Origin of the sequence: Arenicella sp. 4NH20-0111, assembly GCF_040366405.1 — a bacterium.
Lineage (GTDB): Bacteria > Pseudomonadota > Gammaproteobacteria > Arenicellales > Arenicellaceae > Arenicella.
In genome coordinates this window covers 519,044-576,714 of sequence record NZ_BAABWF010000001.1, presented here as the reverse complement: position 1 = coordinate 576,714, position 57,671 = coordinate 519,044, and the positions used below count along the sequence as shown (strand labels likewise).

Sequence of the window (57,671 nt, the reverse complement as noted above, 5' to 3'; positions counted from 1 at the left end):
ACTTTGATCGACTAGCAGCTTGTCTACTGTTTTTACTTAGTTTGAAGCTATTTACGGATGTGCTTTAAGCCAATCTAAACCGATTTGATATTTTCAAACATGCATGAAAAAGCTCAGCCTTTTAATGCTGAGCTTTCAAAGAAACACGGCTATTTAGAGTCCAATTTCGTCTAAAGCTACAGCAAGCTTGCTTAAGAGGTCTGCGTAAGCTCGTTTATAAGTTAGTGCCCAATTCGCATTGCTTGCCACTTGGCCTTCATTGTTGCCTTTGCCATGTACCGAGCTGCTGCTACCTTGTGATTCAAGTTTCAGTAATAGTTCTGATTCAAAGCCAATGGAGATGAAGCCTGGTACCATCCATGCCCAAAATTTTTCAATATCGATATCTAGGCTCTTAGCGTTCTCAGGTGTGTCGGAAATCGTATAGCCTCGTGCCACCAACTCACTACTAATTAGTTTTTTCACTTCGCTTTGAACAGTAGACCCCTCATTTAGTGAGACTGAGCCCATTGCACCACCATAACCGTTTCTTTGGCGACCAATATACGTACTTAGTTCAGTGGCTGTTTTGCTTTCTAGCTTGCCTTTGACGGAAGGTATTTCGGGTTTGCGAGGCTTTTGTTCAAACTCTCTTTTATCTTCAATACTGGCAATGTAAATTAATCCATCCTTCGAAACGGATGAAGTTGAATTAGGGGTTTCTAGGTTAATCTCACGAGTTCCAGTCACACACGCTGAGGTGCTCGCAAGTAATGCTAAAACACAGATGATTTTTATTGTTTTCATTATTGTTCTTTTAATCCGTTTGTTGAAAATTAATGTCTGAAATGCCGCATGCCGGTAAATACCATTGCCATGCCGGCTTCATTGGCTGCATCGATTACTTCTTGATCGCGCATTGATCCTCCAGGCTGGATGACCGCACTGATGCCAGCGGCGGCGGCGTTGTCTATGCCGTCTCGGAATGGGAAAAAAGCATCCGATGCCATGACCGAACCCTTGACTTCAAGTTCAGCGTGCTCAGCTTTGATTGCAGCAATGCGGGCGGAGTTGACTCGACTCATTTGACCCGCACCGACGCCAATAGTCCTATTTTGATTGGCGTAAATGATAGCGTTAGACTTAACAAACTTGGCGACTTTCCAGGCGAATTGAAGATCATGCATTTGTTGATCAGTTGGTTTTATTTCCGTCACAATGTCGAGCTTGTCGGTAAGTGCAAGGTCGTTTTCTTGTACCAGCAACCCGCCATTCACACGTTTGTATTCAATCGCGTTAAAGGAGGTGTCATTCCACTGCCCTGATTCGAGTAGTCGCACGTTCTTTTTGTTCGCAACGGCTGCTTTAGCGCCGTCTGAGATTGATGGGGCAATGATTACTTCAACGAACTGTTTTTCAACGATCTCTGAGGCAGTTTGTGCATCAAGCTCTTGATTAAACGCGATAATTCCACCGAATGCAGATTCTGGGTCAGTAGAAAATGCTTTTTGATACGCTTCCAGCAGCGTTGGAGCGACCGCCACACCACAAGGGTTCGCGTGTTTTACAATTACGCAGGCTGGTGCCCCGGAAAATTGTTTTACACACTCCAGTGCCGCGTCTGTGTCAGCGATATTATTGTAAGAAAGCTCTTTGCCCTGCAGTTGTTTAGCACTGGAGATGCCAACGGGTGCATTTTCTTCTACATAAAATGCTGCTTTCTGATGTGGATTTTCACCGTAGCGCATGGTTTGTTGGTGTTTAAACTGGACGTTAAACGTGGCGGCGAAGTCAGCTTTTGAACCATCATTTTGAATGCGACCCAGATGGTTTGCTATGGCACCGTCATACTGAGCAGTATGCTCGAATGCTTTTGTGGCAAGCGAGTAACGCGTTGCATAGGTCAGGCCACCTAGCTTTATCTCATCTATTAAGAATGAATAATCATTAGAATTGACAACGATCGCTACGTCCTTATGGTTTTTAGCGGCCGAGCGCACCATTGTCGGGCCGCCAATGTCGATGTTCTCGATTGCCGTTGGGAGATCACAATTTGGGTCGGCAACCGTTTGCTGAAATGGGTATAGATTGACTACTACCATATCAATTTGGGAAATGCCATGCTCTTCCATAACTTGGTCATCCGTGCCACGGCGGCCTAGAATTCCACCGTGAACTTTGGGGTGTAAGGTTTTTACTCGGCCATCCATCATTTCTGGAAACCCTGTGTAAGAAGAGACTTCGGTTACATCTATCTTGTTTTCTGATAGCAGCTTAGCGGTACCGCCGGTTGAAAGTATTTCAACGCCTTGTTCGTGCAGTGCTTGAGCAAATTCAAGTACTCCCGTTTTATCTGAAACACTAATCAGTGCGCGAGCGGGCTTAATGCGAGAGTCCGAAGAAAAATCAGTCATCGTAATTTCCAGGAAAGTTTCCAAGTAGTAAACGTAAAAAACGTTATGAGATAATAGTGTGATCCACTTAATTAGAACGGCGAATGTTGATTCGCTAGCATAGATCGTAAGTTTTTAATTTTTTCCGAAGGGTGTTTCGATTGATACCCAAAATATCCGCGGCTCTGGTCTGGTTGCCATTAACCCGTTGCATCACTACTTCCAAAAAGGGTTTTTCCACTTCATTTATGAAAAAGTTATGTAAGTTCGTCGGCTCTTGACCATTAAGGTCATCGAAATACTTTTCCATAGCGTGAGTGATGCACACTGATAAAGGGTCATTTTTAGTCATTATTATTTGTTAAGCGGCTTTGGTAAACGTAGAACTCAAAAAATCGTCGAGTAGGGTGGCTTGTTGAGCAATCGAATCTGTCGTACTGATAGACAGCCTCTGTGCTTGAGAAATGGGTGTGTCCCAGTGAGACAGATACCATTTTATATGTTTGCGAGCGAGCCGAACACCTAGGCCTTCTCCGTAAAAATCATGAATGGACTTAATATGAGCTAGGATGGTGTTGTAGCGTTCTTCTAAACAGGGGATGGGGTCGTAGTGTCCAGAGAACAGGTAGTCAGCAACTTGCTTAAACAGCCAAGGTTGTCCTTGTGCTGCGCGACCAATCATGACGGCATCTGCTCCAGTATGGTCAAGTACTTGCTTTGCCTTTTCCGGAGAGTCTATGTCTCCGTTTGCAATCACAGGTATCTCTATGGACCGTTTGACGGAAGCGATCGAGTCGTATTCTACCGGACCGAGGAATTTACATTCCCGAGTACGACCATGAATTGAGAGCGCACTGATACCGCAATCTTGAGCAATTAAAGCAATGGTTTCAGCGTTTCTACTATCCGGTGTGGTTCCAGTCCGAATCTTGACGGTCACAGGTACATTAACGGCCTGAACAACCGTACTTAAAATTTCAGACACTAGGGGTTCGTTTGCTAGCAGAGCTGAGCCGGCGGCTTTCTTGCAGACCTTTTTGGCTGGACATCCCATGTTTATATCGATGATTTGGGCACCATTAGAGACATTAAAAATAGCGGCTTCCGCCATTTGTTCAGGGTCTGTGCCAACGATTTGAACCATCACAGGTTTGGGTTCTCCTGTTAAGTCGGAACGGTATTTTGTCTTAGTTGTGTCTCTGAGTTGCGCTTGGCTTGTGATCATTTCCGAGACGACCAACCCTGCACCGTGTTCTCGACAAACTTGCCGATAGGGCTTGTCCGTGACGCCAGCCATTGGAGCCGCAATGACGGGATTGCTTAAGATGTATGGACCAATTTGCATTGCCTTACGCTGAGAATCTACCAAAGAGGTTTGCTATTGCGGGGCGTGGATAATACCTATGCGACGAAAAAGCGTAAAGATATCTGATTGAGAAATTGCGTATTTTTTAATCAATTTAACGCAGAACTTCAGTTATGTTTAGTAAGAATGCTAATTGTCTAGTAACTTAATCTCGTAACCCGTTGCTGATTTTGGAAATGAGAGCAACTCTATCGTGATCTTTTTTAACTCATTAGAGCCAATTATGGAGTTTGTCTTATTATTGTAAATATAGCTTTTGGGTGACAAATTACGACGAGCGACGAGTCGTCCATCAGCGTCAGTTAGTGACATTTCTAACCATGGGAGACTCTGTGAAATATCCGCATGATTAATCAGGCTTACTTTCAATAAAATCGTCGTTGAGCGAGTTGGGTGAGGTTGAGTCTTTGCGGAAACCAACTCGAGCTTTCGTAAGTTTCTTCGCTGAGGAAGAGTAACTCCGTTATCGGAAGCCAGTCGGTCGAGTGTGTTGCTGATAGGGCTTAATGATTTTTGTACGGAGTTGAACCAAGTTTGGTCTGTCGGCATGTCAATTAACTGCTTTAGCCAGAGCTGATAGATCAGGCTGATCAGTAATATCAGAGTTATAACAATGCCAAAAAGAGTGGTTAGCCACCAACCGACACCGCGTTTTTGGGTGTTTGCTTTCTTTCTAGGTTGAAGAAAAAAATCATCCTGGTTTTTCTTCTTCTGGGTATGTTTGATGCTTCTCTTTATAGGCTCGTTTGCTTGTGTTGTCGTTACCTGGGCCTGTCTAGCGCCGGTAGGCGGGATGATTTTTTCATCTACCAGCTTGTCAACCTCATCAATCAAGCGGTTGTCTTTCTGTTCTAATTCGGGCTCTCTTCGTTCGTGGGTTGCCTCAGCTTTTTTACTGTCTAATGGCAGCTCTAAGTCCAGCTGTCCATGAGTAATGGACTCATTTACATTGCTGGAAACAATCGAGTTACTCGCCGTGTCCGTGGCGGGCTCATAAGTAGAATCCTTAGATTGCTTGGCTTTGAGGTTGTTCAGAATTTCTGATGTCGATAGCTCCTGGCTATTGCCGTACTCTTCTAGCACATCCTCTGGAACAGACTCCTTTGGACCTGTGTATTCGAATTCATGAGTGCTTAATAGTTCGAACGGTTGCTCGGTGTCGTCGAGGGGTTTTTCGTAGCTTACGTACGAGGGCTCAGGCTCTTTACTCAACTCAATATCACCGCCATCACGCGCTTTGAGAGGCTCTGATAGTGGTTCTATAAACGTGTCTCTAGGGTCAAACTTGGGCGTTTCTAACGTGCTATCAATGAGGCGAGCTTTGAACTGTTCGCGACAGGTTCCACAGCGCACCATTCCTTCTGATGTGCGATATTGCTCATCGCTGATCGTGTAATCAGTAAAACAATGAGGGCATTGAGTAGTGTGAAAAGCCATTTATTTAGTCGTTGTTTTGTGATGACTGTTAGTAAGAGACCTGAATGTTAAGTCTATTTTTACCATAGTGGCACTATGTTAGCGTTTTGTAGCGACGATGAGTACCCATTGATCCTTTTGATGGTGTTCGAAATTAAATGTGTCCCCAAAATGGGTTTCGATCTTTTCAACTTGCGTTTCAAGGATGCCAGTTAACAAAAGCGTGCCGTCATCGTTCATATGGTTAATCAAAGTATCTCTTAGTTCGATGATGACTTCCGCTAGTATATTGGCGATTACCAAGTCATAGCTTTTGTCAATTTCACTGGGAAGCTCTGCCGGCAAGTAGGCGTGCATTTGACTTGAAACGCCATTGCGACCTGCATTTTCATTGCACGCGCTGACGGCTAATGGGTCTATATCGACGGCATCCGCGTGGATTGCGCCGCTAAGTAAGCTGGCAATGGCTAAAATACCCGACCCGCTTCCGTAATCTAAGACTTTTTGATCTTTGAGTTTTTGGTCAGCTAGCCAACGTAAACACAGGTGGGTTGTTGCGTGTGTGCCAGTGCCAAAAGCCAAGCCTGGGTCTAAAACAATATTGCGAGCGTCGGGAGCCGTGGGCTCGCACCAAGTTGGGCAAACCCATAAGTTTGATCCCACCTCTATAGGTTTGAAAGAACTAAGCCAGACTCGTTCCCAGTCCTGGTCAACCAGTTTTTTAACTTCGGTCGGGATCTCCATTTCCTTATATTGGTTTTTAACGAAGTCGATGATGGGGTCTAAATCCACGCGTTCATCAAACAATGCGGTGACACTGACTTTTTCCCAATCAGGGGTTCCAGGGAAGGCGACTTCATAGAACTCGTCTTCGCCTGCGTTTTCAGTGGTTACGGCTGACGCTAAGAATGCTTCCAATAAACTTGAAAGCTTATCTACCTCGGATGAATTAACGACGAATGTTACTTGAGACCAAGTCATTTTTCGCCCTCATAGACGCGCCCTTGCGACCAGGCGATTAATTGAGGTTCGTGTATTTCTCCTAGTTTTTGATCAATAACAACGCCATTATTGTCCACTAACAAAGAGTATGGCATTGCCCCTAACTCATTCCCCGACAACTCCATAAGCTTCATTCCAGTTTGTTCGGCGTAAAGTATTGGGTAAGTGATGCCCATCGAGTCGAGCATTTCGGTTGTTTTGCTGGGGTCGTCGACGGCGACGCCGATTATTTGAAACCCATCCGCCTGACGTTGCTTGTACACAGCCTGAAACAAGGGCATCTCGCGGCGACAAGGGCCACACCAACTAGCCCAAAAGTTGATCAGAGTGTACTTCTTTAGATGTTGGCGGGCCGTCTGGCTTTGGTTGTCGGCTGTAAGCAGTTTTGCGTCGAGTAACTCACTGGCTGAGGATACTTCTGAAACACGGGCCGCATTCAGAGCAGCACCAATTAGGAATGCGACTAAGGCGACTGCAACGAGTAGAACTTTATTTGGATTTGACATAAATAGTTGAATTAGTCGGATGCCTGATTTACCAGACTTAAAAAGTCAGTTTCATTTAGGTAGCCGTATTGTCGCAGGTTTTGTTCCTCTTGGCCGTTACCTTTATAGAAAAGCGTTGCAGGTGGCCCAAAAACCTCAAAATAGCGCTTAACATCTTCACTGTCTTTATTCGTTTTCGTCACATCAATCTTGATGAGAGACCACCCTTGTAAAGCGTCGGCAACGCTCGGTTTAAGGTAGGTGGTTCTATCCATCCTTTTACAGTCCAAGCACCAATCGGCATAAAAGTCGACGAGAACAGGCTTATTTAATGAGCTGGCTGCGGCTAATTCTTCCTTCGCTTGTTGGGCGTTGGTGACAATTTTAAACGGCAATTTATCATTTTTGATATTTAGCTGGCCGTTGCTCATGTTAAGCGTCGTTAATGGGTTTAATATGTCGTTGCCGCCAGAAGTTGCGCCAATCAACGCCATTGCACCCCAGAGTAGAGCGCCTAATCCGCCAGCCTTAATTAATGAGGAGAGCAAATCAATAGTCAGCTGGGACGCGAATTTGAGTAGGTAGCTTCCACTCCAAAGCAACAATACTGCCCATAAATACAGTGTAGGCACTTGGTTGATCGCGCTGGCGATGAAAATCGCCACTCCCAGTACCATGAAGCCAAAAAGAACTTGAATGTTGTTCATCCAAGCTCCGGTTCTAGGGAGCAACCAACCCGCGCCAAAACCGAATAGTATGAGTAAGCTTCCCATGCCCAAAGCCATCGCACTCATGATCGCACTACCTAATACTGGGTCGCCTTGCTGTATGGCCGCACCTAAGGTAATGATAAGGATTGGCGAGACGCAAGCACCGACGACAAGGGCAGAAATCAACCCTAAGCCGAAGCTAGAAATACTGGCAGATTTACTGTTTACCGACGTTGTGTTTAGCTTGGTTTGAATCGAACTTGGTAACTGTATTTTAAATGCTCCAAAAAGAGACGTGGCCAGAACAACAAGGAACAAGCAGATAATTCCGATTACCCACGGGTTTTGAAAATGCGCTTGTAGTTGTGTTCCAGAAGCCCCAGCGACCCACCCAGCAATGGCGTAAGTAACAATGGTTCCTAATACATAGCAGGTCGCTAACCAACCGGATTGGAGTTTGCTTGGTTTATTTTGGCCAGCAATGATGCCCGCTAAAATGGGTATCATTGGCAATACGCAGGGCGTGAAACTAAGCAATACCCCGGCACCGAGGGCAGCAAAAACATAACTCCAAAACGATTTGGCTTTGGCTTTTTCAGTGATTGAAGGTATGGGCTTCGCGTTATCTGGATCTACAGACGGCTCTGATGAGGAAAACAGGCTAGGGTCAACCACCAGTTTCACAGGTCGTGTTTGAGGGGCATAGCAAACGCCAACGGGTTTGTTACAGCCTTGCGCCTTTAATTCAAATTCTATTTCAGCATCCCCCGTTTTAACGTTAGCCGCTAATTTTTTTATGGGTAAGGAATACTCAACGCGATTGAAATAGACTACGACGTCACCAAATTCAGGGTCATTTTCTACCACCCCAGGAGGGAACGAGACGTCACCAAACTCAAGGCCAGGGCTGATTGGGATCGCGTTGAACTGGTCGCGATACATATAATAATCATCAGCTATTTGCCAAGCGACCTTAATCTCGTTCCCTTCGACATAGGCGGTTTCGATAAAGGCTTCGTGATCCGGAAGTAGTGTTTGTGCTTGTTTCTTCCAAAATTGTGCTTGTGCGGCGAAACAAGCGAACAGCGCTGTCGCCACAAGTAAGCGCAGAGTACGTTGAATAATATTGTTCATCACTTTAAATATTAGAGGCCAACACTCATTGTTGTTGGTAATTATCATGAGGTTAACTAATGGACCGTATGAGGCGGCGGTAACTCGCATATGCTATTGTGCCAGACCGCACGGATAGGTTTAATCAATTCCAATGAAAAAACGTTTATTAAATATCGAAGGCATCATTAACTTGCGTGATCTTGGCGGTTATTATGGCCTAGATCGACGCCCTGTCGTTTGGGGGAAGATGTATCGATCAGCACAGCTTGACCGTATTAGTGATGACGGTGTGTCAGCAATGATGTCATTGGGTATTAAAACCGTTGTTGATCTCCGCTTTGATGATGAAACGCAACGCTACCCAACGGTACGTTCGGCTTTTCCGGTGGCTGAGTTCATTTCTTGGCAATCTGAAAAAGATGAAGAGTCAAATGGAGCAGAACATACGGTTAAGCGAGCGTGGCGACAGAGCTTAGAGTCTGGAGATTCTAAGCAGGTACGAGAAGCGATGCGAGTGAACTACCCCAAAAAGCTGTATTCTCATCGAGGCATTTATCGAGAAATGTTGCTGCGCTTAATTGATCATCGGTCTCCTTTGTTGTTTCATTGCGCGGCGGGTAAAGATCGAACTGGTGTTGCGGCGGCAATAATTTTAGGGTTACTGGGTGTCTCTGACGAGGACATCATTGAGGATTATTTGGTAACTCAAAGTCAGGTATCAACATTGTTTGACACCTGGGTAGCCGGAGGCGCAACTGGGGCCGATGATTACGATGACTTTCAAAAGAAATTGGCTCAGTACCCGCGTGAGTTGGTGAAGCCCGTGTTTGAAGCTGATGTTGGCTATATCACCACGTTGTTAGACTATGTGAATAAGACTTACTCAAATTTTGAGCAATACGCGTTAACGATCTTAAAACTAACGCCTCAGGACTTAATAGGTCTAAGGACTAATTTGTTAGAAGCTTAACCGGATAGACCTCAGGAGAATTTATAGAATGGTCAGAGGAGAAAAATCAAAGCGCTTGAGCGATAAAGTATGTTTGATAACAGGTGCTGCCAGGGGTATTGGAGCAGAGATCGTGGCTGAATTTCATCGTCAAGGTGCTCGGGTCATTGCAACGGATATCGATGCGCAACGTGTTGAGAAGCTAGCTCGAGAGGTGGGTTGCGAATGGTTGCCGCTTGATGTGAGGCATGAAGCCGCTTGGAGCGACTGCCAAAAACAGTACCCAGAAATTGACGTGTTGGTCAATAATGCAGGTATTACGGGGTTTGAGCATGGCACTCGAGCTCACGATCCGGAGAACGCAACTTTAGACGATTGGCGAGCAGTTCATGAAACAAACTTAGATGGCGTCTTTTTAGGTTGTCGTTACGCAATCCGGACCATGCGTTCGAAGGCAAGTGGCGCAATAGTTAACATCTCGTCTCGATCAGGCATGGTCGGTATTCCGTTAGCCGCGGCGTATGCCTCTTCAAAATCCGCTGTCAGGAACCATACAAAAACAGTTGCTCTTTATTGCGCGCAGCAAGGGTTGAATATTCGTTGTAACTCTATCCATCCGGCGGCAATTTTTACGCCAATGTGGGAGCCAATGTTAGGAGAGGGAGAAGATCGAGTGAAAAACATGCGGGCGTTGGTATCAGATACGCCGATGAAACGGTTCGGTGAATGCGCAGAAGTAGCTGCAGTGGCGGTGTTGCTGGCCTCTGATGAAGCTGCTTACATGAACGGCGCGGAGCTAAATATTGATGGCGGTCTGCTAGCCGGTTCCGCTGCTAGCCCTGGCTAATTACCCAGGGCTAGCGGCGTGCTGCGTACCTAACGATACGCAGACCATGGCGAGGTTTTATAGCCCTGGTGCTTGCCACTTGCCGTCTTGGTCAAAATCAACAAAGATCGGGTTGCTAAACGCGTAGGGACTGATTTCAGGGTAGACTGCGGCGTAATCTGGCGTGGGTGGTCCAAACACCTCGATCATAACGAAAGAGTCTCTATCGAACTCAAGGGGTATTAATACCTCTTGAGTTAACTCGTCGTTGAGCGCATGAGTGTCGATGGTTTTACCATTTATCTGAATTTCCAGCCTGTCTAGTTTAATCCAGGGCGCCTTGCTTATAGATACCTTCAGTGGTGCGCGTCGTCCAGAAAACGTATCTCCCATTTTGGCATCCAATAGAGACACATTAAGCATCGGGCCTGTGGTGCCGTAGGCCTTGCCTGCTTTTAAGTTGTTGATGAATTCTTCTTGATTAAAGTGAGACACGCGATCATCACTCATAGCCACCATTGTTCTTGGAATTGCTACCTGTTCTAACGCGTTGTGAGAATCACTATTGGCGGTGCCGACGATCAACTCGCCTTGCTTTAAAAAAGACAACCAATCTCTGCGCACAGCTGTAAGTCGATCATAGTGATTGCCTCCACCGGGATTCACCACTTCAATCAGGTCGAAATCAATGTCCCTCACGCCCGTATGTGGGTGTGGCTCTATCAACACATTATTGTGCTCCGCTGATAGTTCATGATAAGGGTTGTAAGGGTGTCCAGCTGAACCCATGTGATCTAGGTAGTTACCGTTGTCCACGATATCCTCCCAATCGCTAGGCAAGTCTTTGCTACTGAGCCGTAAGTCATAACGAGGGTGGTTTAACTGAACAACTGAAGCGGGCTGATCCTCACGGATAGCGTGCATCGTTTCCCTAAGACGTTTATTTTCGTGATTTACCATACCGTTGCGGAAGTGGTGGTGCTTGGCTTCATAAGGGAAAAAGTTAATGTGACCTCCGGTGTACGGATTCAGGCTTGTTGGTAACGTGCTGGTGACTTCAGCGCCTGAAATTGAAACTATTTTTCCTTTAACTCCCATATCTTCAATGTAGGGGGTGTAGTCGGTTGGTAAGTCATGCTCGCTAGAGACCATGACTTCGCCGTGTTCGGCGGTAAACGTTCTCACTCGTTCAGATTCCGCAAACGTGTTGTCGAAGCTCAGGCCCGAATGAACGTGTAGATCACTGGCGATATAGCCTGGTGTGCTCAGTACTCTTTGAGGAATGTCGATATTGAGCGTTTGTGCTTCGCCTTGCCTGAGTGTGATTTCTTGCTGCTCTAATGAAAACTCCGGACCTTTAGTGGCGTAGACACGATAGGTCCCTGCGGCGATGTCCACGGCCTTTTTGTCTCCATCCACACCGGCCAAAAAGACAGCGGAAATGGGGGGCGCCGTTTTTATCTCATCGTCGAATGCGACTGATGACTGGGTGAGTGAGCCGGCGAAATCGGGGTTTGGCGTATTATTTAGCCCGACAAAAACAAGTCGCATAGCCTCGCCTTGAGGCAAACTTAGTTTTGCCGCACTCGAAAGGGAGAGCTGACCAAGTTCAGTGACTGACCCTGTAGAGACATCAAAATCGTGCTTCAGTGATCTAGCTCCATAGCCAAAAGCATTTAGAGAATATTTTCCAGGCGGAGCATTAAACTTAAACGTGCCGTCTGATTCTGGTATGACGTGTGTTAAAGGAGCCCCGTTTGATTGGATAACGTGTATCGCCGTGTCGGGTGAGTTTATCTTTCCTCTTACAGTTGCCGAGGTGTTCAACATTTGATCGGTCACTGAAGCGACGTCGCCACGTTTACCGACATAAACGACTTCGTGAGTTTCAAGCGCTGACCCTTGGTCTAACTCTAAGAGGGGTATTTGAGGGAGCTGAAACCAGCCAACTTTAGTGCCATCGCCAATGTAAAATGTGTCGGTTAGCACCATCATTGCTGTTCCATCAGTGTCGGCTAGCATAAAAAATGGAACATCTTCACGGCTTGCATCTTCAACTCTTTGCGCTGTTAGCATTTTCCAGCCATAGGAAATCCCTACGTTGGCAGAGCGAGGGCTGATGGTGATCAGGGTGTCAGCGTACCGAGCAGAATCACCGATAGCGCTGACGCCTCGTTTTACAAAGTCTTGGTTCTGAAAACCATTGCTATCCAGTGTGTTTCTGGAACTAAAAACGAATGGTTCAAGAGAGTGGTAATTGAAATTTAGAGGGGATATAAAATTTACCGATTCGCCAGGCGCGTAGTCGTATCGTTTTTGGATTTGTAGTTGGGTTTCTTTGCCATCTTCAAAGTAGTAACGGGTTTTCAAGGTTGCTCCATCGGATTTTGCCTCTACCACAATACTCTGCTGGCCATTGATGTGGGCGATGGATATTTTCTCTGTGTCTAAGGAACGCCTTCGGCTTCCATTAAGTAGATCATGGGTAAAAGTAAAGTGATCGTCTGCCTGTCCACAGTAGCCAAGATCAATCAATGAACCACCTTTGACTGAAAACTCTCCCTCATGGTCAACGTCTGAAATGACGGCGCATAGAGTGCCATTGGTGATAAACCAATCACCAATTCCCCCTATAGCATCTGGACCTTTACGCTGAAGGGCTGCAACATTTTCATTTGAAAGCTGGGTGGCGAAGTTAGGTGAGTTTATTGCGTTATTCTCAGCAAAAGCAATTTGGCCGGCCATCAGAACGATGAAACCGGCCAAGGAGCTTAGCTGCTGACGCTTTTTGAACGTTTTGCGGCTAATCATATTTTTATTGTTTGTTTTAGCTGTTAGTAAGTTTTGTTACCAGCGCTGATTGGTGTTTATTGTAGTCATGTAAAATTTCGGCCGCTTCTTGATGAAAGACCTTATTCCAATGTTCGTCTTCGTCTGGCAGCGGGTTGTCTTTACGAGTGTCACTAGTTACTGGCTCCAGACCTAACGACTTTCGGTAAGTGTTTAAATCTGAAAGCGCGGCTTGCTCACGATTATCTCTCTCAGCCTGACGTACTTCTAAGTTGAGCGAGATAGACTTTATCTCTTTGTTTTGGAATATTCTATCTGAACTCTTTCTTAAATATTCAAACGCCGGAGAAACATTAGAGCGGTTTTGGTGTTTACTGGACAGCGATGATACAAGCCCGATGGGCAGTGAGCCGGCTCGGTAATTAGCGGCTTGTGTTTCGGTCCAGGGCAACGCATTATCGTAAGATCTTTCGCCAAACTCGTCGTCTTCTCGGCCAGAGTTTAACTTAAGGTCTGGGATGACGCCTTTATGCTGAGTACTGCTGCCACTTATTCTGAAAAACTGTGCGTTAGTATACTTGATGGTGCTTTTACGACCGCCTTCTCGAAGTTGCTCTGGGCTTTGCACGGTCCCTTTGCCAAACGAACGTTCGCCAACGATCAGTGCGCGGCCATAGTCTTGCATTGCACCAGCGAAAATCTCAGATGCTGAAGCACTGTAACGGTCAATTAGTACGACTAATGGGCCATCATAGGCGATGCTGCTATCGAGGTCTTTTTCAACGGCGCGTTGATTTGGGCGAGAGCCTACTATTTGCACGACTGGCCCTTGGTCAATAAATAAGCCTGTTAGAGATATGGCCTCATGCAGCAAGCCTCCTCCGTTGCCCCTTAAGTCCAGAGCTAAGCCTTCTACGCCGTTGTCCTGGGCTTCTTTTATTAACTTCTTGACGTCTCGAGTCGTGGCAACGAGTTTTCCATTTCCTCGGCGAGCCTGTCTTACATTGGAATAGAAGCTTGGAATGCTAATAACTCCGTATTTTGAGCTTCCTTGGCCTTCTGGTACATCCAGATAAGAAAGTTTAGCTGCTTGGTCTTCCAATTGAATGATGTCTCTTACCAGTTCTATTCGCTCAGGCGGAGATCCCGGCGCAGAATCACCTGTTAGTACGTCTAGCCGAACCTTAGTGCCTTTGTCGCCACGTATCATTTGAACGACATCGTTAAGTCGCCAACCGATGACATTAATCATCTCTTCATTTTCTTGGCCCACGGCAACAATTTTATCTTCAGCCTTTATCGAACCACTTTTTTCGGCTGGGCCGCCTTTAATAATACGGTTTACCACAGTGTAGTCTTCGTCCGTATTTAGCGCGGCTCCGATGCCCTGTAGAGATAACGTAATACTGATATTGAAGTTTTCAGCCGTTACGTGAGACATATACGTAGTGTGTGGCCCATGTTCCGTCGTGTAGGAATTCATGAACCATTCAAACACTTCTTCGCCCTTAAGTTGAAATATCACATCACGTTGTCGATCATACCGCCTGAGTAGATTCTCGCGAATTTCTGTAATAGGCGTTTTAGCCATGGTCTGCTGTAAGGTATCGTTTTTGATACGCTTTCGCCATTCATCGTCTATTTGTTTCGGTGTTTTCCACTCAAACGAGTCTCGATCAATGTTTAGTTTTTCGTTGATCGTAAAGTCGAAGTCGCTTTCTATTAACGTTCTGACTGCTTTGGTCCGGTCGTCCAGACGTTTACGAAAGACCTTAAAGATTTCGAATGCCACTTCGGCATCACGGCGGATTAAAAAGTCATCTATCTTATTTCGGTATTTCTCGAACCCGTCTATATCTTCTTTTGTAAAATAAATCTTATTGGGATCGAGTACCTTCAAATACCCGTCAAAAATCCGCGATGAATAATCATCGTCTAAGCTTTTAGGTGAGTAATGACGATAGCGCAAGGTAAAGAGGGTTTTATGAATATCAAAACTCAAATCCTTGGTCATGGTGAGCTCGGATTCAGGGACTTCTTTAACGTCAGCTTGGGCAATAGGTAAGGCTGCCATTGTACACAGCAACGAAGCACCGACAGTAAGCGATAGCGTGCTAAGGCGAATTTTCCTCGTAACCGGACGTGCAAATACCATAATTTATAACCTGCTTAATTTTCTGTATTAGAGCTTCTGCCTAAATCCAGAGCTCGATTTTTTTCGTAGGGGTGATTTTTCAGCGGCCTGAGCACTACTTATAGGCTTTGCAAGCAGACTTTATCTTGCTGTTTAACGCTGGAAAACAATATTTTTACTTACCCCAATACTGACCATTCTTTAAAACTAACAGCTTGCTCTGATAAAGGGCAAGTCTTCTGTGCAAAATACCACCGTCTGTGACTAAACATTAATCACTTGTTTACGATTGCCGACGATACTTCTACGTTACAATATGCCTTATATCTATTACTTTTAGAGAAACTCATGGAATTGGATCTATTACACATTTTTGTTGCTTTTGGCGTCGGGCTTTTGGTTGGGGTCTTGGCGATGTTAGTTTTTAACAAGCTAAAGAGTGGCTCGGCTTCTCCTGCCAGCATTAAACAAGATTTTGATGACTATAAAAACGACGTGGAAGCTCACTTTGAAGAGACATCCAAAAAGTTCAAGAACATGACTGATCAATATCAGGATCTTTATGCGCATCTTTCCGTCGGTGCCACCAGCTTATGCCGTCCAGACAGTGCGGCTGCGACCCTGGGCGAAGGAGACATTGCGGCGCCAAAACAAATTGAATCACAAGCAGAGACGCCTTCTCAAGACAAGCAAGAGCCCCAAGAACCTGAAACCGTTGATGAAACAAATAGGTCGGAACAGGCGTCTGAAGAAAGAGGCCCCACAACGTCTAATGAGGGCTCTAGCGTTAAAAAAGAGCCTGAGTCTGATTTAGGCCAAGACGCAGAAGATAAGCTTGAGACTGGTGATTCGAAAAACGACGCTAAAGCTTAGTGGTCTATAGTGAAATTGGAAAAGGCCCTGCTAATTTATGTTAGCAGGGCCTTTTTGAGTATTAATTGGAGTTTTGTAGTAGCGCAGTGTGCAGTTCCAGAGCAAATTCTTGAATACCATTAAGTAGCATTTGTATGGAAATGGCAATTAGGATCATACCCATTAGCCGTTCAATGGCGATCAACCCTCTGTTTCGCAATACCTTGGCTAACGGGCCGGCCAGTAATAAAATAACACCGCTGACTATCCATGCTGCAAACAACGCGATCAGCCAATCGGCCCACCGTTCTGGTTCGCCATTCATGATAAGCAACAGCGTAGCCAGTGCTGACGGGCCAGCAATATAGGGGATTGCTAGTGGAACGATAAAGGGCTCTTCTTCGTTTTTATGTGGTCCATGACTGTCGGGTGGAAAGATCATTTTTAATGCGATTAAAAATAGAATTACGCCCCCGGTTGCCGTTAATGCCGGTTCCGAAATGTGCAATGCAGAAAGAAACGCTTGGCCTGAAAACAGAAAGATAACCATGACTAATAGTGCTATTAGCAACTCGCGTAGAATTACCTTGGTCCGCCTTTCTGGGGCGACATTTTTGAGTGCAGTCAAAAATAATGGAATATTACCCAACGGGTCCATTACTAAGAATAAAAGCAGCGCTGCTGAGATAATGGTCATGATGCTTTGATTAAGTTGTGCGAGTGACGGCCTGTGTCGTTACTCTAAAGAATTAACCTAAGTACGAGAACGAAGTTCATCGTATTCGAGAAACAAAAAGGCAAGCCCAACTGAGCTTGCCTTTTAACTGAATTGCTACCAACCGCATTGCCGATCTTTGTTTTGCTCTTTTAGCCAGCTGTTTAGCGGAGCAAAATAATCGATAATGGCGCTGGCGTCCATTTGCCGTTGACCGGTCAAGGCTTCCATGGCATCGGGCCAAGGTTTGCTTTGACCTAGCGCCAACATATCACCTAACGCTTTACCTGCGTCTTTATTGTCATAAATTGAGCACTCGTGCAACGGTCCTTCAAAGCCAGCCTTGCCGCACAATGCTTTATGGAACTGAAACTGCATAATGAAAGACAAGAAGTAGCGAGTGTAAGGCGTGTTGCCTGGAATGTGATATTTTGCGCCCGCATCGAAATGCTCTTCGGTGCGCTCAATAGGAGCTCTAATGCCTTGGTACTCCGTGCGTAAATCCCACCAGCCTTTATTGTAATCTTCTGGTGCAATTTCTCCTGAAAACACTTTCCAGCGCCATTCATCGATCATTTTCCCAAAAGGAAGGAAGGCGATTTTCTCCAGAGCTAATTTCATTTGCTTATTCAAAGTGGCTTCAGGGCTTTCAACAACTTCGCTGACAAGTCCTTTTTTCTTTAAGTAACCAGGCGTCATAGAAAGCTGTATCGTGTCACCAATGGCTTCATGAAAGCCGTCATGCGCACCACCCTTGAACACTGGGCTTTGGTCCTTGTACATCAGGTAGTAATAAATGTGCCCTAACTCATGATGCAAGGTGCCGAGTTGTTCTTCGTTTATTTCCACGCACTGTTTGATGCGAGGGTCATTACCGTTGTCCAGGTCCCATGCGCTGGCGTGGCATACCACGTTGCGGTCGGCTGGTTTTTTGATTAATGAGTTTTTATAAAAGCTCTCTGGTAGAGATGGTAGACCTAGTGACGTGAAGAACGCTTCCGCCGTTTCGGTCATTCTTTTTTCGTCATAACCTTGTGCTTTTAAAGCAGCGGTGACATCCAGCGAAGCCACACCCTTGTGTGGTTCCATGATTGGGTAGATATTATCCCAAGTCTGTGACCACATATTGCCCAGTAAGTGTGCTGGAATAGGCTGGTCTAGAGGAACCTTATCTTCACCGTATTCTTCGCTTAGCTTGGCTCTAACATGGCATTGAAGTTCGTTATAGAACGGTTTTACCTGCCCCCATAGGCGACTGGCTTCCGTAGTAAACTCTTCAGAAGTCATGTCATAGTTAGACTTCCAAGCATCAGCCAGATCTATGAATCCTGAGTCTTTAGCACCTTGGTTGCCCAACTCAACAAATCGTTGATAGGTTTTTCGATAAACAGGGGACACTGTACGCCAACCTTGCCAAACGTCAAGTAACTCGTCGTAGTTTCTTGAGTTTGCAAGGACGGATTCAAGTTCTTGTAACTCGCGACATTCGCCTTTTTCATTGCAATATTTTCCTGAACCGTAATGACCTTCCATATCGGTCAACACCTGAGCGAGTTCAGCTTGAAGCTTGGGGTCGGTAGGAGCGGGCGCAGAAGACCCTCTTAACATCAACTCAATAGCACGAGCAGTCTCTGGATCAGTTTTGGCGTCTTTGTATTTTTTCGCTTGCTCCACGACCGACGCTTCGAAAGCCAACGCACGCTCTCCAGCCTTTGCCGCTAGTACAGCCGTATCGCTGGTTATGTAGGTTGAACGAACCCAATAGGCAGCCTCTATTTCTTTGCTGATTTCTATGGTTTCTTGCTGAATTCGCTCAACAAACTCTTTCGCGGTTTCTTTTTTAGCAGCGCTTACGGTCCCAACTGAGCTGGCTAAAGCCAACCCAGCTGCGAGGACAAGCGAATATTTCTTTAAATTCATTACGTTATCCGTTTTATATTCTCATCAAAAGTCTAAGCTTCAAGTTCTTCAATCTCTTTTTCCCATTTCTTAGTGAACATGGCGAAAAGAATAATGACAGCGCCTATGCCTATGCTGAAGGTGGCGATTTGAAGATAAAGGTTTGGCATTTCAGCAACGTTGCTAGGGTCAAAGCTGCCAGCCAACAATCCGGCGATAATGTTACCGATTGAATACGTTAAAACGAACACTCCCATCATTTGGCCGATAAACCTGCGTGGAGACAGTTTGCTCACCGCGCTCAGTGCCATTGGGCTTAGGCAAAGCTCACCAACGGTATGAAGAAAGTAAACCATGATTAACCAGAATGGAGCTGCTTTGAGCCCGCTTGCCGCAATTTGAGCCGCAAAGTACATTACGATAAATCCGCTGGCCATAATGATCAGTCCCACGGCACATTTTATGCCATACGCAGGGGTTACCATTCGTTTACCCAGATTAATCCAGAGCGCAGCGAAGAACGGAGTTAGAAGTACAATGAACAGGGCGTTTGCCGAACCAAACCAACCCGTTGGTATTTCGAAATCGCCAATCATGCGGTCTGTATAGTCTTGTGCAAACAAGTTGAGGCTTGAGCCGGCTTGTTCGAAGCCTGACCAAAAACACGCTGATGCAACACACACTAGCAACAGTGCGAGCATGCCGCGCTTTTCAATGGCGTTAAGCTTGCCCAGAAAAAAGATAGCGCCAAAGTACAAGAAGAACACCGAGGTAAAAATAACAGCCACACTTTCGGCTAGCGTGACTGGGTTAAAAACAAGTTTGCCCGAAATCATCAGCCAAGTAACAAGCGCCAGGACGACGAGGAATGCGCCAATAGCGAGGCGACTGTTGCGGTCCGCTGAGCTAGAAAGTCTAACCACCGGTTCCGCACTTACTCCTTCTAAATTATTGATGGTTTTCCGATATTGGATGAGTCCGATACCCATACCAATAGCCGCTGCACCAAACGCCCAATGCCAGCCATATGCTGTCGATAGGTATCCGCATACGATGTAGCCGATGAACGAGCCTAGGTTAATACCCATGTAGTATATGGCGTATCCAGCATCGCGCCGTTTATCCTCTAAGGAATAAAGTTGGCCAACAACAGCGCTGATGTTTGGTTTCAATAGTCCAGTACCAAGGACCACAAAGATCAGACCAATAAAAAAGGTACCTTCGACTGGAATGGCCAGGATAATATGGCCTATCATAATGATGATGCCGCCATACCAGATGGCTTTCTGCCCACCAATTAACCTGTCAGCTATCCAACCGCCTGGCAGGCCCATGAAATAGACTGAACCGGTGTAAAGCCCGTAAATTGCGCCGGCTGCGGCTACGGTAATTTGTAAGCCACCTTCTTGCATTGAGGCGGTCATATAAAGAACAAGTAACACGCGCATACCGTAGTAGCTCATGCGTTCCCACATTTCGGTAAAGAAAAGAGTTTGCAGCCCTTTGGGGTGCCCAAAGAATGCGGTATTCAATGGGTTGGTATTGGTTTGATTCATAGGTTTACCTATTTATTAGAATTTTATTTTAAAGCCAAGGTTTATAAAGGTTCTGTTCACGAGTCGCTCTAAAACCTGCATTGGTAGATCGCTGATACAGTCCCAGATTGAGCTTTAAGAGTGGAACCGCTTCAAAACTCCTCGAAAATACCACATATACGATGGATTTCCGTCCAACTTTGTTGCACCTTTTTGGGAGCTTTTCAGAATTTTATTCGATTTTGCTTAAAACGGAGATTGGGTAGGAAACCGAAGTATTCGAAAGTAATCTGCCACCGAAAAGCAAATTTACCGTTTAGTTCTTCGTTTGGTTGAAGGCCTCATCGTGTTTTACGTGCAACGATGAGGCTCTTGCGCTTAATGATTATTCCAGTTGCACTTCAAGGCCCCCTTAGGCTGCTCCTAGTTTATCAAGTAGCTCATCTTTGTGGCTCTTGCTTACCTTGACGGTCGTGCCATCAGTCAGAATCAGACAGTATTTGTCATCCGGTAGGGCTTTGAATTCTCTTGCTTCAGATAGCCTGACAATGGCTGAGCGGTGAGTTCTACAAAAGACATCAGGGTCTAGTTTGCTTTCTAAGTACGAGAGGTTAACTCGATGTAAGTGCATGCCATGTCGGTGGTGTACTTCGACGTAGTTGCCGCTCGATCCAAGCCAAAAAATATCTTCAAGTGGCACTATCCTCAGAGAGCCGACTGATCGAATAATCAACTTATCGATTGTGCTCTTATCGCCACTTATGTGTTGTTTGAGTTCGCTCAGCTGAAGAGCCGCGGGAGGATTATTGAGTCGCTCTTCTGCACGCTCGAGCGTCTGCTTCATTCTATTGTCATCAAAAGGCTTTAACAGATAGTCTAGAGCAAACAATTCAAACGCTTCTACGGCATAATCGTCATACGCTGTGACGAAAATGATGAGGGACTCAACGTTTTCTCTGTTTAGGCGTTCAGCAATTTCAATTCCGTTCTCTTTGGGAATTCGGATGTCGAGAAAGATAACGTCCGGCTTTAGGCTGCTGATTACTTGAGTTAGCTGTTCCCCTGAGCCGAGCTCAGAGGCAACTTCCCAATTGGGAAATTGAGACAATGCTGCGCGGATATTCGCGCGCGCAAGTGCTTCATCGTCAACGATGACGGCCGTGTACTTCTTAATTGGCATATGAAAGGGTGTCCGTGGTAGGGAGTCGCACGCTGGCGATATAGTGTTTTTCGTTTAGGTTGTGATTGATGGTGTAATTTTTTTCAAACAAAATTTGTAATCGTTCTTCAAGGTTTCGTAGCGCTAAGCCCATACCGCTATGCCCTTCGTCGACGGTTTGGTTTTGGTCAACGCTGTTTTTAACCGAAACAAAAAGCTCTCCATTATCGGATGATATTTCCGCAACAATTGAAACTCTTTCTTGCGCACTTTCCACGGCGTGGGTGAATGCGTTTTCGACGAGTGCTTGCAATACAAACGGGGGGCATTCTGACGTATCTGAAATATTTTTTGTGACTATTTCAAATTCATACTGATCACCAAATCTCAATTGTTGCAAATTAACATAGTATTCAGTGAACTCAATTTCTTCACTAAGCGTAATGACTGAGTGCTGGCTCGCTTGAATGGCGAATCGTAATAATTCGCCCAGCCTGGCTGTGGCGTCGATTAATTTCGCCTTTTCGTCGTTTCGTGCAAGGCTACTTATTGCGTTGAGGCAGTTAAATAGAAAGTGTGGGCTCAGTTGCGATTGCAGAGCCTGCATTTTTACGTTGGCTATGTTCAGTTGCGCCTTTGCATTTTTGCTTTCAAGTTCAGAGGATATAAGTTTCATCGACTGTAAGTGTTGGTAATAGATGAAGCATCCACAGGCGATAAACACGAAAATCTGAAGATAAACGTTTAAAAACACGTTCACCATTATTACTTTGCTCAGCGAATCCGCTAGCGCAGGAAATGGTTGTCCGTAGCCCAGACTGCTTAGACTGGTGTCTAAAATTGCGATTAAGGGCTGCCAAATTATAAGGCTCACAACCAAAATAAGGATGCAGCGCCATACCTGGCCTTTGACCACAGGTTGTTTTAGTAGTTTGTACTGAATAATGGTTAGGGCCGACCATGACAGATACACCACGCAGGTTGTAAGGATCAAGCCATTAGAAACAATCGGGCCGATATTCCAGCGCGTGGAGTCGTAGTAAAGGCTCCACATATAGGCAAGCCCAAAGCCGAGCCAAAACAGTACAACAAAGAAGGTTACTTTAAGATTTCTCATTAGGGTCTACCGTATCAAAGCATTGTCTTAATCTACCAATGATTTCACACCTCGAGGCGGATATTTCACACCATCGATGATGTCCCTCAAACCTTGGCTATTGTCTCTTACGTTACATCTACGCATAGTCGCCTCAAGATGTCCATTGTCACGATTCCGACGATGGTTATCACCGTGTCAGAATTGCTAGAAATTGATCGCCTTGAGAAGCGATAAGCCTACTACATTTATTTACTATTTATTCAGATCTTAGCGGTAGGCGGGATTTGTAGCGCGTTCTGTATCACAACAACCCCTATTATTAAACTTAGAGGAAGAGTGGTATGAGTATAAAAAAAGAAAAATTTGCGTTGAGAAAAAGCGCTATTGCACTAGCCGTGGTGTCAGCCACCGCTATGTCAGCAGGATTCAGTAGTGTAGCGTATGCACAAACTGATGCAGTTCAAGAGTTAGACGAAGTGATTGTTACCGGTTCACGTATTAAGCGCCCAGACTTATCTGCGGTTAGCCCAGTGGCTGTCGTTGATGCAGAAGAGTTTACGATCTCAGGTAACCTAAATATTGAGCAAAAACTAGCTGAGCTTCCACAGACGCTTCCGTCTTTCGGGCCAAGTTCAAATAATCCAGGTGATGGTACAGCGCGCGTGGATTTGCGTGGCCTTGGAACTGCCAGAACCTTAGTGTTGGTCAATGGCAGACGTTATATGCCGTCTACACAGACTGGTGTGGTTGACTTAAATACCATTCCGGGTACGTTGATCAAACAGGTTGATATCACGACTGGTGGTGCTTCCGCAGTATATGGCTCGGATGCGTTGGCGGGCGTTGTTAACTTTCAGCTAGTCGATGATTTTGAGGGTGTTGAGGTATCGACGCTTTATGACGTGACAGAAGAAGGCGACGGTGAAAAATTTAATTTAGATTTGACCATGGGTGGCAATTTCGATAATGGTCGTGGTAATGCTGTTGTCTACACCTCTTATTCACGCAGGGATTCTGTGTTTCAAGGTGATCGCGATTTTTCAAACGTCGCTTTACGAGAAAACGGAACAAACACTGGCTTGGTGCCAGGCGGTTCGATCACAGTTCCTTCTGGTCTGATTGAAGGCGGTCCAACTCTACCTAATGGCGATACTTTAGGTTTCTTCTTAGATGGCGGGGATGCTCGCGGGTTTACGAACGCGGATAGATTTAACTACGCACCTGATAATTTTCTACAACTTCCCCAAGAGCGTTTCTTGATTAGTGGGATGGCGCACTTCGATATCAATGAGAAAATGCGCGCGTATTCAGAGGTAGCCTTTGCACGTAATCAAGTTGATGCTGAATTAGCGCCAACACCGGCTGGTCCGACAAATGTAGTGTTGAATCCTGATAGTGCGTTTTTCTCACCGGCGGTTCAACAGGCACTTAATACAATCCGTACGGATACCAATGGCGATGGCGTTGTTAATGGCGAAGACAACGTAACAGTTTCTCGTGTTAGACGTCGATTAGTTGAGAATGGGCCTCGACAAAATATGGATACTCGTACTGGTAACCGCATCTTGGTTGGTTTAAAAGGCGATCTTAGCGAAAACTGGTCGTACGACGCTTTCTATAGCCGATCAGAGCTGGATCGTATAAACGTATTGAATAATGATGCTGCGGCATCACGGTTTCGCCAAGCTATTCTGGTAACAGATGATGGAACCGCTTGTCAGAATCCTTCGGGAGGGTGCGTGCCTCTTAATGTTTTCGGTGCGGGAAATATTTCAGAAGCCGCTGCTAACTTCATTAAGGTGGGTGCCACCAACGTAACTAATATTCAACAACAAGTATTGCAGGCGTCGGTGTCTGGTACGTTAGGAACCGTTGGATCTGCATCAGCACCTGTTGGATTGGTGGTTGGTGCGGAGTATCGAGAAGATGAGTCTGAGTTTCGACCTGATGCGTTTCTCTCAAGTGGCGATGTTCTTGGCTTTAATGCAGGGCAATCCACGAAAGGTGGATTTGATGTGACTGAGCTCTTTACTGAGATATCGGTACCTATCACTGATCAGTTTGAGATGTGGGGAGCGGGTCGTTACTCAGACTATTCTACTATTGGTGGTGTGGGCTCTTTCGCGACAGCTCTTAAATTCAAGCCCACCGATAAGCTGGATTTCCGCATTGGCTACCAGCAGGCGGTTCGTGCGCCAAATGTAAACGAGTTGTTTCTTGGTTCCAGCAATGGTTTTCCAAGCGCGACTGACCCGTGTTCGGTTGGTGGCTTCAATCCAGGTACAACTGATGCTGCTTTATGTGCTGCGACCGGAGTGCCAGCTGCGCTGGTTGGAAACTTCACGCAATCCAACGCCCAGATTGAGGGTAGATTCGGTGGAAATTCACAGTTAATAGAAGAGAGCTCCGATACGTTTACGGTAGGTATGGTATTTCAGCCTAACGAAAACTGGGATATCACTCTAGACTATTACAAGATAGAAATTGAAGATGCAATTAGTGTGCTTGGTGGTAGCGTAAATAACGTACTTGATATCTGTTACAACCAAGTTCAAGACGCATCATCTGCCTTTTGTCAGGCGATTACGCGAACTGGCGACGGTAATGTAAATATTGTGAGTGTACTAAACGAAAATATCTCAGATATAAGCACTTCTGGAATAGATTTTAATGTCAATTATGCTCAAAACTACGATTGGGGCATAAATGGAGAAGGTTCTACTCTTTCTTGGTCATTTCGCTCTACGTATCTCCTAGAGTCTGATTTGACTCCTGTAGCCGAATTAGACACGGTGAACGAATGCGCTGGAAATTTCGGCAATACATGTGGAACAGCTCAGAGTGAATTGGTGTTCAATTCGCGTGTTACATGGTCTTCTGGACCTTGGAGTGTCTCTTCACTTTTACGTTACCTGAGTTCTGTTGATGATGATCGTATAGAAAACAACAATATTGATCCAAACACCCTGGTTGTGCCTGAAATTGACGATGAGTTCTACTTAGATCTGAGTGCGTCGTATAGGTTCAGTGATGACTTTAAAGTTAATTTCGGAATCAAGAATGTTCTCGATACGGAGCCAACGGCATTGGGTGGTCAGCAAGAGCAGGCTAATACATTCCCATCTGTCTATGACTTGCTTGGACCTCGCGTTTTCCTAAGTGGCTCATATCGCTTTCGCTAAGTGAGCCTTTGAGCGCTGTAATTTACAGTGCGAAAGAACGATGGGACCTAACCGTCCCATCGTTCATTTTTTAACCAAAAGTTTGAACTTAAACAGAATTAGATATTAGAGGCCAAAACTAAAGAAAACCCAGGTATCTTCGGCTCAAAACAATACTCTCTTTGATATTATGTATCCTAGATGACTTCATGTTATTCACCAGCCGAATATTTTGTAAAACCGAAACTAATATAGGAGTATTAGCCTTGAAATAATTGTCTTAAAACACACTCAATTTACTCATACAGCACATAATTCTAAATAATTTAACAAAACCGCATAATGCGTGGAAACCTGAGTTTTTAACAAAATTACACAGGTTGTCTTATTTACAGTTCTGTAATAAGCTCGTCACAAATTAGGAGTGATCGGGTTATTCCACGTCTTGATGACGCCTAGTTAAGTAGCTTTTGCCTTCAATTTGATGGTTGAAAAACCGTCATGTGGGGGCGCTTCGTGTTTATGAGTTAGATCAAATCTCTTTTGATTCAACGCAACCTTATTTAGGTAAAACGGATAATGTTGTGTGGAGTTTAAATGGTGATGGCTTGCTCCTTGCCCGAGGTGCTGCGACCGCTTATCACAATAAACCCTAAATTAATTAGAGGAAGAGTGTATGAATTACAATAACACATTCAAGAAGAGTGCCATTGCACTTGCTGTTACTTCAGCAACTGTACTTTCTGGCGGCTTCTCTGGTGTTGCTTTCGCGCAAGCAGACGAGCAAGAGCTAGACGAAGTAATCGTTACCGGGTCGCGTATTAAGCGTCCGGATCTAACTGCTGTATCACCAGTAGCCGTTGTTTCTGGCGAAGAGTTCACCATTTCTGGTAACTTGAATATTGAGCAAAAGCTTGCTGAATTGCCACAAACACTACCTTCATTTGGCCCAAGTTCAAACAACCCTGGTGACGGAACTGCGCGAGTTGACTTGCGTGGTCTGGGTTCATCACGTACGTTGGTGTTGGTTAATGGCCGTCGCTACATCCCAGCTACTCAAGCTGGCGTAGTTGATTTGAACAGCATTCCAGGCACACTCATTAAGCAAGTAGACGTGCTTACTGGTGGTGCATCGGCTGTATACGGTTCTGACGCACTTGCTGGTGTTGTGAACTTCCAGCTTGTTGATGATTTCGAAGGCGTTGAAGTAACAACATTGTATGATGTTACTGAAGAAGGCGACGGCGAAAAATTCAACGTTGACTTAACCATGGGCGGCAACTTCGACAATGGTCGTGGTAATGCTGTTATCTACACTTCTTACTCTCGTCGTGATTCTGTATTCCAAGGCGATCGTGAGTTCTCAAACGTAGCTCTTACTGAAAGCGGCGGCGTGTTGGTTCCTGGTGGTTCATCAGGTATCCCTGGTACTCGTGTATTCGGTGGCCCAACTCTGCCAAACGGTCAAAACTTAGGCCGATTCTTACCAGATGGTTCTGGCGCACCTTTCACTGGCGCTGATCGTTTCAACTACGCGCCTGATAACTACTTGCAATTGCCGCAAGAGCGTTACTTGGTGACTGGTATGGCTCACTATGACTTGACTGAAAAAGTTCAAGCATACTCTGAGTTGACTTACGTTCGTAACCAAGTAGACCAAGAGTTGGCGCCAACTCCTGCTTTCGTTGGAACACTAGAAGTTAACCCTGATAGCCCGTTTTTCGCACCAGACGTACAACAAGCTCTAAACGGCATTCGCTCTGACACAAATGGCGATGGCGTAGTGAATGGCAGCGACAATGCGTTCCTACCGTTCATCGGTCGTCGTATGGTTGAAAACGGTTCACGTCAATCACTTGATACACGTACAGGTAACCGAATCTTGGTTGGGTTGCGTGGTGATTTGAACGAAACTTGGTCTTATGACGCTTATTATAGTCGTTCACAACTAGATCAAATTAACGTTCTTAATAATGACGTTTCTGAGTCACGTTTCCGTCAAGCGGTATTGGTAGACGATTCTGGTGCAGCTTGTCAAAATGCATCTAACGGCTGTCAACCATTGAACATCTTTGGTGCTGGCAACATTTCTGACGCCGCTATTGGTTTCATCAACATTGGTGCAACTAACATTACTGACATCGTTCAAAGCGTTGCTCAGGCTTCAGTTTCTGGAACATTGGGAACTGTAGGCGCAGCGTCGCAACCAGTAGGTTTGGTTCTTGGTGTTGAGTATCGTAAAGATGAGTCATCGTTCCGTCCAGATAGCTTCTTGTCTGGTGGTGATGTACTTGGTTTCAACGCTGGTAACCCAACTGTTGGTTCTTTTGACGTAACTGAGTTGTTTACTGAGGTATCTGTACCTGTACACGACAAAGTTGAGTTATGGGGTGCTGGACGTTACTCTGATTACTCTAATATCGGTGGTGTAGGTTCTTTTGCTGCGGCATTGAAATTGAAGCCAACCGACAAGTTAGACATCAACATCGGTTACCAACAAGCGGTACGTGCTCCTAACGTAGCAGAACTGTTTAATGGCGGTGGTAATGGTTTCCCAACAGCGACTGACCCATGTTCAGTAGCTGGTTTTATTCCAGGCACGACTGATGCGGCACTTTGTGCGGCGACCGGTGTACCTGCAGCGTTGGTGGGTAACTTCACACAAGCAAACTCACAAATCGAAGGACAATTTGGTGGTAACGAAAACCTCCAAGAAGAATCTTCTGATACGTTTACAGTTCGTGTGATCTATCAACCGAATGAGAACTGGGACCTTAGCTTAGACTATTACAATATCGAAATCGAAGACTCAATCAGCGTATTGGGTGGCGGTGTAGATAACGTACTAGACATTTGTTACAACCAAGTTCGTGACGCCAGCTCTCCTTTCTGTCAAGCGGTTTCACGTCGAGCTGACGGTAACGTTGGTTTGGTTCGTGTATTGAACGAAAACATTGCTGCAACTGATACTTCAGGTGTGGATTTCAACGTTAACTATGCTCAAAACTTTGATTTTGGTATCGGTGGCGAAGGATCAACTCTATCTTGGGGCCTACGTGGTACTTACTTGTTAGACTTCGACGTTACTCCAGTTGCTGAGTTGGGTGATACTAACTTCTGTGCTGGTAACTTCGGTAACACATGTGGTGCACCATTCAACGAAATCGTGATCAACTCTCGTGTAACTTGGGCTTCAGGTCCTTGGAGCTTCTCTTCGTTGCTTCGTTACTTGAGTTCGGCTGATGATGACAGCATTGAAAATGATGGTGTTGCAGCTTCAAGTCTTGTTGTACCAGAAATCGATGACGAGTTTTACTTAGATCTAAGTGCGTCATACCGATTCTCTGATGACTTCACAGTCAACTTTGGTATCAACAACATTCTTGACACAGAGCCAACTCGAGTTGGTGACGTTCAAGAACAAGCGAATACGTTCCCGTCAACGTATGACTTGCTTGGTCCACGTGTTTTCTTAAGCGGATCATATCGTTTCCGCTAGTAGAAAATACTAGACGCAAAATAAGAACGGCGAGCTTTTAGCTCGCCGTTTTTTATTCTGAAATAGACTCTTTAATATTTGTATTGAGTGTGGACAACACTATACTCATAGTGTCCTCGTTTTATCGCTTACAACGACTCATACTATGCAAAATAAATTGCACAAGCTTCAGTCAGAACTAAATTCCGCGTATCAGCACCTTAAGCAAGGAACAGATCCTGGAGTGATTATTAAGAGATTGACTCAGCTCTTAAGAAAGTGGTCGAATCAGCCGGATATAGTGCATCTATTGGCATTGGCGTATAAGCAAGATGGAGACTTCAAAAACGCTGAGCAAAAATTTAAACTCGCTTTGAGCATTGATTCCAAGAACCCACAAATACTGAACAACTTAGCAAACTTGTATAAGGAAACATCTCGTTTTACCGTTGCGATTGAATATTACAAAAGGGCATTGATACAACAACCGGGTTTTAACGAAGCAAGGAAAAATTTGGGCCTTTGTTATCATGAAATGGCGGACTACTCTAGCGCCATAAATGCGTTGCAATCTATAGCGCCAGCTGACGCATCTTCATTGACGGCGTTGGCGAATTCGATCAGAGAAAGCGGTGATTTTCAAAAGGCGGACAATGTGTATGATCACGTTTTGCAGTCAAACCCAGACTACGTTAATGCTTGGTACAATCGCGGAGTTAACTATCATCGACATAGTGATTTAAATAAGGCAAAAAGTTGTTATCTCAATGCGCTAAAAATCGATAAGACACTGGATGTGGGCGCCGTGAGTTTGAGCTTATTGTTAAAAGAAGACGGCAATTTAAATGGCGCAATTGAGGTGCTTGAAGAGGCAGTAAAGCATGTACCTAACTCCGCAAAATTGGTCTCTACACTTAATGAAATGCTGTGGGAGTCTGGTAACTTTGAAGCATTCACACGCAATATAAACACGAGCCTTTCTCTAGGTCAGAAGGACCTCGATATTCAAATAGTATCAATCGGCCAATTGATAAACGCAGGTCTATTTGATGACGCGCTTCGCTATACTGATGACGCATTAACGGTTTTTGGCCCGCTACCTCAGTTGGTTTTGTATCGAGGACAATTATTGGCGGAAGCAACCGAGTTCGACGCGGCGTATAACTTCTACGAAAAATCGTTAGATAAGAGATTTGACCGCGCCATAGCCACCGAACAAATAAAACTTTCGATTATTCTAGAACGCTATGAACGAGCGCAATTTTATTTGGATTCTTTATTAGAATCAGATTCACATTGTCAACTTACTTGGGCTCTTCAGAGCTTAGTCTGGAAGTTTACAAACTTCGAACGGTATGAGTGGTTGAACCGAGGAGGTGAGTACATACGCAGCTTCAAATTACAAACTCCTAATGGATACAGCTCGGCCGATTCTTTTCTTAACGAATTACGAGATGTGTTGTTGAAGTTACATCAGACTTCGAGTGCACCATTGGAACAAACATTGCGTAATGGTACTCAAACCGCGGCCAAGTTATTTGAACGCAACGACCCCATTATTTCGCAGTTCAAACGGGGTGTGCAAGACATCGTTCAATCTTACGTAGACTTGCTAAAAAGGGAAGAAGGTCACCCTTTTTTGAGTCGCAAGTCTTCAGCGTTTTCAATATCCGGATCATGGTCTGTTAAATTAAAAACAGATGGTTTTCATGTAAATCACGTGCACCCGGCAGGCTGGATTAGCTCTTCTAGTTACATTCATTTACCACAGTCTGGTGAAGGGAATTTAGACGATCAGGCGGGCGCTATTAAGTTCGGAGAGAGCCCCTTGTCGCTAGGTGAGCGAGAGACGATAGATAAAGTTATTCAACCTGAACCGGGAATGATTGTACTATTCCCCTCCTTTACATGGCATGGAACCGTGCCGTTCACCGGTAGTGAAACGCAATATCGACTCACAGCGCCGTTCGATGTATTACCGAGTTAATAATGACTGAAACTAGTGCTGCATGGAGTACATACTGGGAGTCTGCGAATCTTCACAGTTGCTTGGCTAGTGGTGGTGGAGATGACCAACGGCTGCTTGAACGGCAATGGCAGGCTTTTGCTTTGCAATTACCAGATGGAGCTAAGGTGCTTGATTTGGCAACGGGAAATGGCGCGGTGCCACATTCATTGCTTACTTATAACGATGAGTTGAATGTGAGTGCAGTTGATTATTCGGACATTCAACCTCACAAATTGTTTACGCAGACGCCTGTGCTCAAAAGGGTGTCGTTTTATCCAAAGACAGATATTACATGTTTGCCTAATAGTAAAATCCCCGCACAAAGCTTTGATGCTCTTACGAGCCAGTTTGGTATAGAGTACGCGGGATTGCAGCGAGTCCTTGAGAGGTGTCTTGGTTTAGTGAGAGAAGGAGGGCGTGTTAAGTTTATTGTTCATCACGCACACAGCGAACTGCTTGCATCCTCAAGACGTAAATTGAGTGAACTGACTCACTTGTTGTCAACGGAAGGTCTTGTACGCAACGTAGTTATGTGGAGTAAAGGAAAGCTTGATTATCAAGAACTTGAGCGTGCAGGAAAGAATAATGTAGATCATTGCCCTCATCGTAGTCGGGCAATTTCGGGACAGGTTTTCGATGGAATAAATCAGATAATTAACTTGGCAGAAAGTGATCCGGCACGTGGTATTTTGTTAGCAGAGTCCATGCAAAAAAGAATGAATGCTGAGAAACAAAGGCTTCATCAACTTGACGCTGCCGCCATTACAGAAGATGAAATAATTGCACTAGAATTGCTATTTACTGAAGCTGGCTTTGGTAAAATAAAGACCAATACGATTGAACTCGAGCCACAAGGGTATTTACTTGCTTGGAATTTCGAGGCTGAAAAACAATAACTAATTTACCAACAAGGAGCCTACCTTGTCTGACACTATTTCCAGCTTGATTGAACAAGCTAATGTAGCGCTGCAAAACAATGATTTTGAACTCGCTGACGCTCGATTTAACCAAGTCTTAGAGGAGAAAGCTGAGCAAGTCGACGCTCTTTTCGGACTGGGGTCTTTGCGTATACAGCAAGGCGAATTTGAAGCGGCTAACAAATATTTAAGTTTAGCTGGACAGCTTGAGCCAAACGCGGCCGATATCGCTCTGAACAATGGGTACGCATTGGCAAAGCTTGGGCAGCGAAATGCGAGCTTAAAAGAGTTGCAACGAGCAACCAAGTTTTGCGGGAATGACTTTGTATTATGTGGTGCTATTGCTGAGATATTCGTCAGTCTCAATGAAGCCGACGGCGCGCTACAAGTCTTAGAACGCTTAGAGGCATTGACGCCTCAAGATCAGATTATAATGGCACGTGCCTATGGATTGAAAAATCAATGGTCAGAGGCTGTTCGTGTGTTGTATCGTCTGTCTGAAGATCTTCCAGAAGACGCAACGGTGCTTTCGGAACTGGCGACCGCAGCTGCCACTATGCGAGATTATCGAATCGCAATTGAGGCATTTGAAAAATTACTTAAAGTAATTAATCCAAGTTCATGGGACTACGTTAAGTTTGCGGACCTTCTCCTGTTGGCGCAGCAAACAGAGCGTTCACAACAGGCCATTAAATTAGCAGAGGACGCAGGTGAAACATCGCCTGATTTGCTAATCATTAAAGCCAAGCTACAGCGCCTTGATGCAGATTACACTGGTGCGCAGACGAGCATTCAGAAAGTAATTGGTTTAATGCCGTTAAATGGCCAAGCGTGGTACATGAGGGCTGAGTTAGCAGACGATTCCGAGTTGGATGCCGGTTTAGCGGAATTAGAGGAGGCAATGCAAGATGAAAGTGCTTTTTTGGCCTTACCGTATCACCAACAATCTTTGCTCTTTTTTGCTTCAGCAAAATATGCAGACCGAATTGGTAACTATGAAATTGCCGCTCACAGCCTTAGAGAAGCGAACAATATTCGTATGGAAGAACAGAAACGAACTCGTTCGGTCTACGATAGTGAATTGGCGGAAGAGAGAGTTGAGCGAATCAAGAATAATTTCAATTTAACCGTGGCTGAAAAGCGGGGCGCGAAATCCGATAAGACGATTAATTTGAGGCCCATATTTATTGTTGGAATGCCACGAAGTGGGACAACCTTAGTGGAGAAAATCCTGAGTCGGCATAAAGATGTCCAGGCCCTCGGGGAGCAAGAATCAATGATGTCGATAGCCTCGGATTATTGGTTTTATCAAAGTGCTGGGCAGATGCCTAAGCCAGAGGGGCTTGAAGTAGATCAATGGCAGGCGATGAGGCAGGCCTATCTGGATAAAATAGTTGATCTAAGTAAGCCAGTGTTTACGGATAAGTTACCTAGTAACTATGAGAATGTGGGGCTAATTTTAAAGTTGTTTCCTGAGGCCCGAATCGTTCAGTTGCATCGTGATCCTAAGGATACGGCTCTTTCAGTATACGAAAATCCATTTCCTCTCGGGCATCAATACGCAAGTTGGTTGATGGATACCATCCACGCGACTGAAATGGCAGAAAAGCTAATGTCCCATTGGACAGGATTCCATTCTCCGCAAATTTTGGATGTTAATTATGAGGACCTTGTTAATAATCCGGAATATATAAGTGAAAAAATATTGAGTTTTTGTGAGCTAGAATGGAGTCAAGATGTATTGAAGCCAAAAGATGGCGATGCACTTGCTTTTACGTTTAGCGAACTTCAAGCCAGACGACCGATTACCAGTAATCGAATAGGGCGGTGGCAGAACTACGCAAATTACTTTCCAGAGTTTGAGTGATAATTAGGGTGTTGGCAGAGCGTCAAATATTACCTCTTGACGCTTGTCTAACCATTTGCCTCTTTCAATGAAAGAGGCTTGAATGGCTTCTTTATCCTGCGCATTCAAATCAGGGTGCCATACTGAAAATAGCAAAATTGTCCGTTCGCTCATGCTGGGGTTGTGGGCAGAGTGCAAAAAACTATCGTCAAATATTAAAAGCTCATTGTCTTGCCAATATCGTTTTTCGCCACTTACTTCTAAATAGGCATCAGAGGGAGCGTCTACCGTAAGATGAACGGTTAAGCTGTGGTTTGATTGTCCAAAATGTGGTGCGATGTGTTGATTGGGTTTTAGTTGCGAGAAAAAAGCTTCGAAGGGTGTTTCTGTTAAGCCATAAGTTGGCATTTTTTTAATGGAGTTATTTGTTAAATCAAATAACGATATTGCTTTCTCGCAAGGAATGCCATCACGGTATAAGTCAATCGCTGACCAACTATTGGAACCTGCCAGGCTTTTCAAAGGCCCGCTGCTGATTGAATTCTGCGCGAGATATGGACGAGAGAGTTCCGTTAATAAGTTAGAGCTCTGGACATTCTTCAACTCTTCTCGAATGGAGTCTGAAGATGACAATAGTTCGTCTTTCCAACTGAACTCTTCGGGGTCGTAGTAGGGCTGTTTGCGAACGCCATTTAAGCGAAACAATTCAGGGGAAAAATCACTGTTTGGTGGACCGCCTTGCAGGCGCCTATCCGGTCTGAGAGAGGAAAGTCTTACCCATTCTCCATTTGAGGCCGTCATCGACTTTGATGAAACTTGTCGATGGTGGGACTGTAAAAAATCATAGAGCAGCGCGCGACCATGATCTATCCGTCGCCAAGTTTCGTGGCTGGACTGAGTATGCTCTGATTGCAGAAAGCGTTCAGGTTGCATGTCAAATGCGATTGAGTATGCTGCGGCTGCTTCGGGAGTACGACCTTTGTTTGATAGCCAAAACCCAGCATAAATATAAGCGATGGCCAAATTAGGCGCCAAACTTAGGCACTTCCGGTGCGCTATCCCTGCATGACGATCATTTCCTGCTTGTTCTTCTAATAACGAAAGTCGGTGCCAGGTTTCGATATCATTAGGGGTGCTTTCAAGGTGACTCCTAAGCAAGGTGATAGTGCCAGCTACATCGCCGTTCAAATACAATTTCTCGGCTTTTCGAAGGGAGTCCATTAGGCGTCGTCTAAATCAGGTCGAGATATCGTCGGATCATCTCTGAGCCATCCGGTGATAGAATAGCGGCCCTTAGGGGCGTAGGGAGCGATGAAATTCACACGGTGTAACGCAGGAACCTCAAATACCGTCAGCGTGTTAAAACCGGGATACCAAGTCTCTGAGCTAGAGAAATTCGCACCAGTGTAGAAACTTGTATTACCTCCCCAATTTACAGACCAGTTTTTTGTAAATCCCAACACGATTGCATAACGTCTTATACTTTGATCGTTAATGTCATTTGAATAACTAATGTCATCATGAAGGTTTAAGAAATGCCCACCTTCGTAAAGGCTCGCTTGAGGGTCAACTTTCACTAAGCTGTTGTGGTTAGTAAGTTGGCGGGCAAATTTAATAAATTCCGTACCATTCAAAAAACTAGCTATATGAAAAAGCATTGATTTGTCAGTGATGGTGCCAGCATTTATCCCATTGATAATCGGGAAAAATTTATACATAAATTGGTATTCTTGTGCCGCTCTGGAATACACATCTTGTTTTAGAGTATCGTACTCAGCATCACTTAATTTGTTCAGCTCCTCATTGGACATCGTTGTGGGCTTGCTCTCTTTATCGGTGTAAGCAAGCTGCCAGGCAGTATATTGTTTTAGAGTTTCAGATATCGCTTCGGCTGAATCATCAGTCAGTACATTTTCAATTCGCACTTTCTTGTGCACAGAAAGCTCATTCGCGAGTGATGTTAACTCAAGTTCAGGGTTGAGCTCTAACGGTGTTATCTGCATGTCATTATTTCGATTTATTCGTTCTTATAGAGCTTCTATTTTCGTCTTTTATCACGGTACAGGCAAATAATCGGTGTAAATATAGAAGGGTTTTTGAGAGTTGCTCGTATTACTAAAACACAAAGTAACTTGAAACTAGGAACAGACATGAAATTGAAATACATTATGATGAGCTCATTACTATTAAGCTCTGTGGCAATTGTTGGTAGTAGCGTCGCTGATGACGAAGCGGCGACTGATTTGCGCAGCGAAAAACGAGAACTTAAGCGTCAATACCGAGATGATATGCGAGAGCTGAGAAGCGAGAGCAAAGCGAAGCGAATGCTTGTCAAGGTTGATACCAATAAAGATGGTCAAGTCGATTTGAATGAATATCTCGCACATGCTCAAGAACGTTTCAATAAACTTGATATTGATGACAACGGTTTTATCAATCAAGAAGAAGCAAAGGAGTCTATGAAACGGATGAGGAAAGAACATAAAGAAAGGCGTAAGGAAATGCGTGCTAAACGCCAGGAAACTGAAGGGTAGTCGTTGAGTGAAATCTATCGCTGCCTCAGACGAAACGTCTTCTTGTGTTCATGGATCATATAAGGGCATAGAGGACGTTGATCTTATAAGGTTGGTGGCTAACGGTAATCATGAGGCGTTCACCGAGCTTGTCCACAGATACACTCCGATATGTGTGGGCGTCGCACGAAGAATGGTGGTGAGCGAGGCAGACGCCGATGACGTCGTTCAGCAAGTTTTCATAAAGCTCTGGCAAAAGCCCACGGCTTGGGATTCACAACGCTCGGCGTTATCTACCTGGCTCTATCAAGTTGTTATGAATGCATGCAGGGATCATTATAGGACGAATAAAAAGTTTCAAAAAGTCGATTTGCAAGTCAAAGACGAGCCAGAAGCACCCGATGCACTTTATCATGTTGATGAAAGTGAACAACAAGCGGCGCGGCAGTTTCTGTTAGTTCAAGCCATGAAGGAGCTACCGAGAGCTCAAGCCGACGCGATTAATTTGGCGGTATTTAATGGCTTGCCGCAAAAGAAAGTGGCTGAAGTGTTGGGAGTCAGTGTTAAGGCTGTTGAGTCTCTTCTAAGTCGTGCTAAAGTTAAGCTTAGGAAGGTGGTCATGCAAAATCAACGGGAGGTCTACGGTGATGAGTAAAACTGAAGATTATGATGCGTTAGTTACAGAGCTGCATGCCGAGTTCGGCGAGCTCGATAATGCAACGATTGACTCGCACAAATTAGAACAAAATATTATTCGTGTTACCCAAGGTATGTCCCAAGAGCCAGAATCTAAAGAGTGGCCAATAGGCACAAAGTGGTCATTGAAATCCTTTTTTATTCCTTCTGCTTGTATCACCAGTTTGGCCTTGTTGGGTTTAGTCTACCTCAATGTTGGTTTGGTAACAGACCCTGCCGTACCGGTGATGGTTACGGTTTCAGAAGAGGCGGATTTGACTTTTCAAGAGCTATGGCTAGTAGAAGATGAGTTGTTGTTCTCTGATGAATTATAGCAAAACCTACAGTTCATTGGTTGGCGTGAATATTAGAGCGTTCTGAGCATTGTCTATTGAGTAGGCATATTCTTTGCTTACGCTATTGAGTAAATCTGTTCCTAGTAACCCAGAAAAATGTCGGTCGTTTCCGAGGTCAATTCCTGCAATGGTTAAATTTTTAATGACAAAAGAGCCTAATTGCACATCCCTAATCGTGTAAAGATTGGCATCTCGAATTCCATTTGCAGTGCTAATTTGAATCGATTGACCGTTTGCTTGAAGCCCTAGGCGACTGACTGTTTTAGTATCGAGCGCTGTGATCGATGCGCCTGTGTCTAATAACAAGGTAATTGGCTTTTGATTTACCTTTAAGTTGACCAGCATATTGGTTCCTAGTCTCTGAATCGGAATCATAACGCCTAGCGATTGCTTGCTTGAAGTGGCATTGTCGATTTCCGTCGACCTTTCACTGGAACCGAGCTTTGCCAGTAAGTCTCTACTGATAGAACCCAGTTCAATATCATATTGTAATTGTGTTAACAGAGTTCGAGCATTGGCCTGATCCTTTAAGCGCAAATAGGAATAGGCTAACTCTAGCTGAAATCTATTAAAACTGGGGTGTGACCTATAGAGTGTTTCATACAGCCGATGACTGGCTAAGTTATCGCCATATTGTTCATGCTGTGCACGTAAGTTTGCGGTCACTCTGATTAAGGCAGAAAGCATTTTTTCAAGACTATTGCCGTCTGTTTCAAGTAAACTCGCTTTCAGTAAGGCGCTGAACGCAGAACTCCAGTTGCTGCGCTTAATTGAAACCTGCGCCAATTGATTCCATGATTCCAAATCGTCAAAGACGGCCGTCTTTGATTCATAAATAGTGAGCAATTGACTGATGTCCCCTTGCTGGTGAAGGAGGAGCTCTTTGGTTGCATAGAGTTGTTTTATCTGTACCAAGTCGTCAGAAGAAATACCCGAATAATTTTCATTTATATACTCAGTCGCGAGTCTGTAGCGGCCTTCGTTAAGGAGAGATTGGATATTATCTAAATGAGCACTGAGCGTCCTCGCATCTGCGTTCTGTCCATGTTTATCTGAGAGCTTTGAAATCAGTTGGGAATAAGAGCTATCAGTAATAACATCGTCTTGCTTTAGGTCGGAGGTGGCGTTAGATTCAATTCGAATGCCTGCTTTATTATAGCGATCACCGTTTCCGATGATTTGCCATAGACCGTACGCTCCTACACTCAAGAGCGTTAAGGTAAAGAGGTAAAATCTGACGGAGCGTAGCATGGTGTTTATTTGAGTCCTGGTTGATGATAACGCAAACTAATAGTGATCATCCCTAAGCCTAGCTGGTTTCTAGATAACTAGGTTGATAAAATTAATCATCGCATAAAGGTATTCTCGATGAAAACGCTCAGCGATCTGTATTCGAAAGTAATCCGAATGAGAAGGCATTGTCTTCGATATTTTACTTCCTTATTCTAAATTAGAGTGAGTTTGAGGGGGTTCTTTATGTCATTCTTTTAAGCTATTTGTAGAGTGGGTTTCCTCAGTTAGAGTCGCTCTATCACTTAAGACCATATTTGAGGTTAGATCATGACAAACGAAGTATTTATTATTAGTGCCGTTAGAACGGCTATAGGGAGTTTCGGTGGCAGTTTGAAAGGGGTTTCTCCAGCCGATTTGGGCGCCGCTGTTACCGCTGAGGCTGTAAAGAGAGCGAACGTTGAACCTAATTCGATTGGTTCAAATGTTGTTGGTCACGTCTTGCGAACGGATGTTAAAGACGCCTATATGGCACGTCGTGTCGCCAAGCAAGGTGGTCTTCCAACTCACGTGCAATCACTGACGGTTAATCGCCTTTGCGGCTCTGGTCTAGAGGCAATTACTTTTGCTGCTCAACAATTGCAATTAGGCGAAGTGAGTGTGGCCGTTGCTGGGGGCACTGAGTGTATGAGCTCTTCAGCACATTTGTTGACTACCAATCGATGGGGGCAGCCGATGGGCGAAGGTAAGATTCAGGATGAACTCACTGGTGGGTTGACCGATCCGTTTGGCGTGGGCCACATGGGCGTAACCGCTGAAAATCTTTCTGAGAAGTACGACATATCAAGGGAGCAGCAAGATCAATTTGCACTTCAAAGTCAAGAACGTGCCGTACAAGCAATAGAAAGTGGACTTTTTAAAGATCAAATTATGCCGTTTGAAATCAAAACACGCAAAGGAGTGACTGTTTTTGATACAGATGAGCATCCTCGAGCAGGCACTACCTTAGACGCTTTGAACGGATTACGCGCAGTGTTCAAGGATGATGGAACGGTTACAGCCGGAAATGCTTCAGGAATTAATGACGGAGCGAGCATGGTGGTTTTGGCCACCGCGGAAGAAGTAAGTAAACAGGATCTGAAGCCAATGGCCAAAATAGTATCCTATGGCCGATGCGGAGTGCCTAATGAAATCATGGGTATCGGGCCTGTTGGGGCAACGAAGATTGCTTTAGAGAAAGCTGGATTATCCGTTGAAGATCTTGATGTCATTGAGTCAAATGAGGCGTTCGCAGCACAAGCTTTGTCGGTCTCTAAAGAGCTCGGCTTTCCTGATGATAAAACAAACCCCAACGGGGGTGCCATTGCCCTTGGACATCCAATCGGTGGAAGTGGCGCAATTATTTTGACTAAATTGGTCTATGAGTTGCAAAGGGTTGGCGGAAAGTATGGGTTGGCGACACTGTGCATCGGTGGCGGGCAAGGAATAGCGATGGTGATAGAGGCGGTTTAGACGGGGCTCAAACGTGGGTGTGGCGTTGAGCATACCCTGTTCTATTTACGAGTAGGGGCCTGAAAAGACAGGCATAAAAAAAGCGCTTTGGTATAGGGCCAAAGCGCTTAAGCAAACTAAATAATGTAGGGGTGGGGTATATTTAGTTTGGTTTTCAAATGAAAAACAACATGTCTCACCGGCTCGTTCATACCGCTTCGACAACGTATTTATATCAAACTTTAATAAGCACTGCAGTAAAAACAATCATGTGTAACGAAAATGTAATAAATGTCACATTTACGACACATTTTTCGCACTAATACGGTGCAATCTAGGCGTAGCGAATGGATATGATGGTGTAAAAGCTATCTTTATTGTTAATTGTTATGCTTACTTCGTCATCTACTTGCTTTTTTAAAAGCACCTTAGCGAGAGGCGAATCAATACTTATGTCACCGTTTTTTGTATTGGTTTCATCTGGCCCGACGATCCGATAGGTTACTAGGCTCGCATCTTCTTTTTCCAATTCGACTATCGCACTGAAAAACACCTTCGATTTATCGCCTACCTGCGACGCTATTTTTAGGTCGGGCATTCGTTTTTGCAGATACCGAATTCGCCGGTCGATACCCGCTTGTTCCTTTTTACGGTAGATGTATTCTGCATTTTCGGATCGGTCGCCTTCTGCCGCCGCGGCGGCTAATGCGTCGTTAACAATTCGCCGCTTTGCCCAAAGAGATTTCAATTCTCGTTCAAGAGCGTCATAGCCTTCTCGGGTGATGATGGCAGTTGATCTAGGTAATCGTGGGCGCCAGCGGCTCATAGGTTTTAATTAGTCGGTGCTTGATTGAGGTTCGAACGAGGGGCATACTTGCCCGCCATCGAGCGGAAGTCCAGATTCATGTTATTTCACTCGTACGTTAAAACTCAGTGCTAAGTTCTTAGCACAGGTTTTTAATGCAACTATTGAATACAACCATACTTAACGAAGGCTTTTATGCTGTTTAACCAATTGCTTGGATTGTGCAATACATCAATCAGACCGAACTCTCGATGATAAACCGTGCAGAGCATATATTAAAGCATACCTTCGGCTACCTTTCTTTTCGCGGAAAGCAGCGCGAGGTGATTCAGACCATCCTCGATGGACAGGATGCGTTGGTGTTGATGCCCACCGGCGGCGGTAAATCCTTGTGTTATCAAATTCCTGGATTGGTGAGGGAGGGCCTTGCGATTGTTGTATCGCCTTTGATAGCTTTAATGCAAGATCAAGTTAACGCTCTTCAGCAGCTAGGTTTGAGTGCCTCTTTTCTCAATTCATCCCAAAGTCGTGAAGAACAAAATTTGGTCATGCGTTCTATTCATGACGGTTCGTTAGATATTTTGTATGTTGCGCCAGAAAGATTGCTGCTCGACAGCACTTTAAATCGATTAATGGCGACGGATGTGTCCCTTATTGCAATCGATGAAGCGCACTGTGTTTCTCAATGGGGGCATGATTTCAGGGTGGACTACCTTGGTTTGCATGTTTTACGGCAGGCATTTCCCGGAGTGCCCAGAGTGGCATTGACGGCCACTGCGGATGACCGAACGAGGCATGAAATAATTGATCGCTTGGCTCTGTCGGATCCAGCGGTATTTGTGAGTAGCTTCGATCGGCCGAATATTCGATATATCGTTCAAGAAAAAGGTGACGCTAAAGCGCAATTGATTAAATTCCTGCAAGGCCACAAGAACGCGGCTGGGGTGGTTTATTGTATGACTCGCAATAGGGTTGATGGAATGACAGCCTGGCTACAAGGAAGAGGCGTAAAAGCCTTAGCCTATCATGCTGGGATGAGTACCGATGATAGAGCCGAAAATCAGCGTCGTTTTCTCAGAGAGGATGGCGTTGTTATGGTGGCTACAGTGGCGTTTGGAATGGGAATCGACAAGCCAGACGTCAGATTTGTGGCACATTTAGATTTGCCTAAGAGTATGGAAGCCTATTATCAAGAAACGGGACGTGCCGGACGTGATGGTCAACCCAGCGAAGCGTGGATGGTCTATGGTTTACAGGATGTCGTTAGAATAGCGAAAATGGTACAAGACTCTAACGCCAATGAAAATCACAAGCGAGTTGAGAGATCCAAAATAGACAGCTTGCTCGGATGGTGTGAAACCAATACATGTCGTCGGCGAGCATTATTGCGGTACTTTGGCGAGTCGCAGGAAGATGTGTGTGGCAATTGTGATGTTTGTCTTAACCCACCTAAAACATGGGATGCCACCGAAGCGTCGCAAAAGTTATTGTCCAACATCTATCGCACGGGGCAGCGGTTTGGCTCAGGTCATGTTATTGATGTCTTGCGCGGTAAAGATAACCAGAAAATTCAGCAATTTGGCCATCACAAACTGAGTACTTACGGCATTGGAGCACAATTTAGTGACCGCCAGTGGAGGTCTGTCATACGGCAGCTACTAGTACAGAACTATTTGTTAGTGAACGAAGAGCAGTATGGAGCGCTTCAGTTGACCGAAAAGTCACGCAGCTTGTTGAAAGGAGAAGTTAAAATTTTCTTACGCGAAGGGATTGAGTCGGCCAAACCTGAGCGCGTAAAAAAGCGTCCGTTGAATGTTAGCGAGTCTGATTCGAGTTTTTGGGATGCTTTGAAAGCGTGTAGAAAGGAGTTGGCTGATGATCAAGGAGTGCCTCCTTTTCATATCTTTCATGACGCGACGCTCATGGAAATGATGCAATACCGACCTCAGAGTAATGCTGAGATGTTAACTATTAACGGTGTCGGAGAGGTTAAGCTGAACAAGTATGGTGATGAGTTTTTGGAAGTTATTGCTCAGTTTCCGACTAAATAGGCGTATTAAGAGAGTTGTGTTGGTGCTGTATGGCGCTTTTGGATGAATTGGTATTTGAAGCCGATGTCACTGCAATTTAATTTGAGGTTGCGGAGACAACGTTAAATATAAAAAGAATAGAATGAAGTATTTTGGTTTAGATTTTGGCACTGCCAACACATCACTCGCCATGGCGGATGAGCATTGTACGTCGGTTTTGGGTATTGAGAACGGAGAGGATTCAATGCCGAGTACCCTGTTCTTTGATTTTGAAGACGGCGCTATCACGATCGGTGAGGCCGCTTACGAAAACTATTATTTGGGGGAGCCTGGGCGATTTCTACGATCTTTTAAAAGCGCGCTGGGGACAGCTACGATAGATCATCAGATTAGAATTAAGCGCAATACGTATAAAGTCAGTGACATCATTCAACGGTATATAGGCGGTGTATTGCAAGCGGCCCAAAAAATCAGTCAGCATCAGATTTCTTCCTTAGTCGTTGGTCGTCCAGTTCAGTTTGTGGACGACAATAGTGAAGCAGATGCAAGAGCTGAGGCCTCTTTACGAAAAATAGTTCAAGAGCTTGGCGTAAAGAACGTTGAGTTTCAGCTGGAACCGATTGCGGCGGCACTCAATTATGGGGTGACGGTTTCCAACGAGGAAACGGTATTGGTGGTTGATATTGGAGCCGGTACCTCCGACTTTTCGGTAGTAAAGTTTTCTCCTCAAGATCACAGTGAAATGGTGGCTTCACAGGTTATCTCCAATCGAGGAATTCACATTGGGGGGAATGATTTTGATGGCGTGATTGCGTTGGATACAGTCATGCCGCATTTTGGGTACCGTCAACGCTTTAAGCGACGAGACGACCTTGAGTCTCCTAAGTCATTCTATTTAAATGCCTCAGCTTGGCATAAAATAGATTTACTTTACGATAAGAAAGTTCTGGATAGTCTGAAGGAGCTTGCACCACAAATGGTAAGACCAGAGTTGGTGAGGCGGCTTATTGAGGTAATCAGTACGCGGCAGGCCCACAAGGTATTGGGGGCGGTGGAGTCGATAAAGAAAAATATTTCAGATAATCATTCCAGTGTTATTTGCTTGCCATTCTTACGCGATAGATTGGAAATTGAAATCACTCGCTCTCAGTTTGAAGATCAAATCAATGGAATGTGTGCAGATATCATAGCCACAGCGAACTTGGCTATTTCTGATGCCGGTCTTTCTAAGAATGATATCGACACGGTCTATGTTACTGGAGGCACAATGGGGCTTGCCCATCTACAACGAAAAGTGACTTTTGAGTACCCTACTTCGAAGATAGTTGAGGGCGATAAAACAACCGCTGTTGCGCGCGGCTTGGCGTTAGACTCTCGACGAAGGTTCGCTTGATGTAGCATGTTAGCGTGGCCATGGCTGCACTAACATCGATTATCTTTGCATATTAGGTTTTTCTAGTGACTAGAGCCCTAAATAAAGTGCTAAGGTCGACTTTTTTTGGCACACTAAATATTCGGTTAAACGCACTCATTTCTCCTTATGGCATCTGGCGCATTTATTTCTTTGGGCATTTACTTTCTTGTTATGCTCGGCATTGGTTTTTATTCTTATAGCAAGACTAAAGGCGATGTTTCTGGCTTTATGTTGGGAGGGAGAAGTCTCAGCCCTTCCGTCACTGCACTATCTGCAGGGGCCTCCGATATGAGTGGTTGGCTATTGATGGGCTTGCCGGGGGCTATGTACGCCACTGGCCTATCGAGCATATGGATCGCGATTGGACTCACAGTCGGAGCGTACTTGAACTATTTGTTGGTTGCGCCACGGCTGCGTATTTACACTGAGGTGGCGAATGATGCCGTCACGATACCAGAATTTTTTGAGCACCGATTTGCTGACCACAGTCATGTTATTAGACTTATTTGTGCGATTGTTATTATCGTTTTCTTTGCAATTTACACCACGTCGGGAGTGGTAGCGGGTGGGAAACTATTCGAAACCTCGTTCGGACTAAGTTATGGGCTAGGTGTCGTTGTTACCGCGGGCGTGGTCGTTGCCTATAGTGCGTTTGGTGGCTTTCTCGCGGTCAGTACAACAGACTTTGTGCAGGGCTGTATTATGTTTGTAGCGCTAATACTTGTGCCGCTGGTTGCGCTTACGGACATAGGAGGTTGGTCTGCGACTCAATCCATTTTGACCGATATCAATCCCAATCTTCTTTCAATACAAGGGGTCGGTGTTTTGGGTGTTATTTCGGCAGCTAGTTGGGGACTAGGGTATTTTGGGCAGCCTCATATTATCGTCCGTTTTATGGCTATTCGATCCGTCGAAGATATCAAAACCGCACGCCGAATTGGAATGAGCTGGATGATAGTCTCGCTTATTGGAGCCTGTATGGTTGGGTTAGTGGGCGTAGCATTTGTGGCTAAAACAGGAGCAAACTTCAATGACCCTGAAACGATATTCATCTTCTTTGCAAATACGCTGTTTCACCCAATAATCAGTGGCTTTTTACTGGCAGCAATCTTGGCTGCGATCATGAGTACTATTTCTTCACAGCTCCTGGTGACCTCAAGTTCTCTGGTTGAAGATATTATTCATACATTTGTTCATAAACAAGCAAGCCAAAAGCAGCTGGTCTTTATGGGCAGAGGTGCTGTAGTTGCTGTTGCGTTATTAGCCGTGGTATTGGCTCAAGACAGTAGCAGTAGTATTCTGTCGCTAGTAAGCAATGCATGGGCCGGGTTTGGTGCCGCATTTGGGCCCGTTGTGCTGATGAGTTTATTTTGGCGTAGAATGACTCGTCTCGGTGCACTTGCCGGAATCTTAACAGGGGCAATTACAGTATTGGTTTGGATTTATGCGCCTTTCACTCTCGGTGGGGAATCTTTAAGTTCGGTAATATTTGAGATAGTTCCGGGTTTTATACTGGCATTGATTGCTATAATTGTGGTCAGTTTGGTAACTCCAGAGCCTAATGCTGCTCTGCAAGAAGACTTTAATAGAATGCATCGCCAATTGAGGTAGTAATGATCGAGCGAAAATCTGAAACTAAGCGGCATCGAAAACTCGATAGAATTGACCGCGCAATATTGGCCGCTTTACAAGAAGATGGTCGTATTTCAAATGTGGCGCTAGCGGATAAGGTTCATCTTAGTCCAAGCCCTTGTCTTGAGCGGGTTAAACGGTTGGAAGCAGCGGGTTACATTGATGGGTATACCGCTAAGCTCAATGCTTCTCGGTTAGGGTACGGAAAAGTGGCCTTCGTTCAGGTATCACTAGAGCGGACTACCGAAGAAGTGTTTCTTAAGTTCAAACAAGAAGTGATGTTGAGTCCACACGTGGCTGAATGCCACATGGTTGCTGGTGGCTATGATTATTTAATTAAGGTGCGTTTTGATGACATGGAAAAGTACCGTTCGGTGCTTGAGCGGGTAGTTAGATTTCCTGGCGTGTCTCAAACGCATACTTACATGGTTATTGAGCAGGTTAAAGTTGAAGCGGACGTACCCATAGAGGCATAGTAAAAATAAAGTTAATGATATTGATTCGCATTTACATGATATGATTTTGATGTTACAGTTCCTTGGTAAATTGTTAGTCCGTCAAAAATCATGTTTGTATGCCTTTGTAAATCAGTTACCGATCACGAGATTCGATCTGCCGTCGATGACGGCGTTCGTTCGTTCGAGAGTATGCAAGAGAGGCTCGAAGTGAGCACTGTTTGTGGAGCGTGCACGTGCGAAGTAAAGCAAATTATGCAAAAACGGCTTGAAAAGGAAGTTCAGGTCAGAGAAATCGTGTTGGGCTTACAAGCCGCAACGATATAGGGAGTGATAGAAATTAGAAGAGCCGAATAATCATCGGCTCTTTGCATCTCATGGCGCCGCTTAGAAGTAGTGCGAACCGGCAGCATCCACTACAGCTAGACTGAAAGGTGGTTTTAGGCACTCCGAAAGTATGTCGGTGGTAGACAGCTTTAGCTTAAACTTACTGTAAACCTTCAATGTCAATTCCCCAGTGTTTGATTTAGATTTCAAACGCCTCGCTTTAATACTGTTCTAATCAACCTGTATAATCCTCTGTTTTCAAAATCCAGCGTTGTTAAACGCTGTTAAAGCTCTGTGTCATATCATTGGCCTATTCGTTATCTATAGATTTGTGCTCTGCGTGGAAGTTATGTTTCTCTCGGAAAGATTAATTCTTAGATTATATAAGCCGGATATGGGCTTACTAGCGCTTCTCGAAACCCACCTAATCTTTAGTGAAAAGTAATTGGTAAATTAGTAATGAGTTCACAAGCAGTGAGAAATATCTCGATCTTTTTGGTGTCCCTTTTGTTCATCCTGCCTTTGGCTGAGTCAAGTTCGGCTGACCTGCCGTTGGAACATTTTGTACGAAAAAGCGACTATTTAGACCTTAAAATATCTCCGGACGGTAGGCATTACGCGGCCCGTATAAGAGACGATGAAAAGGTCTATCTGTTGATTGTGAGCTTAGATGATGGCAGCGTCGTCGGTGGTGTTTCCCCAGGCGAGGATAACGAGGTTTCCAGTATACTGTGGGTTAGCGATAAGCGAATTATTTATACTTTTTCTGAAAAAGGCAGATCTCGAGATTATGCCGGTTTTACGGGTGAACTTTTCGCCGTCAACATTGACAGCAGCCAGAATAAACTTTTAGCGGGATATCGTGCGGATGATCAAGAGATTGGACGTCGAATCAAGTATCAAAAATCTTCTCTAGCAACTCATAGAGTAATAAGCACACTTCCGGCAGAAAAGCGCAAGGTACTAATTATCGAATACCCTTGGTCGCTTGTAGGTCATGTTTATTATGATGATAGGCAGAGATTGCCCATCGTTAGTAAATTGGATATCTTCACTGGAAAGAAGACCAATAAGGAAGTGATCCCATTTCGCGACGCGAGTGTCTATGCAAATGATGCAGGTGAAATAAACTTTATTACATGGCGTGATGAAACGAGTATGCGCCATGCATCCTACCGACAGAATAAAAAAGATGAATGGGTAGATATTTCAGAGGCGTTTGGCGACAAATTACAGAAATTGGTTGTCGCGGAAATTAGTCGAGATGGAAAGAAGATCTTTATGGAAGGGTCGTATACAGACCGTGAGCCGAAAACACTGTTTCGATTTGATCTGGATTCCAAAGAATTATCAAAACTGTTTGAGAATAAGGTAGACCTCTATGGTTGGGAGGTAGACAGTAACAATGAGCCTGTGGTTGGTATTTCGTTTCCCGCAGAGATTGAGTATCACTACTCTGTCGATAGTAAGGATTCAGAGGCTACGAAGGTACATAAGAGTTTAGTTAACGCGTTTTCTGGCAAGCAAGTTTGGCTTTCAAGTCAGAGTGTAGACGGTTCTAAGCTTACGTTGAGGGCATACAGCAGCACGAATCCTGGGGAGTACTATTCATACGATACCAACACCAAAAAGGCCGACTTTCTATGGGCAAATTATTCGTGGATCGACCCAAGAGCAATGCTTCCCAAAAAATCATTTAGATTGAAAGCTCGAGATGGGCAGGTGTTGCATGGTTACATTACAATGCCGCGCTTATCTGAAAATGATTCCAAACCTCCTCTAGTTGTTTTGCCGCATGGTGGACCTCATCAAGCTCGTGATTACCCATTCTTTGATAGCGAAGCTCAATTGCTTGCCAATAGAGGCTATGCCGTATTACAAGTCAATTTTAGAGGTAGCTCAGGGTATAACGAAGAATTTGAAAAGGCTGGTTACACGCAATGGGGAGGCCTTATGATTGACGACATCATTGATTCGACGGTCTGGGCTGTCGACGAAGGCTTGGTGGCCGAAGATCGAATTTGCATATATGGAGCCAGCTACGGTGGTTACGCCGCTCTGATGTCGGCTGTTAAGGCGCCAGACTTGTTTAAATGCACCATTGGGTACGTTGGTGTTTACGATTTAGAGGCCATGAGTGAAAAGGGCGATATTCCAAGAAATTTTGGTGGATTAGGTTATCTTAAAAAGGTGTTGGGCAATGATATAGAGGCTCTACGTCAATATTCGCCAATCAATTTAGCTGACAAAATTAAAGCGAAAGTGCTCTTGATTCATGGTGACGAGGACGTACGGGTACCAAGTTATCATGCCAAGAAGATGCGAGCTGAGTTGCGTAAAGTTGGAAAAGAGGCGGAATGGTTATATCTCGGAAATGTGGCTCACGGTGCGGTCAGTTTGGAAAACCGCATGAAGGTCTATACCAAATTACTTTCTTTCTTGGATAGCAATATAGGTCATTAGTTGTGATAAACGTCTTGCTAGGTAGTTGAATCAGGGCGTTCCACGCGCAGGTTTTCGTTGTTTAGCAAAGGTGCCTTGACAAATGCTTTCCATTAAATGAGAATGGTTATCATTATCATTAAAGGATGGTGAAGCATGCCGCAGTTAACTTTTCGAACCCAGGTGGGCTGCTGGGTTATCCCAGAGCACGTTGAGTTTGTAAAGCTGATGATTTCTCAACAGAAAATTTCGGCTTGTGATCTCTGTTTTACATCAGAAAAAGAGTGCCAATTCATGGCAAAAAAATTATCACTGCTGGCCCTTGAGGATGAATGTAAATATCAGAGGCCTTCGATAATTGCAGAACTTTCTCGCTATTTGGTCGCTAAAATATCCAACACTAATTAGATAAATTATGTATTCAACCGAGCGAAATGCAAGCAATCATACAGACTTAGATGAGCAAGATTTTGACGATCTTATGGCAGGGCTATTTGTCCTCGTGACACACCATAGTTTGACACAATGCGACAACGCACTACCCCAGATAGTAGACCGTATTCACCTTCTGACACATCATGTAGACATAGAGTGCTACCCGAACCAGCTAAAAGTTCTGCTTAAAATGCAAACTTTGTGGCGTACCAAACTGTTTAGACGTGAAGTGAGTTTACTTAAGCACTGACAAGCAGGCTTTCTACGCTAACTGTTTTCTTCATCTAAGTTAAAAAGTTGAGTGTTTCCTCCTTTTGCAACGAGATTGTCAGTTTTTGTTCGCTCAGAACTTAGCATGCTGCTGTACCAAGTTAGGTTCTCTCGCAGCAATACTGTTTCGTCAAACTCGATAAGTTGTGTGATAGCGCCAACTCGATTGGCTACACGGGTACGAAACTCGAGCAGTTGTGGGTGTGAGGCATGGATAACAATGGCTTGATGAGCTTTGTTCGATACGCGAGCCAAGACATTTTCTTCGTTAAACCTGATCTGTGGGTGATACTCATCGGGGATGTTGGTCAGCAATGCATCATGTTGAGCTTTGTTTGCGATATTTCGAATTGTGAATGTTACTGTATTGCCAAGCGCTAACGTTAAGTTGCAGATATGTGTCAATTCTTTCAACGGAGTTTGGGTGTCTAATACAAAGAGAACGTCCCCAATTGGTACGCTAATTAATTGGTTAGACTCTCCAGTGGGGCCTTGTAGAGATAAAGTAGGGGTCTCGGATGCGGCTTGGATAAGCTCATCGACGTTCAACGAACTTCCTGATTCGCTAGCTTGAGTGAATCGGTTTAGATAGCTTGGCCCGCCTGCTTTAGGACCAGTGCCAGACAGTCCGCGACCGCCAAATGGGTTAACGCCGACGACCGCGCCTATGGTGTTCCGATTTATGTAGGTATTTCCGGCGTTGGTGGTGTTAAACAAGTGATCTGCGAAGGCACTTATTCGACTATGGACGCCAAAGGTGAGGCCGTAACCCGTACTGTTGATTTCTTGAATAACCGAATCGAGATTACTCATCTTGTAACGAATTACATGAAGAATCGGCCCAAAAACTTCCTTCTCCAGACTCTTGATGGAGTCGATCTCATACACACGGGGCATAAAATAGTGCCCTTGAGGAGCATCTTTGGATTCGGGTGCTTTCATCGATCTTGATGATAGAGGTTCTATGTAGGATGCGTGAGTATCCAGGCGTGCTAGAGCTGTGCGGTCAATAATGGGGCCAACGTCGGTTGATAGGTGTTTTGGCGAGCCCACGTGAAGCAGCGCCAGAGCGCCCTCAAGCATATCGAGCACGCTATCGGCAATCACATCTTGCAAATACAATACGCGCAGCGCTGAACAGCGTTGCCCAGCGCTGTGGAACGCGGATGCGATTACATCATCCACCACCTGTTCAGGTAGAGCGGTCGAATCAACCACCATGCAGTTTTGACCGCCAGTTTCCGCGATAAATGGGATGCTAGGGCCATCCCTTAGCGCCAGTTGTTTGCCGATGGTTTGTGCAACGGTTGTCGAGCCAGTGAATGCCACACCTGCAAGACGAGGGTCGGGGAGAATAGTCGCTCCGATTGTTGGCCCGTCGCCGATCAATAGTTGAAGTGCGTCGGTTGGTATGCCTGCTAAGTGAAATAATTGCGTGACTCTGGTTGCTATGATTGGTGTTGGGTCAGCGGGCTTCGCCAAAACGCTATTGCCGGTTGCTAATGCCGCAGCGATTTGACCAGAAAATATGGCGACTGGAAAATTCCAAGGGCTGATGCAAAAATAGATGCCTTGTGCTGTTCTATTTGGGTTTTGGATTGCCTGCTCGCTGTAATAGCGGCAAAAATCAACCGCTTCCCGAATTTCAGAAACGCAGTCGGCAATGGTTCGACCCGCTTCTCGACTGATGAGGCCAATCAATTCGAATGAGTGTTTCTCAAGAATGTCGGCGGCCTTATTCAAAATTTCGGTTCGCTTTGCCACAGGAGTATTAGCCCAGCTCTTCGAACCCTGGTGTGCAATGTCAATTGCACTTTCAACATCGGCGACACTGGCTTCATGAAACGTGCCCGTAGGATTGTTCAAATCGCTAGGGTTTACAGAAACCCTTCCTTCGCTAAGAATTGCTTTGCCATCTATGATCGAATGACCAAGTAATTCTTTGGCTAAAACGTCCTCGATAGAAGTGTTTATTCTCGCGACCACTTGAGCGTCGTCCAAATCAAAGCCTTTAGAGTTCAATCGAGAAGAAGTGGGTGACAGAAAAATATGATCTGGAGTTGGAATTTTATCGTGTCGGTAATGTTTGTATTTCGCGCCGGTGTCATAGCAATCTGCCACGAGTTCTGAAGCGCTATAGCTTGAGTCTAAGAAGCGGTTCACAAAAGAACTATTAGCCCCATTCTCCAATAGTCTTCTAACCAGATAAGGAAGTAAGTCGCGGTGCTTGCCAATCGGTGCGTAAATCCTAAGTGGCGAAACGTCGAGGCCGTCTACATTCGGAAGGTGTTTGTATAACAGTTCCCCCATTCCATGGAGGCGTTGAAACTCGAATTCGGATACGCCCAGTTGATTGGCTAGATTGGCAATCGCCACAGCGGTGTGTGCATTATGAGTCGCAAATTGAGGGTACACGTTTTGGGCTCCCGACAATAGAATTTTAGCGCATTCTATATAGCAAATGTCGGTGTTAACTTTACGGGTAAATACCGGATAATCAGAGAAGCCCTGCTCTTGAGCGTGTTTTATTTCAGCATCCCAATACGCTCCTTTTACGAGTCTAACCATAATGGTTCGATTATTAGTTTGGGCTAGGGAGATTAGCCATTTTGCCAGAGCTGGAGCGCGCTTTTGGTAGGCTTGCATAACGAAGCCCAGGCCGCGCCAGTTTGACAATTCAGGGTTTTCGCAAAGTGCTTGAAAAATATCCAAAGACAGCTCGAGCCTCTCGGACTCCTCGGCGTCTATGCTCAGACCGATGTTGTATTTTTTGGCTTTAATACACAGTGCGGTGATTTTAGGTAATAATTCATTAGTAACCGTCTGGGCATGAGCGAAATGGTATTGTGGGTGTAAGGCGGATAGCTTTACAGAAACGCCATGCGCGTTAATGACGCTGTCAGCTATGTTCAATTCACCGACGCGATCAAATGCGTCGCTGTATGCGTGGTAGTAACGATCTGCGTCAGCGTGTGTGCGAGCGCCCTCGCCGAGCATGTCGAATGAAAATCTCACTTCATCATGTTTGTTTTGTTTGCGGCCTTGTGAAATTCCTTCATCGATGCTTCGACCAAGGACATATTGCCCGCCCATCAGTTTCATCGCCTGAAGAACGGCGATGTGAACGATTGGTTCACTGAGTTTTGTTACTAGACGCTTAAGCCAATTGCTTGGCGATTGCGTGATGCGTGAGTCAAGTTCGACAAGCTTGCCGGTTAGTACCAGCCCCCAAGTTGAGGCATTAACCAACCAAGAGTCGGACTCACCGGCATGACGAAGCCAATCACGAGACCCAAGCTTTTCGGCAATTAATCTGTCGGCAGTGAGCCTATCAGGCACTCTTAGTAAGGCTTCTGCCAGACACATTAAGGCAACACCTTCTTGGTTTGATAGGCCGTATTCCTGAAGAAATGAGTCTAGCAACGTCTGACTTTTAGTATCAGAGCGGCAAGTTTCCACTAAGCTGGTGGATTGTTTTTCTATTCGTAAACGAGTCGCTTCATTGAGCGCAGGGGTTGCTAAAAGCCCTTCAACGAAAGTGTGCTCGTCGGCGTGTTTCGAGGCTAAAATTTCCTGACGCAAAGCATTGAGATCAATAGTGTTCATGGATTGTCGCAAAGCAGGTAGATCATTAATTCACCCCATTATGCGCAAATCTTCGTCCAAATGATCTTTAAAATGAAGTAAATCGCAGCAGAAATTGGACGGCAATTAATACATTGCCAGTTGATTATGCGCTAATTGAATGGCGGCTAGTTAGTTGCTAACAAAGTTGCCGGACGCGTTTGTAAACAGAGTTCGGAATTTCTTTAGTGCTTGCTTGGATGTGGTTTGGGTGTAAGGCTTAGCTGGGATGTTTCCCCAAACAGGCTTCGGCCAAGCGCTGTCATATTGATAGCGAATAACATGATGTAAGTGTAGCTGTGGGACTATGTTACCGATCGCTGCGGTGTTTAGTTTGTCACCTTTGAACTCCGTCATCAGTGTTTTTGAAACCAGCATCGACTCATTGAGCAATGAGAATTGATCTGCCTCGTTGAGTTCATAGATTTCTCTTATGCCGGTTCTGCGAGGAACTAAAATCACCCAGGGCAATAAAGAATTGTTCATTAGAAGGGCGTCGCATAAGTTGAATGTGCCTATTTTTAGTGTGTCTTCGCTGAGTCGCGAATCTAATTTATACATGAGTCAGAGATAGGGTGAGTTTAGGATATGATACCAATAGGAATTCCACCGTATACTCGCATCATGAATAGATTAGATCAAATCGCTGAGCAAATTCAGCAAAACTCGCAACCCCCAGTGCATCTTTGGGCACCGGAGGCCGAAGGAGAAATCGATATCCATATTGATTCTCGAGGAGCTTGGTTTCATGAAGGAGACATGATTAAACGTGAGTCATTGGTGGCACTGTTTGCAAGTATTTTGTGGGGCGAAGAGGGTGTGCATTATTTAGTCACGCCCATTGAAAAGCTAAAAATAAAAGTTGATGACGTGCCTTTCGTAGTGAATCAAATGGAGGCGGTAGGTGATGCTTGGGTGGCGACTACGAATGTCCATGAACAAGTGATTATCGGTTCTAATCACCGCGTTGAATTGAGGCAATATAAAGACCAGTGGATTCCTTACGTTAACGTTCGATACGATCTGTGGGCTAGAGTCAATCGAAGCATCTATTATCAATGGGTGGAGACTGCTTTAGAGCAAGACTCCTTAACGCTGTCGAGTGTTGGCTATGAATTTTTGGTGGCGAGAGCCTAGAGCTGAGGTTCAGGCTTTAACGTTATGAGTTATTTTGATTTACGGGCTAGTTAACCCTCTTGCTTGCTGCTCAAGAATCGCGGCTTTAATGCGTTCGTAGCTATCAAATCGAACTTCATCGATGGCGCCATCATCGACAGCCGCTTGTATTGCGCAGCCAGGTTCCTGTTCGTGTTTACAGTCTCTGAATTTACAGTGCCCGAGTTGTTGGGCAATTTCTATAAAGCCCAGCTGAAGCTGTTCTACATCGATATGCCATAGGCTGAAATCTCTGATACCTGGGGAATCTATAAGTTGGCCGCCTGTTGGCAAATGAAATAGCTTGGCTTGAGTTGTCGTGTGCGTGCCTTCACCCGTGGCCGAAGATAGATCGCCCACAGCCAGCTTAGCTTCTGGGAGTAATGTGTTTATCAGCGAGGATTTTCCTACGCCGGATTGCCCAACAACGATGCTGGTTCGCCCGTTAATTAAGCTTGGTAAATTGTTCAGATGTGGCTCTTGATGTCTGGAGCTAATGACCAGCGAAGTTTGGTAACCAAGGGAGTGGTATACATTCAGAAGCTCAGATATTAGTTCTTCGTTGTATTCGTCTAATAAGTCGGCCTTATTAAGAACCAGTACTGGGCGAATATGCATGAGTTCTGCAGCAACAAGATAGCGATCTATCAAATTTGGTTGTGGGCTTGGCTCTGGTGAGATAACGATTATCATTTGATCAATATTCGCTGCTACCGCCTTTAACCTCCCAAAATTGTCAGGGCGTTCAAGTAAGCTCTTTCTGTTGAGTTTCGACTCGATAACGCCCGTTTGGTCTGCGCCTGCGCGCCAGATAACGTGGTCGCCGGCGACTATGTTTCCCAGATTGGTACGGCTTACGCAGATATGAATACTTCCTTGATCTTCACCTTCAAGAGCTTCAATTTCAAAATGTTTGCTATAACGACAAATAACAAGTCCTTGCTGTTCGCTACTTAGATCACCTGATTGAACTTGTCTTGTTAGATTACGTTCTTTCTTAAGTGCTCGTTCATTTCGTTCTTGTTGAATGCGTTCTGCTCGCCAGGCTTGTCGGCGATTTAGTTTGCGGTTGCTCATGAGTTTATTAGTGCTAATTTTTGGTTTCGCGTAAGTTTTTTCAACGCTGATTCTCGTTGGCATGCTGAAGAGCGATTGTCATGGTTTTCCAAATACGCAAGTTTGACTGGGCGACGATTGCGAGTGTACTTAGCTCCCTTTACATTGCATTCATTGTGTTCTTTTAGTCGTCTATCGATGTCGGTGGTGACTCCGGTATAGAGGCTTTGATCGGCGCATTTAAGCATGTAAACCTTCCAGCTCATCTTAGGAGCGCAGCAAAACATGCGCAAAAACGGGTAAAAAAAGGTGAAATATGGGCGACTACAGCTGCATTATTGAATTTGCACACCTTTTTATTTAACAAAAATACTGACATGATGTATGTTATACAGATCAAAGAATATTAATAACAACGATTTAAGAGAACAATCTGTCAATTCGCCCGATGTTTTAAGGGGTCCTATTGACTGGTGAACAAATGGGCTAGTAAGCGTTTAAACTTTAGGTCGAGGCCAGAGTATAAATGTAAATAGCAGGGTGCAAGTAGTTATCGTACTCGGTTAGCAAGCCCATGATGGGTGATGGTAATGTTGGGTGAACGGGTCAGCTCTCAAAAACAATGATGATGATTCTAATACATCAGTCTCATTACTTTCAGCGCTCATGGGTTCTTCTCTAATGCATGTACTTGGAGGCAAGTAGCAGTTTATGTCAGAAAATACTCAATCGGCCGCGGGGGCTAAACCAAGTGCTAAAGTAATGGTGATCGATGATAGCAACACCATTCGCATGACGGCTGAAACAATCTTGAAGAAAGAAGGCTTTGAAGTGTTTACAGCGACTAATGGCTTTGAAGCTATGTCAGTCATAACAGACACGAGGCCTGACATTATATTCGTTGATATCATGATGCCGAGGTTGGATGGCTATCAAACGTGTAAACTCATTAAGAATAATAGCTATTTTAGGAATACGCCGGTGATAATGTTGTCCAGTAAAGACAGCTTGTTTGATAGAGCCCGAGGCCGGGTGGCGGGTTCCGAGCAACACATTAACAAGCCATTTACCAAAAGCGAATTATTGGAAGCAATAAATCGCTATGTATAGTGACTTAAAGAATACCAAATACCACATCAGAGTTTTTACTAAACCAAACCTTACCAATTTTAACTGTTTTGAATAATAAACAATGTCGAATAAAACAATACTTGTCGTAGACGACTCAAAAACAGATTTTCTGTACGTAAAGAACATTTTAGATCACGGCGGTTATACCGTGGAATACGCGCCCTCAGGCCGCGATGGCATCGATGCTGCTAAGCGCATCAAGCCTGATTGTATTCTGATGGATGTCGTGATGCCTGAAATGAACGGCTTTCAAGCAACGCGCGCAATTTCGCGCGCGCCAGAGACCGCTGCCATTCCTGTCCTTATGCTCAGTTCTAAGTCTCAAGAGACTGATCGAGTTTGGGCGGAACGCCAAGGTGCCGTTGATTATGTTGTGAAACCAGCAAACCCTAAGCTTTTGTTGAGTAAGCTCAGGGCGTTGTTGCAGTAGATGTGCTAACAACTTTAATTTTACTGGGCAACGCTACTGATTTAGGGTGTCGGCCAGTAAGGAATCGGAATGAATAGGAGGCAAGTATGGCTGGAAATGCTCCATTTGAATTGTTAAGCAGCATGCGTGATGCAGCGGTGGAGCTGGCTGCGCAGGGTTTGACCTACTCAACCCAGTCTGCCGGTGTGAAGAATATCGCTTATATCGTTAACGGAGTGAACTTCTATTGTGATGCCCGTGACGTAAAAGAGGTGTCAACCTGCGATAGTTTGATGGTTATACCTCAGACAAAAGACTGGATGCGGGGGCTGATTAATTCGAAAGGTGTACTTTACTCTGTCACTGACCTTTCGATTTTTGCTGGA

At 44.9% G+C, this 57,671-nt stretch carries 46 protein-coding genes (2 of these 46 running past the window's edge); 23 read left to right on the top strand and 23 right to left on the bottom strand.

Annotated elements, in window-relative coordinates:
• Window positions 1–68 carry the end of a LysE family translocator gene (locus tag ABWW54_RS02430; RefSeq protein WP_353409741.1) on the top strand. The gene continues 559 nt to the left of window position 1, outside the view, so the window shows 68 of its 627 coding nt (coding positions 560–627); the start codon falls outside the window, past its left edge; its stop codon occupies window positions 66–68.
• Window positions 69–153: 85 nt separating this feature from the next.
• Here ABWW54_RS02430 and ABWW54_RS02425 read toward each other — a convergent pair whose 3' ends face one another.
• The 8 genes from ABWW54_RS02425 to dsbD all read right to left on the bottom strand — a co-directional run bounded on the left by ABWW54_RS02425 (window position 154) and on the right by dsbD (window position 8,485).
• On the bottom strand, window positions 154–786 hold the full coding sequence (locus ABWW54_RS02425; protein ID WP_353409739.1) for a YajG family lipoprotein: 633 nt from the start codon (window positions 784–786) through the stop codon (window positions 154–156).
• A 29-nt stretch (window positions 787–815) separates the two neighbouring features.
• Complete coding sequence (gene purH, locus ABWW54_RS02420; RefSeq protein ID WP_353409737.1) at window positions 816–2,393, bottom strand: bifunctional phosphoribosylaminoimidazolecarboxamide formyltransferase/IMP cyclohydrolase; 1,578 nt, start codon at window positions 2,391–2,393, stop codon at window positions 816–818.
• Window positions 2,394–2,487: 94 nt separating this feature from the next.
• Window positions 2,488–2,724 (bottom strand): helix-turn-helix domain-containing protein, encoded by a 237-nt coding sequence (locus ABWW54_RS02415; protein WP_353409735.1) that lies wholly within the window; start codon window positions 2,722–2,724, stop codon window positions 2,488–2,490.
• Between the two features lie 9 nt (window positions 2,725–2,733).
• Window positions 2,734–3,717 (bottom strand): tRNA dihydrouridine synthase DusB, encoded by a 984-nt coding sequence (gene dusB / locus ABWW54_RS02410; protein WP_353409733.1) that lies wholly within the window; start codon window positions 3,715–3,717, stop codon window positions 2,734–2,736.
• 150 nt (window positions 3,718–3,867) lie between these two features.
• Window positions 3,868–5,175 carry a zinc-ribbon and DUF3426 domain-containing protein gene (locus ABWW54_RS02405; RefSeq protein WP_353409731.1) on the bottom strand — a complete coding sequence of 436 codons (1,308 nt, stop codon included), beginning with the start codon at window positions 5,173–5,175 and terminating at the stop codon, window positions 3,868–3,870.
• A gap of 78 nt (window positions 5,176–5,253) precedes the next feature.
• Window positions 5,254–6,135 carry a 50S ribosomal protein L11 methyltransferase gene (prmA, locus tag ABWW54_RS02400; protein WP_353409729.1) on the bottom strand — a complete coding sequence of 294 codons (882 nt, stop codon included), beginning with the start codon at window positions 6,133–6,135 and terminating at the stop codon, window positions 5,254–5,256.
• A complete protein-coding gene (locus tag ABWW54_RS02395) occupies window positions 6,132–6,662 on the bottom strand; it encodes a TlpA disulfide reductase family protein (RefSeq protein ID WP_353409727.1) in 531 nt (176 codons plus the stop codon). The genes prmA and ABWW54_RS02395 overlap by 4 nt, the downstream gene beginning before the upstream one ends.
• An 11-nt stretch (window positions 6,663–6,673) precedes the next feature.
• Window positions 6,674–8,485, bottom strand: a complete 1,812-nt coding sequence (dsbD, locus tag ABWW54_RS02390) for a protein-disulfide reductase DsbD (protein ID WP_353409725.1) — start codon at window positions 8,483–8,485, stop codon at window positions 6,674–6,676.
• A 133-nt stretch (window positions 8,486–8,618) separates the two neighbouring features.
• Between dsbD and ABWW54_RS02385 the strand changes: the two genes are divergently transcribed.
• Together ABWW54_RS02385 and ABWW54_RS02380 are read left to right on the top strand one after the other, a co-directional pair.
• On the top strand, window positions 8,619–9,437 hold the full coding sequence (locus ABWW54_RS02385; protein ID WP_353409723.1) for a tyrosine-protein phosphatase: 819 nt from the start codon (window positions 8,619–8,621) through the stop codon (window positions 9,435–9,437).
• A gap of 28 nt (window positions 9,438–9,465) precedes the next feature.
• Entirely contained in the window at window positions 9,466–10,263 is a 798-nt protein-coding gene (locus ABWW54_RS02380; protein ID WP_353409721.1) for an SDR family oxidoreductase, read from the top strand.
• A gap of 57 nt (window positions 10,264–10,320) precedes the next feature.
• Here ABWW54_RS02380 and ABWW54_RS02375 read toward each other — a convergent pair whose 3' ends face one another.
• Together ABWW54_RS02375 and ABWW54_RS02370 are read right to left on the bottom strand one after the other, a co-directional pair.
• Window positions 10,321–13,053: a CehA/McbA family metallohydrolase gene (locus tag ABWW54_RS02375; protein WP_353409719.1), complete on the bottom strand. Its 2,733-nt coding sequence runs from the start codon at window positions 13,051–13,053 to the stop codon at window positions 10,321–10,323.
• Between the two features lie 16 nt (window positions 13,054–13,069).
• Window positions 13,070–15,106 (bottom strand): carboxy terminal-processing peptidase, encoded by a 2,037-nt coding sequence (locus ABWW54_RS02370; protein ID WP_353409717.1) that lies wholly within the window; start codon window positions 15,104–15,106, stop codon window positions 13,070–13,072.
• Between the two features lie 408 nt (window positions 15,107–15,514).
• On the opposite strand from ABWW54_RS02370, the gene ABWW54_RS02365 reads away from it, so the two are divergent.
• On the top strand, window positions 15,515–16,039 hold the full coding sequence (locus ABWW54_RS02365; protein ID WP_353409715.1) for a ZapG family protein: 525 nt from the start codon (window positions 15,515–15,517) through the stop codon (window positions 16,037–16,039).
• Window positions 16,040–16,100: 61 nt separating this feature from the next.
• Here ABWW54_RS02365 and ABWW54_RS02360 read toward each other — a convergent pair whose 3' ends face one another.
• From ABWW54_RS02360 to ABWW54_RS02340, 5 genes are all read right to left on the bottom strand, one after another.
• Entirely contained in the window at window positions 16,101–16,715 is a 615-nt protein-coding gene (locus ABWW54_RS02360; protein WP_353409713.1) for a MarC family protein, read from the bottom strand.
• Between the two features lie 135 nt (window positions 16,716–16,850).
• Window positions 16,851–18,653 (bottom strand): M2 family metallopeptidase, encoded by a 1,803-nt coding sequence (locus tag ABWW54_RS02355; protein ID WP_353409711.1) that lies wholly within the window; start codon window positions 18,651–18,653, stop codon window positions 16,851–16,853.
• A gap of 32 nt (window positions 18,654–18,685) precedes the next feature.
• Entirely contained in the window at window positions 18,686–20,188 is a 1,503-nt protein-coding gene (locus tag ABWW54_RS02350) for a peptide MFS transporter (RefSeq protein ID WP_353409709.1), read from the bottom strand.
• Window positions 20,189–20,579: 391 nt separating this feature from the next.
• A complete protein-coding gene (locus ABWW54_RS02345; RefSeq protein WP_353409707.1) occupies window positions 20,580–21,347 on the bottom strand; it encodes a LytR/AlgR family response regulator transcription factor in 768 nt (255 codons plus the stop codon).
• Window positions 21,337–22,443, bottom strand: coding sequence for a sensor histidine kinase (locus tag ABWW54_RS02340; protein ID WP_353409705.1), 1,107 nt, complete (start codon window positions 22,441–22,443; stop codon window positions 21,337–21,339). The genes ABWW54_RS02345 and ABWW54_RS02340 overlap by 11 nt, the downstream gene beginning before the upstream one ends.
• Before the next feature lie 323 nt (window positions 22,444–22,766).
• On the opposite strand from ABWW54_RS02340, the gene ABWW54_RS02335 reads away from it, so the two are divergent.
• From ABWW54_RS02335 to ABWW54_RS02315, 5 genes are all read left to right on the top strand, one after another.
• Window positions 22,767–25,607: a TonB-dependent receptor plug domain-containing protein gene (locus ABWW54_RS02335; protein ID WP_353409703.1), complete on the top strand. Its 2,841-nt coding sequence runs from the start codon at window positions 22,767–22,769 to the stop codon at window positions 25,605–25,607.
• A 655-nt stretch (window positions 25,608–26,262) separates the two neighbouring features.
• Window positions 26,263–29,085: a TonB-dependent receptor plug domain-containing protein gene (locus ABWW54_RS02330; RefSeq protein WP_353409701.1), complete on the top strand. Its 2,823-nt coding sequence runs from the start codon at window positions 26,263–26,265 to the stop codon at window positions 29,083–29,085.
• A 145-nt stretch (window positions 29,086–29,230) separates the two neighbouring features.
• Window positions 29,231–31,051: a 2OG-Fe(II) oxygenase family protein gene (locus ABWW54_RS02325; protein ID WP_353409699.1), complete on the top strand. Its 1,821-nt coding sequence runs from the start codon at window positions 29,231–29,233 to the stop codon at window positions 31,049–31,051.
• Window positions 31,052–31,053: 2 nt separating this feature from the next.
• Window positions 31,054–31,968 (top strand): class I SAM-dependent methyltransferase, encoded by a 915-nt coding sequence (locus ABWW54_RS02320; RefSeq protein WP_353409697.1) that lies wholly within the window; start codon window positions 31,054–31,056, stop codon window positions 31,966–31,968.
• Between the two features lie 25 nt (window positions 31,969–31,993).
• On the top strand, window positions 31,994–33,856 hold the full coding sequence (locus tag ABWW54_RS02315; RefSeq protein WP_353409695.1) for a tetratricopeptide repeat-containing sulfotransferase family protein: 1,863 nt from the start codon (window positions 31,994–31,996) through the stop codon (window positions 33,854–33,856).
• A gap of 3 nt (window positions 33,857–33,859) precedes the next feature.
• On the opposite strand, the gene ABWW54_RS02310 is transcribed toward ABWW54_RS02315, so the two are convergent.
• On the bottom strand, window positions 33,860–35,056 hold the full coding sequence (locus ABWW54_RS02310) for an aspartyl/asparaginyl beta-hydroxylase domain-containing protein (RefSeq protein ID WP_353409693.1): 1,197 nt from the start codon (window positions 35,054–35,056) through the stop codon (window positions 33,860–33,862).
• A complete protein-coding gene (locus ABWW54_RS02305; protein ID WP_353409691.1) occupies window positions 35,056–35,838 on the bottom strand; it encodes a 2OG-Fe(II) oxygenase in 783 nt (260 codons plus the stop codon). Before ABWW54_RS02305 ends, ABWW54_RS02310 begins: the two co-directional genes overlap by 1 nt.
• A 147-nt stretch (window positions 35,839–35,985) precedes the next feature.
• Here ABWW54_RS02305 and ABWW54_RS02300 point away from each other — a divergent pair, with 147 nt between their 5' ends.
• Genes ABWW54_RS02300 through ABWW54_RS02290 form a run of 3 tightly spaced genes read left to right on the top strand, consistent with a single transcriptional unit; the run spans window position 35,986 to window position 37,358 of the window.
• On the top strand, window positions 35,986–36,369 hold the full coding sequence (locus ABWW54_RS02300) for an EF-hand domain-containing protein (protein ID WP_353409689.1): 384 nt from the start codon (window positions 35,986–35,988) through the stop codon (window positions 36,367–36,369).
• A 7-nt stretch (window positions 36,370–36,376) separates the two neighbouring features.
• Window positions 36,377–37,003, top strand: a complete 627-nt coding sequence (locus ABWW54_RS02295; protein ID WP_353409687.1) for an RNA polymerase sigma factor — start codon at window positions 36,377–36,379, stop codon at window positions 37,001–37,003.
• Window positions 36,996–37,358 (top strand): hypothetical protein, encoded by a 363-nt coding sequence (locus ABWW54_RS02290; RefSeq protein ID WP_353409685.1) that lies wholly within the window; start codon window positions 36,996–36,998, stop codon window positions 37,356–37,358. The genes ABWW54_RS02295 and ABWW54_RS02290 overlap by 8 nt, the downstream gene beginning before the upstream one ends.
• 6 nt (window positions 37,359–37,364) lie before the next feature.
• On the opposite strand, the gene ABWW54_RS02285 is transcribed toward ABWW54_RS02290, so the two are convergent.
• The gene (locus ABWW54_RS02285; RefSeq protein WP_353409683.1) at window positions 37,365–38,630 is read right to left on the bottom strand and encodes a retropepsin-like aspartic protease; all 1,266 of its coding nucleotides are present in this window, start codon (window positions 38,628–38,630) and stop codon (window positions 37,365–37,367) included.
• Between the two features lie 309 nt (window positions 38,631–38,939).
• Here ABWW54_RS02285 and bktB point away from each other — a divergent pair, with 309 nt between their 5' ends.
• Entirely contained in the window at window positions 38,940–40,121 is a 1,182-nt protein-coding gene (gene bktB / locus ABWW54_RS02280; RefSeq protein WP_353409681.1) for a beta-ketothiolase BktB, read from the top strand.
• 313 nt (window positions 40,122–40,434) lie between these two features.
• Here bktB and ABWW54_RS02275 read toward each other — a convergent pair whose 3' ends face one another.
• A complete protein-coding gene (locus tag ABWW54_RS02275) occupies window positions 40,435–40,926 on the bottom strand; it encodes a GreA/GreB family elongation factor (protein ID WP_353409678.1) in 492 nt (163 codons plus the stop codon).
• 230 nt (window positions 40,927–41,156) lie between these two features.
• Here ABWW54_RS02275 and recQ point away from each other — a divergent pair, with 230 nt between their 5' ends.
• From recQ to ABWW54_RS02245, 6 genes are all read left to right on the top strand, one after another.
• Window positions 41,157–42,956 (top strand): DNA helicase RecQ, encoded by a 1,800-nt coding sequence (recQ, locus tag ABWW54_RS02270; protein WP_353409676.1) that lies wholly within the window; start codon window positions 41,157–41,159, stop codon window positions 42,954–42,956.
• A gap of 121 nt (window positions 42,957–43,077) precedes the next feature.
• Entirely contained in the window at window positions 43,078–44,328 is a 1,251-nt protein-coding gene (locus ABWW54_RS02265; protein WP_353409674.1) for an Hsp70 family protein, read from the top strand.
• Between the two features lie 147 nt (window positions 44,329–44,475).
• A complete protein-coding gene (putP, locus tag ABWW54_RS02260; protein WP_353409672.1) occupies window positions 44,476–45,960 on the top strand; it encodes a sodium/proline symporter PutP in 1,485 nt (494 codons plus the stop codon).
• A gap of 2 nt (window positions 45,961–45,962) precedes the next feature.
• A complete protein-coding gene (locus ABWW54_RS02255) occupies window positions 45,963–46,457 on the top strand; it encodes an Lrp/AsnC ligand binding domain-containing protein (protein WP_353409670.1) in 495 nt (164 codons plus the stop codon).
• A gap of 90 nt (window positions 46,458–46,547) precedes the next feature.
• Complete coding sequence (locus tag ABWW54_RS02250) at window positions 46,548–46,763, top strand: (2Fe-2S)-binding protein (RefSeq protein WP_353409668.1); 216 nt, start codon at window positions 46,548–46,550, stop codon at window positions 46,761–46,763.
• A 459-nt stretch (window positions 46,764–47,222) separates the two neighbouring features.
• On the top strand, window positions 47,223–49,226 hold the full coding sequence (locus ABWW54_RS02245) for an alpha/beta hydrolase family protein (protein ID WP_353409666.1): 2,004 nt from the start codon (window positions 47,223–47,225) through the stop codon (window positions 49,224–49,226).
• Between the two features lie 681 nt (window positions 49,227–49,907).
• On the opposite strand, the gene putA is transcribed toward ABWW54_RS02245, so the two are convergent.
• Together putA and ABWW54_RS02235 are read right to left on the bottom strand one after the other, a co-directional pair.
• A complete protein-coding gene (putA, locus tag ABWW54_RS02240) occupies window positions 49,908–53,516 on the bottom strand; it encodes a bifunctional proline dehydrogenase/L-glutamate gamma-semialdehyde dehydrogenase PutA (RefSeq protein ID WP_353409664.1) in 3,609 nt (1,202 codons plus the stop codon).
• A 150-nt stretch (window positions 53,517–53,666) separates the two neighbouring features.
• Complete coding sequence (locus tag ABWW54_RS02235) at window positions 53,667–54,095, bottom strand: HIT domain-containing protein (RefSeq protein WP_353409662.1); 429 nt, start codon at window positions 54,093–54,095, stop codon at window positions 53,667–53,669.
• 63 nt (window positions 54,096–54,158) lie between these two features.
• Here ABWW54_RS02235 and ABWW54_RS02230 point away from each other — a divergent pair, with 63 nt between their 5' ends.
• Window positions 54,159–54,671: a DUF1285 domain-containing protein gene (locus tag ABWW54_RS02230; protein WP_353409660.1), complete on the top strand. Its 513-nt coding sequence runs from the start codon at window positions 54,159–54,161 to the stop codon at window positions 54,669–54,671.
• Window positions 54,672–54,710: 39 nt separating this feature from the next.
• Here the strand turns inward: ABWW54_RS02230 and rsgA are convergent, their stop codons facing one another.
• Window positions 54,711–55,766 (bottom strand): small ribosomal subunit biogenesis GTPase RsgA, encoded by a 1,056-nt coding sequence (gene rsgA, locus ABWW54_RS02225; RefSeq protein ID WP_353409658.1) that lies wholly within the window; start codon window positions 55,764–55,766, stop codon window positions 54,711–54,713.
• Window positions 55,763–55,993: a GIY-YIG nuclease family protein gene (locus tag ABWW54_RS02220; protein ID WP_353409656.1), complete on the bottom strand. Its 231-nt coding sequence runs from the start codon at window positions 55,991–55,993 to the stop codon at window positions 55,763–55,765. Before ABWW54_RS02220 ends, rsgA begins: the two co-directional genes overlap by 4 nt.
• Window positions 55,994–56,456: 463 nt before the next feature.
• Between ABWW54_RS02220 and ABWW54_RS02215 the strand changes: the two genes are divergently transcribed.
• The 3 genes from ABWW54_RS02215 to ABWW54_RS02205 form a co-directional block, all read left to right on the top strand.
• On the top strand, window positions 56,457–56,855 hold the full coding sequence (locus ABWW54_RS02215) for a response regulator (RefSeq protein ID WP_353409654.1): 399 nt from the start codon (window positions 56,457–56,459) through the stop codon (window positions 56,853–56,855).
• 82 nt (window positions 56,856–56,937) lie between these two features.
• Window positions 56,938–57,306, top strand: a complete 369-nt coding sequence (locus tag ABWW54_RS02210) for a response regulator (RefSeq protein ID WP_353409652.1) — start codon at window positions 56,938–56,940, stop codon at window positions 57,304–57,306.
• An 86-nt stretch (window positions 57,307–57,392) separates the two neighbouring features.
• Window positions 57,393–57,671 carry the 5' portion of a chemotaxis protein CheW gene (locus ABWW54_RS02205; protein ID WP_353409650.1) on the top strand. The gene runs 264 nt beyond the window's last position, so only the first 279 of its 543 coding nucleotides appear in the window; it begins with the start codon at window positions 57,393–57,395; its stop codon lies off the right edge, out of view.

Excerpts from the sequence above, each read along its gene's own strand:
- ABWW54_RS02215 (WP_353409654.1), top strand. The coding sequence starts at position 56,457 with ATGTCAGAAAATACTCAATCGGCCGCGGGGGCTAAACCAAGTGCTAAA.
- purH (WP_353409737.1), bottom strand. The coding sequence starts at position 2,393 with ATGACTGATTTTTCTTCGGACTCTCGCATTAAGCCCGCTCGCGCACTG.
- rsgA (WP_353409658.1), bottom strand. The coding sequence starts at position 55,766 with ATGAGCAACCGCAAACTAAATCGCCGACAAGCCTGGCGAGCAGAACGC.
- ABWW54_RS02285 (WP_353409683.1), bottom strand. The coding sequence starts at position 38,630 with ATGCTACGCTCCGTCAGATTTTACCTCTTTACCTTAACGCTCTTGAGT.
- ABWW54_RS02265 (WP_353409674.1), top strand. The coding sequence starts at position 43,078 with ATGAAGTATTTTGGTTTAGATTTTGGCACTGCCAACACATCACTCGCC.
- ABWW54_RS02370 (WP_353409717.1), bottom strand. The coding sequence starts at position 15,106 with ATGGCAGCCTTACCTATTGCCCAAGCTGACGTTAAAGAAGTCCCTGAA.
- ABWW54_RS02355 (WP_353409711.1), bottom strand. The coding sequence starts at position 18,653 with ATGAATTTAAAGAAATATTCGCTTGTCCTCGCAGCTGGGTTGGCTTTA.
- ABWW54_RS02230 (WP_353409660.1), top strand. The coding sequence starts at position 54,159 with ATGAATAGATTAGATCAAATCGCTGAGCAAATTCAGCAAAACTCGCAA.
- ABWW54_RS02300 (WP_353409689.1), top strand. The coding sequence starts at position 35,986 with ATGAAATTGAAATACATTATGATGAGCTCATTACTATTAAGCTCTGTG.
- ABWW54_RS02345 (WP_353409707.1), bottom strand. The coding sequence starts at position 21,347 with ATGCCAATTAAGAAGTACACGGCCGTCATCGTTGACGATGAAGCACTT.
- ABWW54_RS02210 (WP_353409652.1), top strand. The coding sequence starts at position 56,938 with ATGTCGAATAAAACAATACTTGTCGTAGACGACTCAAAAACAGATTTT.
- recQ (WP_353409676.1), top strand. The coding sequence starts at position 41,157 with ATGATAAACCGTGCAGAGCATATATTAAAGCATACCTTCGGCTACCTT.
- ABWW54_RS02275 (WP_353409678.1), bottom strand. The coding sequence starts at position 40,926 with ATGAGCCGCTGGCGCCCACGATTACCTAGATCAACTGCCATCATCACC.
- ABWW54_RS02350 (WP_353409709.1), bottom strand. The coding sequence starts at position 20,188 with ATGAATCAAACCAATACCAACCCATTGAATACCGCATTCTTTGGGCAC.
- ABWW54_RS02310 (WP_353409693.1), bottom strand. The coding sequence starts at position 35,056 with ATGGACTCCCTTCGAAAAGCCGAGAAATTGTATTTGAACGGCGATGTA.
- ABWW54_RS02365 (WP_353409715.1), top strand. The coding sequence starts at position 15,515 with ATGGAATTGGATCTATTACACATTTTTGTTGCTTTTGGCGTCGGGCTT.
- ABWW54_RS02375 (WP_353409719.1), bottom strand. The coding sequence starts at position 13,053 with ATGATTAGCCGCAAAACGTTCAAAAAGCGTCAGCAGCTAAGCTCCTTG.
- ABWW54_RS02415 (WP_353409735.1), bottom strand. The coding sequence starts at position 2,724 with ATGACTAAAAATGACCCTTTATCAGTGTGCATCACTCACGCTATGGAA.
- ABWW54_RS02290 (WP_353409685.1), top strand. The coding sequence starts at position 36,996 with ATGAGTAAAACTGAAGATTATGATGCGTTAGTTACAGAGCTGCATGCC.
- dusB (WP_353409733.1), bottom strand. The coding sequence starts at position 3,717 with ATGCAAATTGGTCCATACATCTTAAGCAATCCCGTCATTGCGGCTCCA.
- ABWW54_RS02330 (WP_353409701.1), top strand. The coding sequence starts at position 26,263 with ATGAATTACAATAACACATTCAAGAAGAGTGCCATTGCACTTGCTGTT.
- ABWW54_RS02335 (WP_353409703.1), top strand. The coding sequence starts at position 22,767 with ATGAGTATAAAAAAAGAAAAATTTGCGTTGAGAAAAAGCGCTATTGCA.
- dsbD (WP_353409725.1), bottom strand. The coding sequence starts at position 8,485 with ATGAACAATATTATTCAACGTACTCTGCGCTTACTTGTGGCGACAGCG.
- ABWW54_RS02360 (WP_353409713.1), bottom strand. The coding sequence starts at position 16,715 with ATGACCATTATCTCAGCAGCGCTGCTTTTATTCTTAGTAATGGACCCG.
- ABWW54_RS02255 (WP_353409670.1), top strand. The coding sequence starts at position 45,963 with ATGATCGAGCGAAAATCTGAAACTAAGCGGCATCGAAAACTCGATAGA.
- ABWW54_RS02380 (WP_353409721.1), top strand. The coding sequence starts at position 9,466 with ATGGTCAGAGGAGAAAAATCAAAGCGCTTGAGCGATAAAGTATGTTTG.
- ABWW54_RS02425 (WP_353409739.1), bottom strand. The coding sequence starts at position 786 with ATGAAAACAATAAAAATCATCTGTGTTTTAGCATTACTTGCGAGCACC.
- ABWW54_RS02385 (WP_353409723.1), top strand. The coding sequence starts at position 8,619 with ATGAAAAAACGTTTATTAAATATCGAAGGCATCATTAACTTGCGTGAT.
- putA (WP_353409664.1), bottom strand. The coding sequence starts at position 53,516 with ATGAACACTATTGATCTCAATGCTTTGCGTCAGGAAATTTTAGCCTCG.
- prmA (WP_353409729.1), bottom strand. The coding sequence starts at position 6,135 with ATGACTTGGTCTCAAGTAACATTCGTCGTTAATTCATCCGAGGTAGAT.
- ABWW54_RS02220 (WP_353409656.1), bottom strand. The coding sequence starts at position 55,993 with ATGCTTAAATGCGCCGATCAAAGCCTCTATACCGGAGTCACCACCGAC.
- ABWW54_RS02405 (WP_353409731.1), bottom strand. The coding sequence starts at position 5,175 with ATGGCTTTTCACACTACTCAATGCCCTCATTGTTTTACTGATTACACG.
- putP (WP_353409672.1), top strand. The coding sequence starts at position 44,476 with ATGGCATCTGGCGCATTTATTTCTTTGGGCATTTACTTTCTTGTTATG.
- ABWW54_RS02305 (WP_353409691.1), bottom strand. The coding sequence starts at position 35,838 with ATGCAGATAACACCGTTAGAGCTCAACCCTGAACTTGAGTTAACATCA.
- ABWW54_RS02395 (WP_353409727.1), bottom strand. The coding sequence starts at position 6,662 with ATGTCAAATCCAAATAAAGTTCTACTCGTTGCAGTCGCCTTAGTCGCA.
- ABWW54_RS02250 (WP_353409668.1), top strand. The coding sequence starts at position 46,548 with ATGTTTGTATGCCTTTGTAAATCAGTTACCGATCACGAGATTCGATCT.
- ABWW54_RS02325 (WP_353409699.1), top strand. The coding sequence starts at position 29,231 with ATGCAAAATAAATTGCACAAGCTTCAGTCAGAACTAAATTCCGCGTAT.
- ABWW54_RS02235 (WP_353409662.1), bottom strand. The coding sequence starts at position 54,095 with ATGTATAAATTAGATTCGCGACTCAGCGAAGACACACTAAAAATAGGC.
- ABWW54_RS02320 (WP_353409697.1), top strand. The coding sequence starts at position 31,054 with ATGACTGAAACTAGTGCTGCATGGAGTACATACTGGGAGTCTGCGAAT.
- ABWW54_RS02245 (WP_353409666.1), top strand. The coding sequence starts at position 47,223 with ATGAGTTCACAAGCAGTGAGAAATATCTCGATCTTTTTGGTGTCCCTT.
- bktB (WP_353409681.1), top strand. The coding sequence starts at position 38,940 with ATGACAAACGAAGTATTTATTATTAGTGCCGTTAGAACGGCTATAGGG.
- ABWW54_RS02340 (WP_353409705.1), bottom strand. The coding sequence starts at position 22,443 with ATGAGAAATCTTAAAGTAACCTTCTTTGTTGTACTGTTTTGGCTCGGC.